Origin of the sequence: Winogradskyella sp. 4-2091 (assembly GCF_045765065.1) — a bacterium.
GTDB lineage: Bacteria > Bacteroidota > Bacteroidia > Flavobacteriales > Flavobacteriaceae > Winogradskyella.
The window spans coordinates 47,904-105,574 of the sequence record NZ_JBJKOD010000010.1; the positions used below are offsets into that span (position 1 = coordinate 47,904).

The 57,671-nt window shown below is 32.7% G+C and carries 42 protein-coding genes (1 of these 42 only partly in view); 26 read left to right on the top strand and 16 right to left on the bottom strand.

Features of this window, described 5'->3' with window-relative positions; genetic code table 11:
* Positions 1-94: 94 nt before the first annotated feature.
* The 6 genes from trpB to ACJBCC_RS13175 all read right to left on the bottom strand — a co-directional run bounded on the left by trpB (position 95) and on the right by ACJBCC_RS13175 (position 6,568).
* Positions 95-1,282, bottom strand: a complete 1,188-nt coding sequence (gene trpB / locus ACJBCC_RS13150; protein ID WP_407557424.1) for a tryptophan synthase subunit beta — start codon at positions 1,280-1,282, stop codon at positions 95-97.
* A 66-nt stretch (positions 1,283-1,348) separates the two neighbouring features.
* Entirely contained in the window at positions 1,349-1,969 is a 621-nt protein-coding gene (locus ACJBCC_RS13155; protein WP_407557425.1) for a phosphoribosylanthranilate isomerase, read from the bottom strand.
* A gap of 82 nt (positions 1,970-2,051) precedes the next feature.
* Positions 2,052-2,837 (bottom strand): indole-3-glycerol phosphate synthase TrpC, encoded by a 786-nt coding sequence (gene trpC / locus ACJBCC_RS13160; protein WP_407557426.1) that lies wholly within the window; start codon positions 2,835-2,837, stop codon positions 2,052-2,054.
* Between the two features lie 346 nt (positions 2,838-3,183).
* The gene (gene trpD / locus ACJBCC_RS13165; protein ID WP_299103439.1) at positions 3,184-4,176 is read right to left on the bottom strand and encodes an anthranilate phosphoribosyltransferase; all 993 of its coding nucleotides are present in this window, start codon (positions 4,174-4,176) and stop codon (positions 3,184-3,186) included.
* A 366-nt stretch (positions 4,177-4,542) separates the two neighbouring features.
* The gene (locus tag ACJBCC_RS13170) at positions 4,543-5,109 is read right to left on the bottom strand and encodes an anthranilate synthase component II (protein ID WP_407557427.1); all 567 of its coding nucleotides are present in this window, start codon (positions 5,107-5,109) and stop codon (positions 4,543-4,545) included.
* Between the two features lie 58 nt (positions 5,110-5,167).
* Positions 5,168-6,568 carry an anthranilate synthase component I family protein gene (locus tag ACJBCC_RS13175; RefSeq protein WP_299102855.1) on the bottom strand — a complete coding sequence of 467 codons (1,401 nt, stop codon included), beginning with the start codon at positions 6,566-6,568 and terminating at the stop codon, positions 5,168-5,170.
* 232 nt (positions 6,569-6,800) lie between these two features.
* Here ACJBCC_RS13175 and ACJBCC_RS13180 point away from each other — a divergent pair, with 232 nt between their 5' ends.
* From ACJBCC_RS13180 to ACJBCC_RS13200, 5 genes are all read left to right on the top strand, one after another.
* Complete coding sequence (locus ACJBCC_RS13180; RefSeq protein ID WP_299102857.1) at positions 6,801-7,274, top strand: TlpA disulfide reductase family protein; 474 nt, start codon at positions 6,801-6,803, stop codon at positions 7,272-7,274.
* A 4-nt stretch (positions 7,275-7,278) separates the two neighbouring features.
* Entirely contained in the window at positions 7,279-7,890 is a 612-nt protein-coding gene (locus tag ACJBCC_RS13185) for a thioredoxin family protein (protein ID WP_299102859.1), read from the top strand.
* Positions 7,891-8,035: 145 nt separating this feature from the next.
* The gene (locus tag ACJBCC_RS13190; protein ID WP_407557428.1) at positions 8,036-8,353 is read left to right on the top strand and encodes a rhodanese-like domain-containing protein; all 318 of its coding nucleotides are present in this window, start codon (positions 8,036-8,038) and stop codon (positions 8,351-8,353) included.
* Between the two features lie 16 nt (positions 8,354-8,369).
* A complete protein-coding gene (locus ACJBCC_RS13195) occupies positions 8,370-8,780 on the top strand; it encodes a rhodanese-like domain-containing protein (RefSeq protein ID WP_299102863.1) in 411 nt (136 codons plus the stop codon).
* 140 nt (positions 8,781-8,920) lie between these two features.
* Positions 8,921-11,311 (top strand): protein-disulfide reductase DsbD, encoded by a 2,391-nt coding sequence (locus ACJBCC_RS13200; RefSeq protein WP_299102865.1) that lies wholly within the window; start codon positions 8,921-8,923, stop codon positions 11,309-11,311.
* A 9-nt stretch (positions 11,312-11,320) separates the two neighbouring features.
* Here ACJBCC_RS13200 and ACJBCC_RS13205 read toward each other — a convergent pair whose 3' ends face one another.
* Genes ACJBCC_RS13205 through ACJBCC_RS13230 form a run of 6 tightly spaced genes read right to left on the bottom strand, consistent with a single transcriptional unit; the run spans position 11,321 to position 19,538 of the window.
* Complete coding sequence (locus tag ACJBCC_RS13205; protein WP_407557429.1) at positions 11,321-12,055, bottom strand: 4'-phosphopantetheinyl transferase family protein; 735 nt, start codon at positions 12,053-12,055, stop codon at positions 11,321-11,323.
* Between the two features lie 29 nt (positions 12,056-12,084).
* A complete protein-coding gene (locus ACJBCC_RS13210; RefSeq protein WP_299102869.1) occupies positions 12,085-13,431 on the bottom strand; it encodes a phosphopantetheine-binding protein in 1,347 nt (448 codons plus the stop codon).
* Entirely contained in the window at positions 13,428-14,216 is a 789-nt protein-coding gene (locus ACJBCC_RS13215) for a class I SAM-dependent methyltransferase (protein ID WP_299102871.1), read from the bottom strand. The genes ACJBCC_RS13210 and ACJBCC_RS13215 overlap by 4 nt, the downstream gene beginning before the upstream one ends.
* Before the next feature lie 11 nt (positions 14,217-14,227).
* On the bottom strand, positions 14,228-17,152 hold the full coding sequence (locus ACJBCC_RS13220; RefSeq protein WP_407557430.1) for a non-ribosomal peptide synthetase: 2,925 nt from the start codon (positions 17,150-17,152) through the stop codon (positions 14,228-14,230).
* 25 nt (positions 17,153-17,177) lie between these two features.
* Positions 17,178-18,431 carry a HupE/UreJ family protein gene (locus ACJBCC_RS13225; protein ID WP_407557431.1) on the bottom strand — a complete coding sequence of 418 codons (1,254 nt, stop codon included), beginning with the start codon at positions 18,429-18,431 and terminating at the stop codon, positions 17,178-17,180.
* Positions 18,432-18,476: 45 nt separating this feature from the next.
* Entirely contained in the window at positions 18,477-19,538 is a 1,062-nt protein-coding gene (locus tag ACJBCC_RS13230) for an ornithine cyclodeaminase family protein (RefSeq protein WP_407557432.1), read from the bottom strand.
* An 873-nt stretch (positions 19,539-20,411) separates the two neighbouring features.
* On the opposite strand from ACJBCC_RS13230, the gene ACJBCC_RS13235 reads away from it, so the two are divergent.
* The 7 genes from ACJBCC_RS13235 to ACJBCC_RS13265 all read left to right on the top strand — a co-directional run bounded on the left by ACJBCC_RS13235 (position 20,412) and on the right by ACJBCC_RS13265 (position 30,569).
* The gene (locus ACJBCC_RS13235) at positions 20,412-21,566 is read left to right on the top strand and encodes an acyl-CoA dehydrogenase family protein (RefSeq protein WP_299102880.1); all 1,155 of its coding nucleotides are present in this window, start codon (positions 20,412-20,414) and stop codon (positions 21,564-21,566) included.
* A complete protein-coding gene (locus ACJBCC_RS13240) occupies positions 21,566-23,158 on the top strand; it encodes an amino acid adenylation domain-containing protein (protein ID WP_407557433.1) in 1,593 nt (530 codons plus the stop codon). Before ACJBCC_RS13235 ends, ACJBCC_RS13240 begins: the two co-directional genes overlap by 1 nt.
* Positions 23,151-23,390: a phosphopantetheine-binding protein gene (locus tag ACJBCC_RS13245; RefSeq protein WP_299102884.1), complete on the top strand. Its 240-nt coding sequence runs from the start codon at positions 23,151-23,153 to the stop codon at positions 23,388-23,390. Before ACJBCC_RS13240 ends, ACJBCC_RS13245 begins: the two co-directional genes overlap by 8 nt.
* A gap of 14 nt (positions 23,391-23,404) precedes the next feature.
* The gene (locus ACJBCC_RS13250; RefSeq protein WP_407557434.1) at positions 23,405-26,548 is read left to right on the top strand and encodes a non-ribosomal peptide synthetase; all 3,144 of its coding nucleotides are present in this window, start codon (positions 23,405-23,407) and stop codon (positions 26,546-26,548) included.
* Positions 26,549-26,550: 2 nt separating this feature from the next.
* Positions 26,551-27,021: a hypothetical protein gene (locus tag ACJBCC_RS13255; RefSeq protein WP_407557435.1), complete on the top strand. Its 471-nt coding sequence runs from the start codon at positions 26,551-26,553 to the stop codon at positions 27,019-27,021.
* 119 nt (positions 27,022-27,140) lie between these two features.
* Positions 27,141-29,375 carry a TonB-dependent receptor gene (locus tag ACJBCC_RS13260; RefSeq protein ID WP_407557436.1) on the top strand — a complete coding sequence of 745 codons (2,235 nt, stop codon included), beginning with the start codon at positions 27,141-27,143 and terminating at the stop codon, positions 29,373-29,375.
* Positions 29,376-29,558: 183 nt separating this feature from the next.
* A complete protein-coding gene (locus ACJBCC_RS13265) occupies positions 29,559-30,569 on the top strand; it encodes a hypothetical protein (RefSeq protein WP_407557437.1) in 1,011 nt (336 codons plus the stop codon).
* Here the strand turns inward: ACJBCC_RS13265 and ACJBCC_RS13270 are convergent.
* Positions 30,553-31,896, bottom strand: a complete 1,344-nt coding sequence (locus ACJBCC_RS13270) for a sensor histidine kinase (protein ID WP_407557438.1) — start codon at positions 31,894-31,896, stop codon at positions 30,553-30,555. The genes ACJBCC_RS13265 and ACJBCC_RS13270 overlap by 17 nt on opposite strands.
* The gene (locus tag ACJBCC_RS13275; protein ID WP_407557439.1) at positions 31,886-33,238 is read right to left on the bottom strand and encodes a sigma-54-dependent transcriptional regulator; all 1,353 of its coding nucleotides are present in this window, start codon (positions 33,236-33,238) and stop codon (positions 31,886-31,888) included. The genes ACJBCC_RS13270 and ACJBCC_RS13275 overlap by 11 nt, the downstream gene beginning before the upstream one ends.
* Positions 33,239-33,445: 207 nt before the next feature.
* Here ACJBCC_RS13275 and ACJBCC_RS13280 point away from each other — a divergent pair, with 207 nt between their 5' ends.
* The 11 genes from ACJBCC_RS13280 to ACJBCC_RS13330 all read left to right on the top strand — a co-directional run bounded on the left by ACJBCC_RS13280 (position 33,446) and on the right by ACJBCC_RS13330 (position 51,487).
* Complete coding sequence (locus tag ACJBCC_RS13280) at positions 33,446-34,696, top strand: efflux RND transporter periplasmic adaptor subunit (RefSeq protein WP_299102898.1); 1,251 nt, start codon at positions 33,446-33,448, stop codon at positions 34,694-34,696.
* Between the two features lie 123 nt (positions 34,697-34,819).
* Positions 34,820-35,497 (top strand): ABC transporter ATP-binding protein, encoded by a 678-nt coding sequence (locus tag ACJBCC_RS13285; protein ID WP_299102900.1) that lies wholly within the window; start codon positions 34,820-34,822, stop codon positions 35,495-35,497.
* Positions 35,498-35,757: 260 nt separating this feature from the next.
* Positions 35,758-38,157, top strand: coding sequence for an ABC transporter permease (locus ACJBCC_RS13290; RefSeq protein ID WP_407557440.1), 2,400 nt, complete (start codon positions 35,758-35,760; stop codon positions 38,155-38,157).
* A gap of 52 nt (positions 38,158-38,209) precedes the next feature.
* Positions 38,210-40,627, top strand: coding sequence for an ABC transporter permease (locus ACJBCC_RS13295; protein WP_407557441.1), 2,418 nt, complete (start codon positions 38,210-38,212; stop codon positions 40,625-40,627).
* 49 nt (positions 40,628-40,676) lie between these two features.
* Positions 40,677-43,055, top strand: a complete 2,379-nt coding sequence (locus ACJBCC_RS13300) for an ABC transporter permease (protein ID WP_407557442.1) — start codon at positions 40,677-40,679, stop codon at positions 43,053-43,055.
* Between the two features lie 23 nt (positions 43,056-43,078).
* Positions 43,079-45,526, top strand: a complete 2,448-nt coding sequence (locus tag ACJBCC_RS13305; RefSeq protein WP_299102908.1) for an ABC transporter permease — start codon at positions 43,079-43,081, stop codon at positions 45,524-45,526.
* A gap of 153 nt (positions 45,527-45,679) precedes the next feature.
* Entirely contained in the window at positions 45,680-48,031 is a 2,352-nt protein-coding gene (locus ACJBCC_RS13310; RefSeq protein ID WP_407557443.1) for an ABC transporter permease, read from the top strand.
* Positions 48,032-48,050: 19 nt separating this feature from the next.
* Positions 48,051-48,794 (top strand): GIN domain-containing protein, encoded by a 744-nt coding sequence (locus tag ACJBCC_RS13315; RefSeq protein ID WP_299102912.1) that lies wholly within the window; start codon positions 48,051-48,053, stop codon positions 48,792-48,794.
* A 17-nt stretch (positions 48,795-48,811) separates the two neighbouring features.
* Positions 48,812-49,489, top strand: a complete 678-nt coding sequence (locus tag ACJBCC_RS13320; RefSeq protein WP_299102914.1) for an ABC transporter ATP-binding protein — start codon at positions 48,812-48,814, stop codon at positions 49,487-49,489.
* A 10-nt stretch (positions 49,490-49,499) separates the two neighbouring features.
* A complete protein-coding gene (locus tag ACJBCC_RS13325) occupies positions 49,500-50,921 on the top strand; it encodes a TolC family protein (protein ID WP_407557444.1) in 1,422 nt (473 codons plus the stop codon).
* 137 nt (positions 50,922-51,058) lie between these two features.
* Positions 51,059-51,487 carry a peptidylprolyl isomerase gene (locus tag ACJBCC_RS13330; RefSeq protein WP_407557445.1) on the top strand — a complete coding sequence of 143 codons (429 nt, stop codon included), beginning with the start codon at positions 51,059-51,061 and terminating at the stop codon, positions 51,485-51,487.
* Between the two features lie 92 nt (positions 51,488-51,579).
* Here ACJBCC_RS13330 and ACJBCC_RS13335 read toward each other — a convergent pair whose 3' ends face one another.
* Entirely contained in the window at positions 51,580-53,079 is a 1,500-nt protein-coding gene (locus ACJBCC_RS13335) for a sulfatase (RefSeq protein ID WP_407557446.1), read from the bottom strand.
* Between the two features lie 10 nt (positions 53,080-53,089).
* Positions 53,090-53,851: a DeoR/GlpR family DNA-binding transcription regulator gene (locus tag ACJBCC_RS13340; protein WP_407557447.1), complete on the bottom strand. Its 762-nt coding sequence runs from the start codon at positions 53,849-53,851 to the stop codon at positions 53,090-53,092.
* 186 nt (positions 53,852-54,037) lie between these two features.
* Between ACJBCC_RS13340 and ACJBCC_RS13345 the strand changes: the two genes are divergently transcribed.
* The 3 genes in view from ACJBCC_RS13345 to ACJBCC_RS13355 are tightly spaced (at most 53 nt apart) and all read left to right on the top strand, a layout consistent with a single transcriptional unit that may run on beyond the window.
* Complete coding sequence (locus ACJBCC_RS13345) at positions 54,038-55,615, top strand: FAD-dependent oxidoreductase (protein ID WP_407557448.1); 1,578 nt, start codon at positions 54,038-54,040, stop codon at positions 55,613-55,615.
* Between the two features lie 53 nt (positions 55,616-55,668).
* A complete protein-coding gene (gene glpK / locus ACJBCC_RS13350) occupies positions 55,669-57,165 on the top strand; it encodes a glycerol kinase GlpK (RefSeq protein WP_407557449.1) in 1,497 nt (498 codons plus the stop codon).
* Positions 57,166-57,179: 14 nt separating this feature from the next.
* Positions 57,180-57,671 carry the 5' portion of an MIP/aquaporin family protein gene (locus tag ACJBCC_RS13355; protein WP_299102929.1) on the top strand. 237 nt of this gene lie beyond the right edge of the window, so only the first 492 of its 729 coding nucleotides appear in the window; its start codon is at positions 57,180-57,182; its stop codon lies beyond the right edge, outside the window.

The window sequence follows — 57,671 nt, forward strand, 5'->3', positions numbered from 1 at the left end:
TACTGCTTACTGCTTACTGCTTACTGCTTACTGCTTACTGCTTACTGCTTACTGCTTACTGCTTACTGCTTACTGCTTACTGCTTACTTCGAATTTACAGCTTAAAATAATCAATATAATTCTGTAAATCTTTATCGCCTCGTCCTGATAAATTCAACACTACGATATCATCTGGTTTAAACGTTTTGTGTTCAAAAACAGCTAAAGCATGAGAACTTTCGATGGCAGGAATAATACCTTCTAGTTTACATAAATCCAATCCAGCTTTCATGGCATCATCATCTGTAATGGCTATAAATTCCGCTCGTCCTGTTTTATATAAATTAGCATGCATTGGTCCAACACCAGGATAATCTAATCCTGCTGAAATTGAATAGGGTTCTGTAATTTGTCCATCGTTAGTTTGCATTAATAAGGTTTTACTGCCATGAATAATGCCTTCTTTTCCTAATACAGATGTTGCAGCACTTTCTCCTGAATCAACGCCATGTCCTGCTGCCTCTATTGCAATAATATTTACAGCTTCATTGTCTAAATAATGATAATAAGTTCCGGCTGCATTACTTCCTCCACCAACACAAGCCACCAAATACGTTGGGTCTTCCGTACCTTCTTTTTCTAAAAGCTGACTTTTTATTTCTTCTGAAACAACTGCTTGAAATTTAGCTACCATATCTGGATATGGATGAGGTCCAACCACACTACCAATAATATAATGTGTGTCAACAGGATTATTTATCCAATCTCTAATCGCTTCGTTTGTGGCATCTTTTAAAGTACGACTTCCTGATAATGCCGGAATTACTGTTGCTCCTAACATTTTCATTCTCGCAACATTTGGTGCTTGGCGAGCAATATCAATTTCTCCCATGTAAACAATACACTCAATTCCCATAAGTGCGCAAACTGTTGCTGTTGCCACACCATGCTGACCTGCTCCAGTTTCGGCAATAATTCTGTTTTTGCCGAGACGTTTTGCCATAAGGATTTGACCAATAGTATTATTGATTTTGTGTGCTCCTGTATGGTTGAGGTCCTCACGCTTTAGATAAATTTTGGTGTTGTATTTTTCTGAAAGGCGTTTGGCAAAATAAAGTGGCGAAGGTCTACCAACATAGTCTTTTAATAAAGCATTAAACTCTTCTTGAAATGAAGGTTCTGCCATTATTTTGAGATAATTTTGTCTTAATTCTTCTACGTTGGGATAAAGCATTTCTGGAATGTATGCACCTCCAAATTCTCCGTAGTAGCCTTTTTCGTTAATGTTGTATGTTTTTTTCATAAGCCTTTGTCATTCCTGCGAAGGCAGGAATCTATATATTGTTTAATTTTCATTTTGGATTCCGCATTACGTGCGGAATGACAGTTGAGTAATAAACTTTTCTAATTTTTCAATATTCTTCAATCCAGGTTCTATTTCAAATTTACTATTAACATCGATGGCGTAACAATATTGTGATTCCTTCCTTTGCAAGAATGACAAAACGCTTTCAATTTCATTTAATCCGATGCCTCCACTTAAAAAATAAGGTTTGGTGGAAGGGTAGTGGTTGAGTACATTCCAATTGAACGTGTAACCATTGCCGCCTGGTAATTTACCTTTTGTGTCGAATAAATAATAGTCGCAAGCTTTTTCATAAGGCTGAAGCACATCAAAGTTAAATTCGTCTTTGATGCTGAATACTTTTATGACTTCAACATTATTTATTTGCGCGCAATATTCTGGTGTTTCATTACCATGAAGTTGCACAGCTTGTAAATTGAATTTATTAATTTTCTCTTTTACAGTTTCTAGTTTTTCATCTACAAAGACACCAACTTTTTTAATCGATTTTGGAATATCTGGAATTATTGAATCGAAATTTCTAGCCGATTTATCATAAAATATAAAGCCCAAAAAGTCCGGTTGTAAATTTGCAACAGCTTCTATATTGTCTTTATATTTCATTCCGCAGATTTTAAGCTTCATAATTTTTGTCATTCCTGCGAAGGCAGGAATCTATTAATTTAGTTTTTTATTGTGGATTCCGCATCAAGTGCGGAATGACAGTTTATTTATTTAAGTGTTTTATAAATTCTTTAGCACTCTCTCCAGGATTATCTGTTTTCATAAAATTTTCGCCTATTAAAAAGCCTTTGTATCCAAAAGGTTGTAATTCTTTTATGGCTTCAACCGAACTTATTCCGCTTTCGGATACCTTTACAAATTCGTCAGGCATTGATAGACTCAATTGTTTTGAGGTTTCTAAACTGACATCAAATGTTTTTAAATTTCTGTTATTCACACCTAGCATATCTAATGAAGGCATTATTGATTTCTGTAATTCTTCTTCGTTATGAACTTCTAATAACACATCGAGATTTAGGCGTTTTGCAAATTCTGAAAATTGTTTAATTTCTTCTCTTGTTAAAATAGCCGCTATTAATAAAATAACATCAGCGCCATAAGCTTTGGCTTCTAGAATTTGGTAGGTGTCAATGATGAATTCTTTTCTCAAAAGAGGTAGGTTAATGCTTGCTCTAGCCAAGATTAAATCATCTAAAGAACCACCAAAATACTTTCCGTCAGTTAAAACAGACATACCACAAACTCCTGCATTTTCGTATCCTCTTGCTACATCTTGAACGTTTAAATCTTGATTAATTTCAGATTTAGATGGCGAACGTCTTTTGTGTTCTGCTATGATTCCTGATTGACTGTTTCTTAAGTTTTGAGCTAGTGAAATAGTGTTGCGTTCAAATAGAATGGATTGTTCTAATTGACTTACAGGAATTAGAGATTTTCGTAAATTAACTTCTTTACGTTTGTCTATTACTATTTTGTCTAATATGTTCATATTAATGCCTGTGAAAGCAGATTTATTTTTAATTCATTTTCTTATTTATTCATTTGCCTTGATGCAAACGAATCAAAAATCACAATCAAAATTAGGAATTACTCATAGATTTCTATTGTTTTTTTGAAATCGTGAATGCTGAGCATTTGCTAAAGCGACATTCGCTTTCAGAACTTCGTGCTTGAGGCTGCGCCTCGCATCTTCGTTCTTTCGCTCATTATTTCTGAATTTTGATGTTTCCGACTATGTCGGAATTTGGGACTTTAACTTATATTCATTTTTTTTCTGTCTCAAATAATGTTTCATTTTTGCTAACTGCTAACTGCTAACTGTTAACTACTAACATTTAATTACTTATCTCAATCAACTTATCTAGCGCTTGTTTTCCTTTTCCACTCATTAGTGATTCTTTTGCTAATTCAAACCCTTCTTTGTGTGAAATTTGTTTTGCGGTAGCAATAGCTAAACCTGCATTGGCACAAATAACATTATTTTGGGCTTTTGAGCCATTGCCATTGATGATTTTTGTAAATAATTTAGCGGCTTCTTCAACTGTGTTTCCTCCGAATATTGCAGATTGCTCTACCGTATCTACACCTAATTCATAAGGTTCAAATAATGTTTCGGATGCATTGGTTATGACTTTTGTTTTACCTGTTAATGAAATTTCATCATAACCATCTAACGCATGAACCACAGCATAATTTTTATCGGTTTCTTGATACAAATAACCGTAAAGTCTTAGTAATTCCAGATTAAAAACACCAACCATTTGATTTTTTGGAAATGCAGGATTTACCATTGGTCCTAACATATTGAAAAAGGTTTTTACACCTAATTCTTTTCTAATTGGTGCCACATTTTTCATAGCTGGATGAAATAAAGGTGCGTGTAACACACAAATGCCTGCTTCGTCTATACTTCGTTTTAAAAAATCGATATCATTAGTAAATTTTATACCCAAATGTTCCATGACATTTGATGAACCGCAAGCTGAGGATACGCCATAATTTCCATGTTTAGTAACATGTACTCCTGCACCTGCTGTAACAAAAGAGGACAATGTTGAGATATTAAACGTGTCTTTTCCGTCGCCTCCTGTTCCGCATAAATCTATGGTATCGTAATCGCTTAAATCTACAGGAATACAAAGTTCTAAAAGGGCATCTCTGAATCCTCTGAGTTCGTCTAAAGTGATGCTCCGCATCATGTAAACGGTTAGGAATGATGCGATTTGACTTTGATTGTATTGACCCGCTGATATATTAACCAAGACGTTTTTTGCTTCTTCGCTTGAGATGCTTTCTTGATTTATTAGTCTGTTTAGTAGTTGTTTCATGTTTACTTCTCACTAATGTGGGAATCTGTTTTTAATTGCTTTCTTTTATATAATATTTTTTCTTTCTCTGTTCATTTTGTCTTGAAACAAAACGAACCAAAAATTCAAAACGATTTATAAGGAAATTGCTAAAGCACCATTCGCTTTCAGGATTCCATGCTTAAAGCTTCGCTTTGCAGTTCCATCCTTTCGCTCTTTATTTCTAAAAATCGTTGTTTTCGACTTCGTCGAAATTTGGGACATTAATATTTACTCATTTTTTGTTCTTTCCCAAATTATATTTTATTTTTTGCTAACTGCTAACTGCTAACTGCTAACTGCTAACTGCTAACTGCTAACTGCTAACTGCTAACTGCTAACTGCTAACTATTCATTAACCCAATTCTCTAAAATCTTTTTTCCATCTGGTGTTAACACAGATTCTGGATGATATTGAACACCTTTTACATCGTAAACTTTATGCCTTAATGACATTATTTGTCCGTTTTCATCAAATGACGTGGCCTCTAAGCTTTCGGGTAAATTAGCGTTTACAACCCAAGAGTGATATCTACCAACTTCAAATGTTTTACCTAATCCTTTAAATAATGGTTCGTCATCTACCGAAAGTGAAATCGTGGTTGAAACACCATGATACACATCTTCTAAATTTTCTAATGAACCACCAAAGACTTCGCCAATGGCTTGTTGTCCTAAACACACACCTAAAATACTTTTTGTTGGTGCATATTTGGCTATGATTTGTTTTAATAAACCTGCTTCATCAGGAATTCCTGGTCCTGGTGATAATACAATTTTATCAAAAGCATCAACTTCATCTAGTGTCAATTTATCGTTTCGTTTTACAATAACTTCACAATTTAAGTCTTCTAAATAATGGACCAAATTGTATGTAAAACTGTCGTAGTTGTCTATTACTAATACTTTTTTCATCTCAATGCCTGCTAAAGCAGGTATCTATTAATTAAACTATTTTCTTTTTTGCTTACTGCTAAATATCCTTCGCTAACTCAATCGCATTTGTCAATGCACCAAGCTTATTATATACTTCTTGCAATTCACTTTCGGCATTAGATTTTGCTACTAATCCTGCGCCTGCTTGCCAGAATAATTTGTGATTCTGACTTAAAAATGTTCTAATCATTATAGCATGGTTAAAGTTTCCGCTGAAATCCATAAAACCTATAGCTCCTCCATAATAACCTCTACTAGTTTTTTCATATTTCTCTATAAGTTGCATGGCTTTATGTTTTGGTGCGCCACTCAATGTACCTGCAGGAAATGTATCTGCTACCACTTGCATCGTATCTGTGTTTTTATGAATGGTTCCGGTTACTTTACTCACTAAATGTATCACATGAGAGAAAAACTGTACTTCTCTATAATTTTCTACAGTGACATTGCTTCCGTTTCTACTTAAGTCGTTTCGTGCTAAATCAACTAACATTACATGCTCGCTGTTTTCTTTGTCGTCTTTTATTAATTCCTCGGCAAGCTCTGCATCTTTAAGGTCGTTTCCGCTTCGCTTAAAAGTACCTGCAATTGGGTGAATTTCGGCTTTTCCTTCGCTAACTACTAATTGTGCTTCTGGAGAACTGCCAAAGATTTTAAAGTTGCCATAATCGAAATAAAATAAATATGGCGACGGATTAATACTTCTTAATGCTCGGTAAACATTAAACTCGTCTCCACTAAATTTTTGTGAAAACTGTTTAGATAATACCAATTGAAAAACATCGCCTCGTCCACAATGTTTTTTTGCTAATTCTACATGTTCTTTATATTCATCGTCTGTAAGATTAGAATCAATGTCGCCATTGGTATCAAAATCGTAAGAGGCATATTGTCTGGTTTGAATTAACTGTAATATATCATCAATGTTATTTTCAGTATCAAAGCAATGCGCAAAAATATAGGCTTCGTTTTTATGATGATTAATCGCAATTATATTTTGATAAACGGCATAATATACTTCAGGAATAGCAACCGAATTTTCTTTTTTTGAAATTTCTATATCTTCAAAATATTTAACAGCATCGTAGGATGTATACCCAAAAATACCGTTGTTGATGAATTTAAATTCTTCTTTTGTATCCACTTTAAAACGTTGTGTGAATTTGTGTATTTCTTCAACAACACCAACTGTATCTACGAAATTAGATTTAGAACTACCATCAGGATAAGTTTGGTAAATGGTATCGCCTTCAACTTTTATAGAAGCAATGGGATTGCAACAGATATAGGAGAAGCTATTATCATTGGCATGGTAATCACTACTTTCTAAAAGAATGCTATTCGGGAATTTATCTCTAATCTTAAGATAAATGCTAACGGGTGTAATAGTGTCTGCTAAGATTTTTTTATAATGTGTATATAAACTAAATGTTTTCATAAGTTTTTAAATTAAAAAAGGCTTGTCGTGAATGACAAGCCTTTTTTCTATATAATTACATAACAAGGATGGTTTCACTAACTAACGTTTGAGAAATTCCACCACCAAGTATGATTTGTATTTATTTTCATAATATGGTCAAATATAGAAATGAAAATTCGTAAAGTCAAACATTTAATTAATTTTTTGTTAATTATTAAATGTTGGGTCATTTGATTAATAACTTTATAGCATGAAACATTTCTTATTAATACTTTTAATTTTTGTTTTACCAGTCCAGGATGAAAAATTAGAAGTTTATGATTATGATGGTTTAGAACCGTTAATCAATCAGAATGACGATAAAGTTCATGTTGTTAATTTTTGGGCTACTTGGTGCGGACCATGCATAAAGGAATTGCCATATTTTGAGGCTATAAACGAAAAATATGATGATGACAATGTTGAGGTACTTTTGGTAAGCTTAGATTTTCCGAAAAAATATGACACAGCCTTAAAACCTTATATAGAGAAACATAAATTAAAATCTAGAGTAGTTGCGTTAAATGACACGGATCAAAACAGATGGATACCTGCTATAAATGAAAACTGGTCTGGCGCGCTACCAGCAACTATTATTTATAGAGGTAATAAAAGGCAATTTTATGAAAAATCTTTTACACAAGAGGAATTAGAAACCGAACTTAAACAATTTTTAAAAAACTAGAAATATGAAAACTTTAAAATTATTCTCGGCATTAGTGTTGGTTTTAACGCTGTCAGCATTTACGATTAACACAGAAGACAAAGGATATAATGTTGGAGATGTGGCAACAGATTTTAGCCTGGAAAATATAGATGGAAAAATGGTGTCCTTATCGGATTACAAGGATGCTAAAGGTTTTATAGTAACATTTACGTGTAATACTTGTCCTTATGCTGTTGCTTATGAAGATAGAATTGAAGCTTTAAATAAAAAATATGCATCAAAAGGCTTTCCAGTTATTGCTATAATGCCAAATAACATAGATGTTAAACCTGGAGATAATATGAAGTCGATGCAGCAAAGAGCAAAGGAAAAGGGGTTTACATTTCCATATTTAATGGATAAAGATCAAGAGATTTATCCGCAATATGGAGCAACAAAAACACCACATATTTATTTGTTAGAAAAAACCGATAAAGGCAATGTTGTTAAGTATATTGGAGCAATAGACGATAATTATCAAGATGCGAGTGCTGTAAAAGAGAAGTATGTTGAAAATGCTGTTGATGCTTTACTAAAAGGAGAAGCAATCAAAGTAAACGAGACTAGAGCAATTGGCTGTTCTATTAAGGTTTAATAGCCTTTAGTTTCTTTAATATGAGGAGATTCTGAATTAAATTAGGGATAAAATGTTAAAATATGAATCCGGAGTGTAACACTTCGGATTTTTTTTCGTCTATATCATAAGGAAAAGTTAATTTTACCCAAATTTAATATACACTATGGCAGATTTATCACAAGAAGATTGGATAAAACAATTAGAAGCGGACAATAATTCGGTAATTTTAGATGTTAGAACACAAGACGAAGTTGATGCAGGATTTATTCCAACCGCAAAGCATATAGACATTTATAAAGGTCAAGGATTTATAGATGAGCTAGAGGAGTTAGATAAATCTAAGAATTATTACGTGTATTGCAGATCTGGTGCTAGAAGTGGACAAGCTTGTGGTATAATGGATCAGTTAGGATTTGAAAACGCTTATAACCTAGAAGGAGGTTTTAATGATTGGGATGGTGAGGTAGCGCACTCTGAATAGTTTAATATTATAAATTATGAAAAGAATATTTACAATTTGTTGTTTTTTATTGGCTTTAAGTTTCAGTGTGAGTTGTTTAGATAATAAGCTAGAAAGCAATGAAGTAAAGTTGGTAACTGCTGAAGAAATGCAGTCTATATTAGAATTAGAAGATGTTCAGCTGGTAGATGTACGCACACCAAAGGAATACGAGGAAAGCCATATCGCCAATTCTCAAAATATTGATTTTATGTCGCCAACTTTTGATGTAGATATAACAAAACTTAATAAAGATAAACCGGTTATATTATATTGTAAATCTGGAGGAAGAAGTGCCAAATGCGCTAAAAAAATGAAAGATGCTGGCTTTGAAAAAGTATATGATTTAGAAGGCGGAATTTCTAAATGGAAACATTCCGACAACCTAGAGATAAAAGTAAAATCTTAAATTCTTAGTAACCGAACGAAACGTTCGGTTTTTTTATTGCCATAATTCATTTCCTAAATTCTTAAGGTTTTTATAAATTAGACGACTGTATAACGAAGACAACTAGACTTCTGTTACATTTGTAAATTAACACGTCCTCTATGAACTTTAAAAAAGTATTTCTGCTTTGCTTATTGGCATTTTCAGGTAATTTATTTGCTCAAATATATAATCCTGTAAAGTGGGAAACGAGAACCGAGAAAATATCAGACACTGAATATAATCTTATTTCTACAGCAACAATTGATGCTAATTGGCATTTGTATTCTCAAGTAGTGCCAGAAGGTGGCCCAATTGCCACGGGTTTTTCGTATAAATCCAATTCAGATTATGACATAGTTGGAAAAACTATTGAAGAGGATGGTCATACGATTATGGACCCTGTTTACGAGATGAAAATTAAATTTTTCGAAAATAAAACTGAGTTTAGACAACGCATAAAAGTTTTAAATGAAGAATTGTCAATCGTTGATGGCGAAGTTGAGTTTATGGCATGTGACGATGAAAAATGTATGCCACCAAGTTACGTTGATCTTAAGTTTAATATAAAAGAAGCTGAACTTATTAAAGAACCTTCTGCAACGGAAGTGATTAGTTTTGGTAATCAAGGAAAACAAATTTTTGAACCTGTAAAGTGGTCAACTTCAGTTGAAAAAGTAAATGATTCTGAATTTATTTTAGTTTCTAAAGCGACTATTGATGAGGGTTGGAAATTATATTCTCAAGTTGTACCAGATGGTGGTCCTATACCAACGAGCTTTGAGTACAATAGTGAGAATGGTATTACTCTTATTAAGAAAACTATAGAAGAAAAAGGCAAAGAGGTTATGGATAAAGTCTTCGAAATGAAGATTAAGTTCTTTAAAAACACAGCCGAGTTTAGACAAAATATAAAACTTACAGATTTAAAAACGACCACAGTAATGGCTGAGGTAGGTTTTATGGCTTGCAATGACGAACGTTGCTTGGCACCAACTTATAAAGATCTAGAATTCGATATAACTAAAAGTGTAGCTGTAAAAAAAAACGCTGATAATTTTGAGGCTGAAAAGGAAGAAGAAACAAAAGGTTTATGGTCTATCTTTTTTATAGCCTTCTTATCTGGTTTCGTTGCTTTGTTGACACCATGTGTTTTTCCTATGATACCAATGACGGTTAGCTTCTTTATTAAGCAAAGTCAGTCTAAAGCTAAAGGCATAAGAAATGCTATTATTTATGGATTATCTATTATTGTAATCTATGTGTTATTAGGGACAATTATCACAGCTATTTTTGGTGCAGATGCCTTAAACGCACTAGCTACAAACGTCTGGTTTAATCTTATATTCTTTATATTACTTGTTGTATTTGCAATGTCTTTTCTTGGAGCGTTTGAAATTGTATTACCAAACTCTTGGGCTAATAAAGCAGACAGACAAGCAGATAGAGGAGGACTTGTTGGTATCTTCTTTATGGCATTAGCGTTAGCTATTGTGTCATTCTCTTGTACAGGTCCTATTGTTGGTACAATTTTAGTAGAAGCTGCTTCAAAAGGTGGAATTGCGCCAGTTATTGGTATGCTTGGTTTTTCATCTGCCATTGCATTGCCATTTGCTTTATTTGCAGCTTTTCCAGGTTGGTTAAATTCTCTACCAAAATCTGGTGGTTGGTTAAATACAGTGAAGGTAGTTTTAGGATTTTTAGAATTGGCATTAGCCTTTAAGTTCTTATCACAAGCAGATTTAGTTTTACAATTACACTTACTTGAGCGTGAAGTGTTTATTGCTATTTGGATAGCTGTATTTGGCGCATTAACCTTATACCTATTTGGGAAAATTCAATTGCCTCACGATTCACCTTTAAAACATATTTCTGTAGGAAGATTAATGTTTGGGTTATTAACTTTAACCTTTACTATTTATATGATTCCAGGACTTTGGGGAGCACCTTTAAACTTAATTAGTGCGTTTCCGCCACCATTAGATTATTCGGAGTCGCCTTATGGTGTTGGGAATGCTAAAGGAGGAAGTTCTGCTAGTCACTCAGATTTACCTGATGGTGCACATTTATTAGCGCCTCATGATATTTTAGCATTTAACGATTATGACAAAGGTTTAGCATATGCTAAAGAAATAGGTAAGCCAGTAATGCTCGATTTTACAGGTTGGTCTTGTGTTAATTGCCGTAAGATGGAACAGAATGTTTGGGTAAAACCAGAGATTTTAAATAAATTAAAAAATGATGTCGTTCTTATTTCATTATATGTTGATGAACAAATTGATTTTCCGGAAGGTGAAGCTCCAGATTCTAAATTAAGACCAGGAAAAAAATTAAGAAATAAAGGTCAGAAATGGAGTGAAATGCAAACCATTAAATACAAAACAAATACTCAGCCTTATTATGTCTTAATGGATCATAACGAAGAAAACTTAAATGAACCTGTTGCTTATACACCAGATTATATGGAATATAGTGAATGGTTAACCGAAGGTATTGGGAATTTTAAAAACTAAACTTCAATTTTAGATAAGGTTTGTTGGATCTAGTTCCATCGTTTTAAAAGAACAAAAGTTGTTTTTAACTATTACAGCTGCTATGTATTCCGCACGTGGTTTAAAAGTGTGAAAATTCCATTCTTTTTTTTCTGATTTATCCCAATGTGTTTCTTGCATTTCTGCTATGAAATCGTGGTCTAAAGTCACAGAAAATGAATCTAAAGGAAACGATAAGCCACTTCCTATTGCTTTTATAAAAGCTTCTTTACGTGTCCAACATCTGTAAAAAGCGATATATTGTTCGGGTTTAGAAATTAATTGAAGGTCAGCTATTTCTTTTTTAGAGAAGAAGTTTGAAGCAATTTCAAAGGTATCGAAATCATTTTTTATTTTCTCAATGTCTATTCCAATAGTATGATTGGTTACAAAACCAATAGTAGCAAGATCTCCAGAATGCGATACATTAAAATTTAAATCTGTGTTTTGTTCAAATTTTGGTTTACCAAATTCACCATAACTAAACATTATATCTTGAGCATTTCTATTTAAATATTTTCCAGAGAGTGTGCGTAAAACACCTTTAGAAACAACGTAACATCTTCGGTCTTTATCAAATTTAAATTTGTTTGCGCGCGCTTGTTCATCTTGGGAGAGTAGGTGGAAGTACTTTTTAACAGCCTCATCCTCTATATTAAAATCGAAAGACCAAATGTGTACTGTATTTGGTTCTAAATTAAAAAGTGATTCTGTCAATTTAATCATGGATTTAAATTGCTTTCTAAAAGGTATTATTAATCTGCAATACAAGCTTCAATTTGTTTAGAAACATAAGAAATATCTGGTTCTTTAAAAAGAGTTCTGTGATTACCTTTTGTATAATAAAGTTTTAATTCTCCGTTAGAAATTTCTTTCCAAGAGTCAATGGTAATTTTTTGTAAATCTTTATGTGGCTTTTTAGTAAGAATGAGAGATATATCGCCATTATGAGGTCTAAATTGGTAAGCCAAACATATTTGTCTTAAATTTTCTTGCAATTTCTCTAAATCTCTGGTGTTTTCATTTCCAAAATATTTAGCAATAAAAGGTCTTATATGCCATAATCTGTCTTCAAAATAATGCTTAGTACTTATCAATGGGTTTTTAGTAAATCTAATAGCGAAAGATTTAAGTCGCGCTTTTAATCTTAAGGGTGTGTTTAAAGACCAAGGTGATGCCATGGTATCCATTACTATAATATTTACTTTATGTCCAAGTTTGGAGAACTCAATAGCCATTTCATTTCCTACAGTTACACTAAAGCAATAGACTAAAATATTATAAGTTCCTTTTGTCTGGACAGATTGTATAGCCTTCATATAATCTGAAGTCATTTCCTCAACATTTTTATGCATTTCTCCTCCATAAAGTCCTGACGGTTCTAGTGCATATATTGGACGATCAGTTTTCATGTACTTAGTCAAGAGGTTATAAAATACTACGTGTCCTCCTCCTGAATGTATACAGAATAGAGGTTTTTTATTTCCTTTTTCTCTTAATGGAACTAGAAATTTAAATTGTTCTTTTTCTTCATCAATTTCTTTGTGAGATAATTGTTTGCTAAGCGTTTTTATAGTTTGATGTTCAAACAACTGATTCGCAGATAAAGAGATTCCTAATTTTCTAGCTTTAGCAATTATTTGAATACTCAATATAGAATCGCCTCCAATTTCAAAAAAGTTGTCGTCTGGTAAAACAGGCGAAAAATTTAATACTTCTTCCCAAATATTGATTAATTGCTGTTCAACTTCAGTTAGAGTAGAATTATTTTCAGAGAGTGAAGTTTCAATTGTTGTGTTCTTCTGTTCAATCGGTTTTAAATGCTTTCTATCCACCTTTCCGTTGGGAAGCAATGCGAAATTTGCAATTGAATGAAAAGTAGAAGGTACCATATAATCTGGTAACTGTTTTTTTAAATAGGTCTCAATGTCCTTAAGATTAAAACCTTTTTCTGTTTCAACATAGGCAACAAGACGTTTTGGTTTATCAGAACTATTAGAATCTGAACCATTTGAAACCAACTCTTTTAGTTTTAAAAGAATCAATTGGCGATCTTCATTGGGTAACTGATCTAATTTATTTTCTAAAATATCTTGTCTCATTTTACAGCCTTAATTATTACCATTGAATCTGCCCACCACGTATCTTTTACATCTGTTGGCATATCTAAAGGAATGATATGGACACTAAAGGAACTAAAATACTTTAATAACATATGTTGATGCTCTCTGCTTAAAGAGGCAATTTCATTTGAAAAATAAGTAAAACTTCCGCCTGGTTTTAAGTGTTTAGCTGCATGATGAAAAAAGTGTTCTGCAAATGTAATACTTGCATTAACGTATTGCATATATTCATCTTCGTTGAGTGGATACGTATGAAAAAATATTCCATCAAATAATCCTAAGTCATCAATACAATCTTGCCAGAGACTATGTACCAACCTGATGTTCTTTGCTGTATATTTAGATTTCCACGGCTTAAAATGTTGTTCTATAACCAAATCATTACATTCAATAATGGTGTGAGAGTCTATAGGATGTTCTTGAATCATATCTGCAGAAATTCCTCTGCCAAAACCTACTTCTAAAATATCGCCTCCATCTTCCGCTATTGCTTTTGCCATAGCTTTCATCAGTGGAATTTGCCAATCTTCCATGATTTCTTGAGCCGTTAATTGGGCTTGACCTCTTTCTGATAAACCAACAACTGTTTCGCCTGGAACAAAGTTTTTTGTTTGTTCATTGAGTGCGTTTAATTCGGCTGAAAATTCTTTTAAAGCTCTATTAACTACAGCGTTTCGTTGTGCAGCTTTTGGTGGATTTATAAAATTATCCTCTTTTACAACTAATGTGACTTCAAAATTTTCTGTTCTTTTAATTCTTTTCATAACACTATGACTTATTTCAATTGTTTGAATAAGTACGCTTTATCATTGGTATCTAATACTTCAACAGAGTGAAGCAATTTTTTTATCTCAACTGAATCTAAGTTTTCTATTAATATTTGAGCCAGTTCTGAAGCTTCTACCGCAGTATTGGTGTCTATTGAACTGATATTCTTATTTGTAGTTTCCGCTACGACAACAGCTTTTTTAACCATTTTATTTTCATTAAGAACAGTCTCAATTTCGTTGAGTTCTACCCGATATCCTCTAATTTTTACTTGTTGATCTGCTCTGCCTAAAAATTCAATATTACCATCAGTATTATATTTAACGAGATCACCTGTTTTGTACAATGTAATGTTCTTCTCGTTTTTTCGATAAGCTTTTTCAGTTAAGTCTGGTCTATTTATGTAATAACCGGCTAAACTTGTTCCACTAATATAAAGTTCTCCAGTTACACCAAAAGGTACTGGTTTTAGGTTTGAATTTAATATATGAACATTAGCATTAGCGACACTTTTTCCTATTGGTATTTTGTTGTGTTCTATATCTAATTCTGAAACTTTATGCGCAATACACCAAACGGTAGCTTCTGTTGGGCCATATTCGTTATATAAATCTGTATTAGGTAGTGTTAAAAAATGTTTCCTTGCTACAGCAACGGAACATGCTTCACCAGCAACCATAACGGTTGTTAAGCTATTAAGTTTAGCAGTGTTACTATGTTCTAAAATTAAATGATATAGCGATGGAAGCATTAACGTATGGCTAATTTTATTAGCTTCAATAATTTTGGCAATGCCATCAATATCTTGCTCTAAACGTTGTTCTGAAATTACTAAATTTCCGCCTGTGCAGAGTGTCCAAAAAATACCAGCTTTAGAACTGTCAAAAGAAATGGAAGACATTAAAAGGAAAGCTGTTGGGTTATTATCATAAAATGCTAAGCGTCCTGCTGTAGAATTAATTATGTTTTTTTGTGTAATGGGTACACCTTTAGGATTTCCTGTGCTTCCTGATGTATAGATTACATAAGCCAGGTCAGTGTTTGATGCTAAAGGTAATTTTTTATTAGTATCGTTGATATCTTCAACGGTTTCAATAGTTATTATGTCCGTTTTAAATTCACTGAAAATCGGAGATAAAGATTGTTGTGTAATAATGCAATTTATATCAGCATCTTTTAATATGAAATCAATACGTTGTGAGGGATAATCTGGGTCTATTGGTAAGTAAGCACAACCGGATTTTAAAATGGCAAGTAAGCCAACAATCATATCAGTAGACCGTTTAATAGATAAGCCGACTATTTTATCGTTTACATTCTTCCTCGCAAGTAAACTATGAGCTAAGGCTGTTGCCCGTTTATCTAAATCTTTATAAGATAATTTTTCTGAGCCAAAAGTAACAGCTATAGTGTCTGGGTTTTTCTTAGCAATATCTTCAATAATATGATGTATGCCTGTAAAGTTTTTAAAGATATGATTTGATGAGCTGTTATCTTTAGAGAAATACATCTTCTCATCAGAGGTTAACATTGGTAGCTCAGCAATTGAATTATCTGAATTGCTAATGACTGCTTTTACTAAATTATTAAAATGTGCAGAAAAACGTTCTATTGTAGATTCATCAAATAGGTCTGTAGCATATTCTAGAGTGGTTGCAAGTTGACCATCTTTTTCATTTATAAATAAGGTTAAATCGAATTTTGAAGATTTTAAATGAATGTCATTACGCTTTTTAAAATCAATGTTATAATCATTGCTAGAGGTTTTTTCGTCACTGTTAAAAACAAACATAACCTGAAAAAACGGGTTCATGCTTAATGATCTGCTAGGTAATAATTCATTAACTAAATAGTTAAATGGAATATCATTATTAGAGAATGCATCTAACGTGTTTTTTCTCACTTTAGACAGTAATTCTTTAAATGAATTGTCTTCGTTAAACTGCGTACGCAAAACAATAGTGTCTACAAAGAAGCCTAGCAAATCTTGCAATGATTTATCCTTTCTATTAGTAAAAGGTAGGCCAATTAAAATATCTTTTTGGTTGGTGTATCTATATAAAAGTGTGTAGAAAATAGTTAGAGTTACCACAAAAGGAGTTGTTTCCATTTGTTTTGAAAACGCTAAAAGACCTTCAGAATCTTCTTTAGATAGTAGAGATGAATAATGCGCTCCTTCATACGAAGGTTGTAATGGTCTTTTATAATCCGTAGGTAATTCTAAAACTGGTATTGTGCCAGACAATTTATGTTTCCAATAGTCAACTTGTTTCGTTGGTAATGTTCTATGCTGATCCCAATAAGCATAATCTTGATACTGAATAGGCAGTTCTTTTGGCTGGATGGTTTCGCCTTTTGATAGTTTTGTGTAATACTCAGCTAATGAATTGATGAAATGTCGCATAGACCATTCATCAATAATAATGTGATGTATGTTTATGGACAAGATATGGTTTTCCTCAGTTAGTTTTAGTAGTGAAACTCTAGTAAGTGGTGCAGCATTAAGGTTGAAAGGTAGAATGATTTCTTCCGCTATAAAATCGTTAACTTTTTGCTTAGCCTCATCTAATTGAAAGGTGCTGAAATCTACGGTGTTGATTTTTAATTTAAAATCTGAAGCAATCTTAATTGTTGTTTGCCCATCTTCAATAGGAAAGTAAGATCTAAGACTTTCTTGTTCTTCAATGATTAAATCGAAACTGTTAGATAGGAATTCAAAATTTAATTCTCCTAATATGGTATAAGACTCAGCATGATTATAAAACGAATTGTTAGGATATAATTGTTGCAAAAACCAAAGACGCTGTTGACCTTTAGACAAAGGAATAGCTTCGCCAAGAGGAGCTTTATTTATTTTAAGCAACGTTGGCGTATTTCGCTTTTGTTTTTTCCACTGACTAAGCAGGGAACTTTTGTCTATTTCACTTTTCATTAGGGAAAATTTAGAAAATGAAAACTTAAGACCACAAGCCTAAAGCATTAATAATACGTCTTATAAAACTCTTAAACTGATCGTCTAAACCAAATTTGATATCGAAAGTGCGTTCTATTACCCAATATAAGGAAACAATAATTAGAAATATTGAACCATAAAGTAAAATCTTCTTATAGATTTTTGTCTTTCTTAGCAGATACAGAACAGGAAACATCATTGCTATAATTAACAATTGACCGATTTCTACACCAATATTAAAGCCTAATAAAGATAAACCAAGGTTTTCTGATGATAGACCTAAATCGGATAAAACACTTGCAAATCCGAAACCATGAAAAAGCCCAAATACAAATGCAATAATCCAATCTTTACCTTTAAAAATAGGTTTTATATTATGGTATGCAGCTAACCCAATGGATAATGCAATTATAGTTTCAACAAATCTTGATGGTAGCTTCACGATCTCAAGTGAAGCCAAACTCAGCGTAATTGTATGAGCAATAGTAAAAAATGTGATTATTTTTATAACATAAAAGAAGGCATCTTTAAAACTCTCTACTGGTACCCAATTAGAAGATTCTATGCTTACTGAATTACCTGTAACGTTTGTCTCTTTTTTTCTAACTCTACGAACCACTGATGGTAAGATCAATGCTAATAAAAATAGAATATGGTCTAGACCTATCCAAATATGCCAAACCCCTTGTTTTATCATTGCTATTAAACCTTTCCATATGGACGTGTCTGAGAGGTCTAATGTAGCTTCAGTTTCATTTGGTGTAAAACTCAGTGAGATATTTGCTTCTTGATTTATGACACCTGCTGCCCAACTATTTTCTGTAATTAAATAACCTCTATGTGTATCATCCTTTTCATAAACAACGTCATATTTTACATCTAGCAATTGTGGTAATTTTTCCATATTGTCTAGCTTAAAGAAAACCTGAACCATTGTGCCTTGGGAAATATCTAGTAAACCAACATCTTTTAAGATTATGTTGTGCGACCCATATTTAGATGAGAATGCGGCATGTTTTAAGATGTATGCTTTTAGTTGCTCCTCGTATGGTTTAAACTCTTCAGCGGTTACATTATCTCTAAGGTTTAAATTAAAGACTTTGTTTATTTCACGTGTATTAATTTCAAACCGTCCTTCAATACCATTGGTTTCATAAACACTAATAAAGATATAACTTTGATTAGGGAAGTGAGCAGCAATAACCATTGGTATTAACAATAGTAGTATAAAAAGCGATTTTAGTAGTAGTTTTTTCATTTAGTTTAGTTTTAGCAAAAGGGAAATATTTAGAGATTTGTTAAACTATATTGGTACAGATTTTAGCATAAAGTGATACGGGTTTTTTGCATCTTCTGAAATGTTTTCAATTGAGATTTCTTGACCAATTCCGTACTCTTTTGCTAGGTCTAAAAATAAGTCCATAACAACCTGGTCTTCTAGAGCCCAACCCGTAGAGTCAAAAACAGTTCTTTTGTTTTTAGCATAGGCATAAGTTGCTTTATGCTTAACCAAATCAGATAAATCTGGTCCAATTTCAGAATCTAAAAGTTGCTGACATTCCCCTTCAATTTTTGCTTGTTCTAAAAAATCTGGACAAACAAAACTTTGCTTTAATAACTCTAAAGGAAGTTCTACCTTTCCTGGGAAATCAGAACCGATAGCGTTGATATGAATATGGTCATTAGTTTCTAAGTTATTAAACAAGGGACCCGTACCAACATCTATTGATGTTTCTGTACAAACAATATCACTTGTGTTTAAAATATCTTTAATTGACGAAAATTTAATCTCAATGTTAAGATCTAACATTTCTATGCGATTACTAAAAGATGTCATAGTTGAGGTGTCTACATCAAATAATAGTACTTTTTTTATGTTGAATACTCTTGATAAAGCGTGAAGCTGTGTTACAGATTGTGCACCACAACCGATTAAACCTAAAACTGAACTTTGCTCTTTAGCCAACAATTTTGAAGCCACAGCAGATGCTGCACCAGTTCTTAAAGCTGTGAGTAAGACGCCATCTACTAGACCTTTAAGATGGCCAGTTGTTGTGCAGTATGATGAAATAGATGATAAAATAGTAGGTAAATCTAGTTTTTCAGGGTTTCTAGGATGGTAACCTACAACCTTTATAACCACTTCTTCTCCTAATTTATGAACAGGCATCCATTCTACTAATCCAGGATCATTTATATCGTAGTTAAAACCAGAGCGAATTGGGATTTCAGTTTTTTCAGCATCGTATGCTTTAATACTCTCTGTTGTTCTCCTTATTAGTGTGTCCATTAATTTATTGAAACCATAAGTTTCTACTATTAAATTGACATCACTAGCAGATAAAATTAGTGTATTCTTCTTCATGGGTTAGCGAAGTTAAAAAAGGCTTTTTTTTTCAATTTAGTTGATTATTAAGGATATCGAACAATTTCAATCAATACATTCGATAAAGTGGTCAATCCCAAAGATATTAGTGACAATATTGTAATAAATCAGCGTTTTTCGTAATTGATAATTGAACTAAATTAATTTTTATAACTTTATCAAAACAATGTTTTTCATCACATTAGATGTGAAAATATCTTTATTAAAGTATTTACGATAAAATCGAATTAAGGGTTTTAAAATATTTTAAATTAGTTTTTTAGTGCTGTTTTTTGTCAATGATTTACTTCTTCCTCATTAAATCATAATATTTATTTTGGTGCACGACAAAGCCTAATTTGGTTTTGAGTTTTGTATCGCTATTGAATATAATTCTAATAATTATTACATGAGTATACGTAGCTTCAGCGCCTTCGCAACGTTTAGTTTTTCCTGTTGAGAATTTGTATGATGGTAAACATTATATTCAAAAGATTGATGTTTATCAAAAACTTTCATTATTCAATGGAGAGCAATATGAGGTTATTAGAAACTCAAAAGTTTTAACTATAGATATAGATGAATAATCTTCTTTTATATGAATTGTAGAATTAATAAAACCAAGCACTTCATATTTACGTAAACTTACTAAAAGTATATACTTTTAGTAATTGAAGCATGGATTTATTGCTGAATAACTAATTAAAACGCGAATAAAAGGGAATGTAGATGTTTAACGGATTAAAATTCATTACGACTTGATAATCAGTTTATTTATATATTTTTCGTTTAATTAGCTAAGTTTTGTTTTTTTAAAAACAGAATATTGAGATAAAAATTACAAAACAAAATTTTAATAAAACCGATATACAAGTGAATTTTTCTTGGAGCCCAGAACAGATTGATTTTAAGGATAAAATAATTGCATTCGCAAAAGAAAATCTTAATGATGATATTGAAGAACGCGATCAAAATTTAAGTTTTTCAAGAGTACTCTGGAAAAAGTGTGCTGAATTTGGGATTCAAGGTTTGTCAGTGCCAAAGAAGTATGGAGGGAAATTTAAGGACATTGATTTACTAACAGCAACACTTGCTATGGAAGGTTTAGGTTATGGTAGTAATGATAATGGCTTGCCATTTGCTTTAAATGCGCAAATGTGGACTGTGCAATTACCGCTTTTTGAATTTGGCACTGAAGCTCAGCGAGAAAAGTTTTTAAGGTCTATGGTAATTGGTGACAAAATAGGATGCCATGCACTAACGGAACCAGAAGCCGGTTCTGATGTGTTTAATATGAAAACACATGCTAAAAAAGTAGAAGGCGGCTATATTCTAAATGGTCAGAAACGCTTAATCACTTTTGGACCAGAAGCAGATATCGCTTTGGTATTTGCAAATGTTAATCCAAAAATTGGAAAATGGGGAGTAACTGGCTTTATAGTAGAAAAAGGTACCAAAGGATTTACACAAGGTGTAAACAAATCTAAAATGGGATTAAGAACAGTACCCATTGGAGATTTATTTTTCAAAGATTGCTTTATTCCAGAAGAAAATAGATTAGGAAAAGAAGGGTCTGGTTGGGCAATTACCACGTATTCTTTAGAGTATGATCGTTGCAGTATTTTAGCAAGTCAATTAGGTGCTATGGAGCGTCAATTAGAAACCAGTATTAAATTTGTACAAGAAAGAAAACAATTTGGTCAAGCTATAAATACATTTCAATCTGTGTCTAACCGAATAGCAGATATGAAACTACGTTTAGAAACCTCAAGACTTTTACTATATAAGGTTGCTTGGCTTAAAAATGAAGGCGATTCTGCAATGTTAGATGCAGCATTGTTAAAACTACAATTAAGTGAGAGTTTTATAACGTCTAGTTTAGATGCTGTTCGTAACCATGGCGGAAGTGGTTATATAACAGAATATGGTGTAGAAAGAAATCTTAGAGATGCTGTTGGTGGTGTTTTATATGCTGGTACTTCAGATATTCAACGAAACATTATTTCACAATTATTATTTTCTAAATAATGTATAACGAAATGATTTATACAATCCCAAAAATATTAGAAAATGCAGTTTTAGAGCATCCAGATAAGGTGGCTCTTAGATACATGTCTCAATCTATTAGTTATAAAGAATTTTATGAAAAATCAGAATGCTTAGCGATTACTTTGCTCCAGCTTAATGTAAAAAAAGGCGATCGTATAGGTATTTATATGAATCGCTGTATGGAATCATTTATAGCGGTTTACGGTATTACAATGGCAGGAGCCGTATTTGTTCCTTTAGATCCTACTGCGCCAAACGAACGTACGCAATTTTTAATAGACGATTGTAAAATTGAACATCTAGTTACGGTGCCAGCACAATCTAGGGCAATTGTTAAAATAGCTGCAGTTTCAGAAGGTTTACAAACAATAATTGGGCTAGATAAAGATTTAGATGTAAACACAGTATCTTGGTCTAATGTTTATAAATCAGACAGAAATTCTGTTGAGTTTCCTAGAGTTTTAGGTAAAGACTTAGCGTATATAATGTATACTTCAGGTTCTACAGGATTACCAAAAGGTATTATGCATACACACAATAGTTGCTTGGCTTACGCTAAAGGTTCTAAAACGCTTTATGATGTTGCTGCTCTAGATGTTATTGCAAGCCATGCTCCATTGCATTTTGATATTTCAACATTTGCCTATTTTACAGCACCATTGGCTGCATCTACAATCGTTGTTTTGTCTGACGCGCATACCAAAATGCCAGTAAGTTTAGCACAGTTAATAGAACAAGAAAAAATTAGTATTTGGTATTCTGCACCACAAGCATTAATACAATTGTTCCTCAATGGACTAATTGAAGAAAAGGATTTTTCATCGCTACGATGGGTTTTATTTGGAGGCGAAGTATTTCCTAATAAATATATTAAGCAATTATTAGCGCTTTGGCCTCAAGCCAAATTTAGCAATGTTTATGGTCCTGCAGAAGTTAATCAATGTACATATTTTAACATTGACAATACTTATGAGATTAATGAAGATTTACCTCTTGGTACAGTTTGGGAAAATACAGATTACCGAATTTTAGACACTAATGATAAACAGGTAGAAAAAGGAACTTCAGGAGTTTTAGCGATAAGAAGCGAAACCATGATGTTGGGCTATTATAATAACAAACCACTAACAGATAAATCATTTTATCACGAGTCAATCCTATCAGGTTATGATCATGTTTTTTTTAAAACAGGCGACGTCGTCAAAGAAAATGAGATAGGTCAATTACTGTTTATTGGTAGAAATGATAGGCAAGTAAAAATTAGAGGTTATCGTGTAGAATTAGATGAAATTGAAGCTATACTCCTTCAACATATAGATGTGAGAGAAGCAGTGGCATATGTAGAAAAAAATAATAATGAGTCTCGTGATTCGGTTACAGCGGTTGTTTTGTTAAAAAATGAAACAAGTGAGATTGATATCAAAGAATTAAAAATACACTGTTCGCAAAATTTACCAAAATATGCTGTTCCGGAAGAAATTTATATAATGAATGAATTCCCAAGGACAACCTCAGACAAGATAGATAGAAATAAAATTCAAATAAAAATATCAGAAAACCATAATGGATAATACAATTATAAATTACATAAAAAATCAGCTAATTGTAAGTGACGAAGCTATTGATCTTGATGCGGAAGATGATTTGTTAGGAAGCGGATTATTAGATTCATTGAGTATGATGAAGCTGGTTGGGTTTATAGAGCAAGAGTTTAAATTAAAAATTCCTGCTCAAGATATGGTCATAGAAAATTTTATGACGGTTGCCTGTATTACAAATTATTTAAAAAGTAAATCAGATTAAGGTTTAGAACTATAATGAATTCAGAAATTAATTACATAGAGACAAATATAGCATTGACGCAAAGTCAATTAATGCTTTGGGTTGGTCAAAAACTAAATCCAGAGAGTCCTATGTATAATATGGCACATTCTTTTGAGATTTCAGGTAAATTAGATGTGCGAATTTTTAAGCAATCTTTTAATGATTTAATCGCTAATTTAGATGTGTTCAGAATAACATTCAGTGAAGACAAAGGCATTCCATCTCAAAATGTTTTAGCGAATTTTCAATATGATTTAGAAATTGTAGAGTTTTTAAACAGAAGTACATTAGATTTAGAAAAGGAATTACAAAACAGAACTATGCAAGTTTTTGATACTTCTCAACCTCTGTTTAATTCCGTTCTTTATAAGTTAGATACAGCTAAATATGTGTGGTTTTTAAATATGCATCATTTAGTTACAGATGCGACATCGTCTACTGTTTTATTTGATAATTTTTCAAAGCTTTACCAACAACATTTAAATTCTGAAAACGAAAGTTTACCAGAAATTCCACAGTTTAGAGATTATCTAAAATTTGAAGCCATTATTACACATGACAAAGAAAAAGATGATATTAGAAACTACTGGAAAGAAACGGCAAAAAAAGTAACTGCAGCACCTATTTTATATGGTCAAAAGAATAAAGAATCCACATCGTCTTCAACTAGAGTTTCTGTTAGTCTGGGCAAAGATCGTATTGCAAAATTAGAGCAGTTAGTGAGTTTGCCAGAGTTTCGCTGTTGGACAAAAGATCTTACCTATTTCAATATATTTCTAACGGCATTATTTGTCTATATAAAGCGAGTAAGCAATGAAGAAAAATTAGCCATTGGTGCATTGTCTCACAGTAGAGTGACCAATGCATTTAAGAAAACCGCAGGTATGTTTGTGGAATTGTTTCCGCTGGTTGCTGAGTTTTCTACTGATGATACATTTCTAACTTTTTACAATAAAGTACGAAATGAAACTAATAACTATTTACGTAACGCTCAACCAGGAATGGCAACTACAGAAGCAAGTAGCGGCTTTAACGTGGTGCTGAATTATATAAAAGCTAGTTTTTCAGATTTTAATGGTAATTCTGTGACTTCAAAATGGATTCATCCTAATCATTGTGACGCAGCACATCATATGAGATGTACGGTTTATGATATGGATGGAACAGGAGATATAGAGTTGTTGTTTGATTTAAATACAGCAGTATTTAATTCTGAAATGCAAAAAAACACGCCATCACATTTCTTAAAAATATTAGACGCTTTTCTAGAAGATAATTCTCAATTAATAGACGTGCCTTCAATGATTAGCAAGGAAAGTATAAAAGAAGAATTAGACATGGTCGCTTTTAATAATTCTTACCCATCTTTCATAAATAAGATTACTGATGTCATTGAAAATTATTCAGACAAAATAGCTATTAGAGATAAATCGGAAACATACACATATAATGATCTAAACAGGTTGTCTAACGCGCTTTGTTTTACGTTAAAAAATAAAGGAATTAAAGCAGGTGATCGTGTGGGTTTGCATATGTATAGGTCTGCTGATTACGTTATTTCTTTATTAGCTCTTATGAAATCTCATGTAACTTGTGTTCCTATTGCTGCCGATCAGGCCAAAGAGCGCATTAAGACTATATTAGAAGATTCTGAGTGTAAATTGGTAGTGACAACGTCAAGTTTAAAAAAGAATTTAAAAGATTCTGCCATAGAGGTTTTTGATATTTCAGATAAAAGTTGGACGGATAACAAATCCAATACTACGTTTACTCTACAGAAATTTAATCCTAACGAAATAGCCTACATATTATACACATCTGGTTCTACAGGGAAACCTAAAGGCATTAAAATTAAAGAACAAAGTGTCTCTAATTATTTACAGAGTTGTAATAATTTTTGGGGCGCGCAAACAAAGTTTGCATTCTGTACATCGATAAGTTTTGATATAACGTATACGGCAATTTTATTGCCACTGTATCAAGGCGGAGAAATCATTGTTTATAAAGAGGATGAAGAAGGTCCAGATGGTTCGGTATTAAGAATGTTAGAAGATAATAGAGCAGATTCTATTGTGTTAACACCATCACATTTATTATTGTTTATTGGTAAAGGAAATGCTAATTGTAGCTTGAGAAATATTATAGTATTAGGCGAAGATTTTAAAACGGATTTGGCCAATAAAATTAAAGAAGAGTACCACAAGGATACTAGTATTTATAATTTTTATGGTCCAGCAGAAGCTACTATTGCTTGTGTGATTTCAAAATTTAACTCTGAAAAACATAAAGGTGTTTCGGTTCCAATAGGTAAACCTATAGCTAACACAATCGCCTTGGTGTTAGACGACTATCTTAATCCTGTTCCTAAAGGTGTGGTTGGTACGCTTTTTATTGGTGGTCATGGTATTGCAGATGGTTACGTAAAACGTCCTAATCTTACAGCAGAACTATTTATTACAAATCCATTTTTAAATACAGATAGACTTTACAATACTGGCGATTTAGTGAGACTTAATAGTGATAATGAGTTCGAGTTTTTAGGTCGAAAAGATAGTCAGGTAAAACTGAATGGTCATCGTATTGAGCTGAGAGAAATAGAATGTGTTTTAGAACAGATTGATGGCATTATTGAAGCCGTAACACTTGTTATAGAAAAAGATGATGGTGGATTAAATAAGAACGCACAATTGGTTGCCTTTTATAGAGGCGATTATGAACTTGAAGTGTCACAAATTCAAAATTATTTAGTTAGGAAGCTTCCAAGTTACATGATACCATTGCAATTTAAATATCTACATCACTTTCCGCTAACCACAAGCGCTAAAACGGACCGTAAAAAACTTAAAGATGAAAATAATATAGGATTTAAGTCCAATGAAGCCTATATCGCACCAACAAATGAAATAGAAGAAATTGTTGCCAATGTATGGTCAGAGTTATTACATATTGAAAAAATTGGGATCTATGATAACTTTATTGCACTAGGAGGACACTCATTATTAGCTATGAGAATTACAAGTGCTTTAAACGAAATACTAGAAATGGAAAACCCACTTGATAAAATTTTCGTATATCCTACTGTAGCCTCTTATGCAACCTATGTAGAGGAAACCATAATAAGCTTATTAGCCGAATAGAAATGCAACCTAATCAACCAAATAGTATCAAAAATAATTTGTTCAGAGTAACTGCTGTGGTTATTACGTTATGCTATATTTTGGGACCTGCAGAATTACCAATAAGCAAAATTTTACATAACCTATCTCATCATTTACAAGCACCAAGTTATGTGCTTCAACATGATTTTGAAGGCAACCACATCGCTGTCAATAAGCTGCATATTGTAGAAAATAAAAATAGCTTTAGCAGCAATCATCAGCATAATGTTATTGATTTTATAGATGAGGTATTGAATAATTCTTCAAGTGAAGATAAAAACCATCAAGGCGAGTCAATTTTAGATTTAAAAATTAATAAGCACATTACTTTCAATAAATACATTTTGGTATTTCAGAATAACAACGAAAAGGAGCCTTCAATTTATCAAAATAAATCAATGATTTTTAAAAGTAGGTATCTCGATCAACTCTACAAACCACCTATAGTTTAACAGCTTCATTATTTAAGTTTTTCAAATTACCTATGCGATATGGGAAGTGTTTCTATGCTTTAAATAGAAATATTTATTTGATAAAACATTTTACTGATTAAACTTTTAAAAAATAAACTATGAAACAAATTATACTAAGTTTTGTGCTTTTAGCACTGTGCAATACCGTTTTTGCCCATGAAATAAACGGAACGATTACCAACGAAAATAATAAACCAATAGAAGGTGTAAATATTTATAATCAAAATACAGGAGGTTACGCCTATACCAATGTCTCAGGATATTATGAATTAGATGATATTTCAGAAGGCGATGTCATCATCATTAGTGGGTTGGGTTATGAAAAACAAGAACTCATTATTTTAAATAGCCAATTAGACGCTACTATTAATATTGTATTACAAATTTCATCTGTGTCATTAGACCAAGTAGTATTGGTGTCTAAAGCTAATGTTTTGAGCCAGTTTGCTAATGTTGAAATAAAAACAAATCCTATAAAATCTGCACAAGAAATTTTAAGAAAAGTACCAGGCTTAATAATAGGTCAGCATGCAGGTGGAGGAAAAGCAGAGCAAATATTTTTACGAGGATTTGATATAGACCATGGTACAGATATAGCAATTAGTACAGATGGAATACCTGTTAATTTACCTTCGCATGCACATGGACAAGGTTACGCAGATTTGCACTTTGTAATTCCAGAGATTATAGATAATATCGATTTTGGTAAAGGACCATATTATGCAGACAAAGGGAATTTTAATACAGCAGGTTACATTGAATTAAATACTAAGAAATCTATTGAAGACAATCTTATAAAAATAGAAGCAGGAGATTTTAATACCTTAAGATCAGTTAACTTATTTAAAATCTCAGAAAGCGAGCATAGTAGTGCATTTATTGCTTCTGAATTAGTTTTAACCGATGGTGTATTTGATTCACCACAGAATTTTAATCGTTTAAATATTTTAGGACGTTATAATTTTAATAATTACGAAGATGAAGAATTAACATTATCTTTTTCACATTTTCAAAGTCGATGGGATGCTTCAGGGCAAATACCAACCAGAGCTGTGGAACAAGGGATCATTGGACGTTTTGGTGCTATTGATGATACTGAAGGTGGTAATACAAGTAGATCTAACATTTGGGTAAATCATACAAAGCAGTTAGATGAGCACCAACGTATAAAGTCTAAAGCGTTTATATCTAAATACGACTTTGAGTTATACTCTAATTTTACATTCTTTTTAGAAGATCCTATTAATGGAGATCAAATTAAGCAAAAAGAAAACAGAACAATTATTGGTGCAGAAAGTGTTTACAATCGTACATTTCATATAGAAGATCACGACATTCAATTAAGTTTTGATGCAGGTGTTGGTTTTAGATACGATGATGTAAATGATGTAGAATTATCCAGAACAAAAAATCGTAAGGAAACTTTAGAAAGAATTGCCTTTGGTGATATAGATGAATTAAATGGATATACTTTTTTAAGTGGTAATTTTAAATCTAAAAAGTGGACACTAAATCCAGGTCTAAGATTAGATTATTTTAAATTTAATTATGTAAATTTTCTAACTGATGATTATGAAACTTTAGGAGAATCTGATGTTATTGTTAGTCCTAAATTCAATACTATTTTTGCGGCATCAAAAGATTTACAATTATTTGCAAAATTAGGTTACGGTTTTCACTCAAACGATGCTCGTGTAGTTACAGCAAACACAGGAGAGGAAACGCTTCCGCATGCATTCGGTGCAGATCTTGGTGCTATTTTTAAGCCAGCAGACCGTTTGGTGTTAAATACATCACTGTGGTATTTATTGTCTGAGCAAGAATTTGTTTACGTCGGTGATGCAGGTGTTGTTGAACCTAGTGGAGAATCTAAACGTTATGGAATTGATTTTGGTTTCCGTTATCAAATTACAGATTGGTTATTTTTAAATAGTGATGTCAATTATACAATAGCAAGAAGTACTGAAGAATTAGATGGCCAAGATTACATTCCGTTAGCGCCAGATTTTACATCTACAGGTGCATTGACTGTAAACAATTTAAATGGGTTTTCTGGTAGCTTAAGCTATAGATTTGTAGATGATAGACCAGCAAATGAAGATAATTCTATTGTTGCGGATGGTTATTTTGTAACGGATTTTAATATTAACTACAACCTTACAAAAAGCTTAGAAATTGGAGTAGCAGTAGAAAACCTGTTCGATGTAGAATGGAATGAAACGCAGTTTGCTACAGAAACCAGATTATTTAATGAAACGGAATCTGTTGAAGAAATTACATATACACCAGGAACACCGTTTTTCTTAAGAGGTAAAATTTCATTTACTTTTTAATAGAATAAAAAAATGATAATTATAAAAGGGTAGACTTAGTCTATCCTTTTTTTATTTTTTAATCTAGTTTAAGTTGTTTTTATTGCTCTATTACGTATTCTTAAATAAGATCTTTTAAAAAGAATCAAGGTTCAAGAAAAAAATATTTGTTTTAATAAGATAAAGCTTATATTTCGTTTAGATATGAAAAGTAAAATTATAGATAATATAAATATTTGGCTCCTCCTTATTTCATTTATAGTGGCTATATATTTACCCTTTGAACTTTTTTTATTTTCGTATGCATTTCTAGGGCCATTGCATTATTTAACTGAAATCAATTGGTTAGATGATAAAAGATATTTTATAAAGTCTAAGTCTCAAGGTTATAAAATATTCATAGTTTTTGCTATCATTATTGCAATTTATCCACTTATAAAATATCTAGAATTAACAGTTACAGGAAATTTAAAAACTGTAGTTGAGTTTCTGAGTTCTCAGAAAAATGTAATTTTAATCTCAGGTTTTGTTTTTTCCATTAGTCTTATATATTTCACAAAGCTGAAGCACATTTTATTGGCCTTTTGCTTTAGTGTTTTATTCTCAATAATCAGTGATTATTATATACCCAAGATTATAATAATTCTCGCTGTTTTCTTGCCAACATTGTTACATGTTTATGTGTTTACGTTGCTTTTTATGATTTACGGACAGTTAAAAACTAAAAACAAAGCAGGCATAGTTAGTATTATATTTTTAAGTATTGCGCCAATTGTAATTCTTTTTTTAAATGTAAATCCTGAAAATTATGTGATTTCAGATTTTGTAAAAAGCACCTTTACAAGTAGCGGATTTGTATCTGTAAATAATAGTATAGCAAGTTTATTTGGCGATAGTTATAATTACAAATTAATCTCTGTAATTGGTGTGAAAATTCAAATTTTCATAGCATTTGCATATACGTATCATTATTTAAATTGGTTTTCTAAAACGTCAATTATAGGTTGGAAATCAAGTATAACAAGTACAAGGATGAAATACATTGTGTTCTTTTGGATAGCGTCAGTTGGTCTATATCTGTACGACTATGTAACAGGTTTAATAGCCTTGTTTTTTCTTAGTTTACTACATGTGGTTTTGGAGTTTCCTTTGAACCTAACTACGATAAGGGAAATTGTTTTAGCAAGCGTACAAAAGGCTAAAAAACCAAACTAAAAACAGAGCCTTCGCCTTCAATACTTTTTACAATAATTCTGCCTTTATGTAGCAGCATAATCTGCTTACAAAGACTTAAACCTATGCCACTGCCTGTGGTTTTACTTGTAAAGAAAGGAACAAAAATATTTTCTAAGATATCTTGTGGAATACCAGAACCATTATCAAAAACTTTAATTACAATATCTCTATTAGGATTTTGAGAAGCTATAATTTTTATTTCAGGATTTTCAGAATTTTTGCAAGCATCAACAGCGTTTAAAATTAAATTAATCAAAACCTGTTCAATAAGGTGTGTGTCAATATCGAGCGCTAATTTTGGAGACGTGATTTTAAATTCTATTTCAATATGTTTCGCTTTTATGGAAGGTTCCATAAGTCGCTGAATATTATCAAATAAGTCTTTGACTTTTACACTTTGTAAATTAAGATGCGTTACTTTGCTTAAGCTTCGGTACGTTTTAGCAAATTTTAAAAGCCCTTCACTACGATTTTTAATCGTTTTTACGCCAGCATTTAAATCTTCTAATTCTAATGAAGCTTTATCAGGTTGTTCTATGGCAAGTTGTAAATTTTTCTGAAGTGTATCTGCTAAGGAAGAAATTGGTGTAATTGAATTCATGATTTCATGGGTCATTACACTTAGTAGTTTTTTCCAAGATTCAGATTCGTTTTTATTTAATGTATTGTCAATATCTTGAATCACAACAAGCTTAAAAGCATCATCTTCAACTTGAAAAACCGTATCTGAAATAAGTATTTTTATGCTCTCATTTTGAAGCGCTATAGAAATAGAGTCAGGTTCTCTATGGTAAGTTTCAAAAATAGTATTGAAAAGTTCAGGTTTTCTGTTTTCAACAAATCTAATATTTTTAAAAGAGGGTATATCTAAGATGTCGCCAAATGAATCATTGCTCCAAAGAACATCGCCAGATTCTAAATTATAGGCAATAATTCCGATATCTACCATTTCTAAAATCTTTTGCAAGTAAACATACTGCGCTTGATTCTGCGAATTGATTTCTTTTATGGTTCTGTTAATTTCATTAAATCCTGTATACAGAAAACGAATATCTTTTGGACCTCTATCTTCTGGAAACCATCTCGAAAAATCACGATATTTTACGGCTTCAAAAAAATCATCCATGGCCACAAAACGTCGTTTTACAAATGTGTACGTATTTATGAGTAAATAAAGAATAACAAGACCTAAAACAACAGAATATGCTGTCTCGTTTTTGAAAATAGTGTAAGCTAAAGTTAGAATGGAACCAACAATAAGTGCAATTCTAAAAAACAGTTTAAAGATGTATGTTCTATAATTCATACTTCTCTAATCGTCTATACAATGCAGCTCTAGTGATGCCAAGTTCTTTAGCAGATTTAGAAACGTTGCCTTTATTTTTTTCGAGCACAGTTAATATGGCGTTTTTTTCTATATCATCTAGATTTAAACTTTTGGTTTCAAAATTGGAAGTCGTCGTGGAACGTTCAATAGATGAAAACACTAAATCTTCAGGTTTTAAAATAGTGCCATCCGTCATTATTACGGCACGTTCTAAAACATATTGAAGCTCTCTTACATTACCCGGAAAGTCATGCTTTTTTAATTTTGAAATAAAGCCAGTATCAAAAGAAAAAGCACTCTTATTATACTTTTCTGCATATAACGACACAAAATGATGTGCTAATTCTGTAATATCAGTACCACGATCTCTTAAAGGTGGAACTATAATATCAACAGTATTAATTCTATAGATTAAATCTTTTCTAAATTTATTTTCATCAGCCAATACTTTTGGGTCTATATTGGTTGCACAAATTAACCGAATATCTATAGGAACTGGCACGTTAGAGCCCAAAGGCGTGACCTGTCTATTTTGTAAAACGGTTAATAGTCTTACTTGTTGATTTAGCGAAATGTTTCCAATTTCATCTAAAAATAGTGTGCCACCATTGGCAGCTTCAAATCGTCCTTTTCTATCTTCTCTAGCGTCCGTAAATGCACCTTTTTTATAACCAAATAATTCACTTTCAAAAAGTGATGCTGTTAATGCGCCCACATCTACTTTAATAAAAGGTTGATTTTTTCTGTTAGAATTATCATGTAATGCTCTAGCAATTAAATCTTTTCCGGTACCATTTTCGCCGAGAACTAAAACATTAGCATCTGTAGGAGCTACTTTTTTTAGTTTAACAAAAACATCATCCATTACATCGCTGTCTCCAATGATTTCGACAGAATTAGAGCTGAGTTGGTCTTTTTTAGAACTGGTAGATTTTTTTTTGCTTAATATAGTCGTAATGGTGTCTACAATCTTTTCATTTTTCCAAGGCTTCATTAAAAAGTCTGAAGCACCTTCTTTTAATCCGCGTATAGCTAAATCAATATCAGCATAAGCTGTCATTAAAATTACAGAAGTTTCAGGTTTTTGTTTTTTGATTTTGTTTAACCAAAATATGCCTTCATTACCAGTATTAACTAGACCATTAAAATTCATGTCTAATATGATAATGTCATATGTGGTACGTTCAATTTGCGACGTAATATTACTAGGATTCTTTTCTGTTACCACTTCTTTAACCAGTGGTTTTAGTAATAAACGTAGTGCTGTTAAGACATCAACATCATCATCTATAACTAATATTGTAGCGTTTTTTAATACCATCCTTACAATATTACGATTTTATCTTCGGCTTATAAAAATTACAAAACCTAAATTTTTCTTCAGTTAAAAAGTGTGCATTTCCGAACATAAAGTGTATCAAAAACGGACACTTATTAATTTTTAAAATTATTTAAATTATTGATTTTCAGTTGATTGTTGTTTTGGCATCATCTTCACTATATAAAGAGTATAAATCAAAAATTAACAATGGACGTTCCAATACAAAAGAAAAAATTTTCAAATCAAAAGTTAGGACTCATTCTAGGAGTTATAGCAATTATAGCCTTAATAGTATATGTAATTTATCAAACTTCAGGCGGTTCAAAATTAAATGTAAATAAGGAACGAATTTCAATAAATACAGTTACTAATGATGTGTTTCAAGAAAATATTCCTGTAAATGGTATAGTGCTTCCTATCACTACAATCTACTTAGATGCTTTAGAAGGTGGACGTGTTGAAGAGAAGTTTGTTGAAGATGGAGCAATGCTAAAAAAAGGTGAGCCTATTTTGCGTTTATCTAATACAGATTTAGAATTGACTTTAGTTAACCAAGAAACTTCAGTGTATAATCTGTTAACGCAAATGCAAATTTCGCAAAATGCAGCACGCCAAAATACCATTAATAGACAAAATCAATTTACTGATGTTGAAAATAGTTTGATTGAAGCTGAGCGAGTTTACAATTTAAACAAGCGTTTGTATGATAAAGGTGCTATTGGTAGAATGGATTATGAGTCTTCAGAGAATAATTATAAGTATCAAAAAGAACGTATGAAACTAGCAAAACAAGTTTTATCTGAGGATACCATTTCATCGCAATTAGAAGTAAACCAAGCAAAAAACTCGTATGCTAGAACACAAAGTGCTTTAGAATTAATGAGAAAAAAAGTAGGCGATTTGGTGGTACGCGCTCCAATTGATGGACAGTTAACATCGTTAGATGCAGAAATTGGTCAATCTATAACAAAGGGCACACGATTAGGACAAGTAGATGTTACTAGCGCATTTAAGGTAAGAGTAGATATTGATGAGCATTATATATCTCGAATTTATAATGGTCAAACAGGCACATTTACCTTAAATAATAAAACCTACACATTAACCATTAAAAAAGTATTTACTCAAGTAACCAATGGACGTTTTCAGGTTGATATGAAATTTGAAGGTGATGTCCCAGAAGGCATTAGAAGAGGTCAAAACCTACAGATTAGAGTTGCACTTAGCGCAGAAAAAGAAGCTTTGCTGGTTGCTAAAGGAGGGTTTTTTCAGAAAACAGGTGGAAACTGGATTTTTAAAGTCAGTGAAGATGGCACTACTGCGTATAAAGTGTCAATAAGATTAGGCAGCCAAAACACAGAATATTATGAAGTGTTAGAAGGTTTAAATCCAGGAGATAAGGTGGTAACGTCGAGTTATGATTCTTTTGGAGATACAGAAGAATTGATTTTGAAGTAATATTATTCGAATAGTTTGTACCCTTCTGGCGACTTTAGGTGTGTTTTCAAACTTATTAATATATAAATAAAAGCTAACTAAAAACAGATTCCTGCCTTCGTAGGAATAACAAAAAAGAATAAAATGATACAGATTAAAGACTTAGAGAAATTTTATAAAACGGAAGAAGTCCAAACCATTGCATTAAATAAGTTGTCATTTGGTGTAAAGGAAGGCGAGTTTGTAGCCATAATGGGACCATCTGGTTGTGGTAAATCTACTTTACTAAATATACTTGGATTACTCGATGATCCTGATGGTGGAAGTTTTGTGTTCAATGGAACTGAAGTTGCAGGTTATAACGAACGTAAAAGGTCTGAACTTAGAAAGCACAATATTGGTTTTGTTTTTCAAAGTTTTAATCTTATTGATGAGCTTACGGTTTTCGAGAACGTAGAGTTGCCATTGATTTATACAGGTGTAAAACCAGCAGAACGCAAAAAACAAGTAGAAGCGGTTTTAGAAAAAATGCAAATAATGCATCGTAGAAATCACTTTCCACAACAATTATCTGGTGGTCAACAACAACGCGTCGCTGTAGCTAGAGCTGTAGTTAATAAACCAAAATTAATCCTTGCCGATGAGCCAACTGGTAACTTAGATAGCACTAATGGTAATGAAGTTATGGATTTGTTAATAGATCTAAACGAAGCAGGTACAACTATAATTATGGTTACACACAGTGAGCATGATGCCAAATATAGCCATCGTATTATTAGAATGTTAGATGGACAAAAAGTGACAGAAAATGTTTTAGCATAATAAAATTCATCAATCAAGAAACGGACAATCAATCAGTCAATCAATCAGTCAATCAATCAATCAATCAATCAATCAATCAATCAATCAATCAATCAATCAATCAGGTGGAAAGCACTTCAGTATAACACGTAACCAACCAAAAAATCAATCAACGATACTGAAGTGTTGAAACCAAAACAGCCTTCTGGCAGGCAAGTCAATCAAATCAAACAGATGTTGAAATCTATTCAACACAAAGCGAACAGTAATTACTAGAACTTATGCTTAAAAATTATTTCAAAATAGCATTCAGAAACCTTATTAAAAATAAGGTGTATTCATTCATTAATATATTCGGTTTAGCCATTGGTATGGCTGCGACAATATTAATTGGGTTGTGGGTTGCAGATGAGCTTACTTACGATGATCATTTTAGTAATAAAGCAACTATAGCTCAGGTTTTTCAAAGCCAAACAATGAACAATAATATTGGTACAAGTCCTGCAATTCCTAGACCATTAGAGTTTGCGTTACGTCAAGATTATGCTGACAATTTTAAGCATATTGTTATGGCATCTTGGGAGCAACCACGTTATCTAAAATATGGGGAAACCAATATTTATAGAAAAGGAAATGCAATGCAAGAAGGAGCACCAGACCTTTTAGACTTAGAAATTATTGCAGGAGTAAAAAACGGACTTAAAGAGAAGAACGCAATTATGCTGTCAGAATCTGCTGCAAAGTCGCTATTTGGAAACGTAACTGCGCTAGGTAAAATCATTACCGTAAATAATGAGCACGAATTGGAAATAACAGCTATTTACAAGGATATTCCTATTAATAACTCTTTCAATGAAATGGAATATATTATTCCATGGAAACATTATGTGACGACTCAAGAGTGGTTAGAGCGGTCAAAAGAATCTTGGGATAATAATTCATTTCAATTATTTGTTCAGATTAATGAGAATATTACAATGGATGCTGTGACCTCAAAAATTATTAATGTAAAAAAGAAGGCATCGCCAACTACAGCAGAGTTTAATCCTCAGTTATTTCTATTGCCAATGAAAGATTGGTATCTAAGAAGTGATTTTGAAAACGGCTTACAATCAGGAGGACGTATTGAAAACGTATGGCTTTTTGGTATAATTGGTTTGTTTGTTTTGTTACTGGCATGTATCAATTTTGTAAATCTAAGTACAGCGCGCTCTGAAAAAAGAGCTACCGAAGTAGGTATTAGAAAAGCGATTGGTTCGCAACGTGGTCAGCTAATTTTTCAATTTCTAAGCGAGTCTTTTTTAATTGTGATATTATCGTTTATAGTTGCGCTTGGCATTGTGTTGTTGTTTTTAAATGGATTTAACAATTTGGCGAGTAAAGCAATTGTATTTCCTTGGAGCAATTTTCAGTTTTGGCTATTATCAATTGTATTTATAGTGGTTACTGCTTTTTTAGCTGGAAGTTATCCTGCCTTATACTTGTCATCATTTAACCCAGTTACTGTATTAAAAGGCACCTTTAAAGCTGGTCGCTTTGCGTCTTTACCTCGTAAGGTTTTGGTTGTCGCTCAATTTACAATTTCGGCAGCATTAATAATAGGTACGCTTGTGGTTATGAATCAAATTCAATTTAGTAAGGATAGACCAGTTGGTTATAATAAGAATGGATTAATTCAAATTCCCGTAATGAGTAATCAATTCATTGGTAAAAAGGACCTTTTACGCGAGCAGTTTATTGCGTCAGGTGGTGCGATTGAAATGGCTGGCACTAGTGGACCAATGACGGAAGTTTGGTCTAATAGATCTGGATACACTTGGGAAGGTAAACCTGCTGGTTTTCAAGAAGATTTAGCATTTACATCAGTTTCATACGAGTTTGTAGAAACTTTAGGACTAAATGTAACTGAAGGTCGTGGATTTTCTAGGGAGTTTGCAACAGATTCTAATGCTGTAATTCTTAATGAAACGGCTGTAAAATATATGGGAATTAAAAACCCAATTGGAAAATACATCAGAGATTCTGATACCGAAGATCCTAGTCCTCCTTTAAAAATTGTAGGTGTTGTTGAAGACATGATCATACAATCGCCATATAGCGCAGTAAAACAAGCAATGTACGTTTTTGATAGTGATGCTAATGTAGCTTATTATAATGTAAGACTCAACCCTAAAAAAAGCACAAGTCAAAATTTGATATTAATTGAAAATGTATTTAAAAAGAATTTTCCAAACACACCATTCGATTATCAGTTTGTAGATGAAGAGTATGGTGCAAAATTTAAATCTGAAGAACGCATTGCAAGTTTAGCAAGAGTATTTACAGCCTTAGCAATATTTATAAGCTGTTTAGGTTTGTTTGGATTGGCATCTTTTGTAGCAGAACAGCGTACTAAAGAAATTGGCGTAAGGAAAGTTTTGGGAGCATCGATTAGTCAACTTTGGTTATTGCTATCTAAAGACTTTATTACGCTAGTGGTAATCGCACTATTAATCGCTTCTCCAGTGGCCTATTATATTATGGGACAATGGTTGCAGAAGTTCAGTTATAGAACAACGGTAAGTTGGGATGTGTTTGCTATTGCATGTTTTGGAGCACTAATAATTACATTGATAACAGTAAGTTTTCAAGCTATAAAAGCGGCAACGTCTAATCCTGTAAAATCATTGCGTACAGAATAATCATCAATAATCAATCTTTGCTCAATTAATTTGAGTCAAAAAAACGACAATCATGTTTAAGAATTATTTCAAAATAGCCTTCAGAAATCTTTGGAAGAATAGAACGTTTACTTCGTTAAATCTTGTAGGTCTTACTATAGCTTTTGGCATAGCGATATTATTGGCAATGTATGCTGTGTTTCAATTGTCTTATGATCAATTTCATGAGAATAGTGATCAAATTTATCAGGTTTATTCAGAAGATAGCTCTCCAAATGGCATTGAGTCTAATACGTCAAAATCTGAACCTTTTGCAGCAGCACTTCAAGAAGAAACTGCTGGTGTTGAAAGCATTACGCGTTATAATGGTTCTGGAGTATTATTAAGTTATAAAGACAAACAACTTGGTCTTAGCGCTACTTATGCAGATCCAGATTTTTTTAAGATGTTTAGTTTTCCAATCATTAAAGGAGATAAGGAAAATCCAATAACATCTGAAACCTCTGTTGCAATTACGCAACAAGCTGCACAACGAATTTTTGGGGATGAAAGTGCAATAGGACAAACCGTTACTATTCTAAGAGATGAAGAACAAGTACCATTTACAGTTTCTGCAATAATTGAAGATTTTCCAGAAACGAGTACAATGGGATTTGATGTGGTTTTAAATTTTAAAAGTCAAAATAAACATGCTTATGAACGTTCTATTGGGCGTTGGGATGTTGAGAATCATCAGGTTTATTTACAACTCGCTAAAAATGTAACACCAGAGCAGTTTGAGAAAGGTACAAGAGATTTTACCAATTTGCATTATAAAGAGGAAATCGCAAATGCAAAACGAGATGGTGCACAACCAAATAATAATGGTCTATATAGGCAAATAAAATTGTTGCGATTGGGAGACGTGAGATTTGCCAATTTTAATCAAGGTCCAGTAACCGTTAATCGCACAATGCCTTATTTAGTATTAGGAATTGCTATCTTAATTTTATTCATCGCTTGTGTCAATTTTGTTAATATGAGCATTGGTAAAAGCGACCAAAGATTGCGCGAAATTGGCATGCGTAAAACCTTAGGAGCAAATAATAAGCAGTTGTTTTTTCAGTTTTGGGGAGAGAGTATTTTGGTGTTTTTAATCGCCACAGGTTTAGGGATTGTATTGGCCTTTGTTCTGTTACCAAATTTTCAAACTTTATTTAATACAAGAGCATCATTTGCTACTATATTAAATCCGTCAATGCTAATTTTATTAGTGTTGAGTGTTGTTGCTATCACGCTAGTAGCAGGCGGATATCCTGCAATTTTAATGAGTCGTCTAGGTACATTACAAAGTCTAAAGGGTAAACTAGAGATCAATGGAAAAAATCATTTACGCAATGGTCTAATGGTTTTACAATTTAGCATTGCTATATTACTAATCAGTGGCACTTTAGTCTTGTGGGATCAGGTAGAATTTATGAGAACTAAAGATTTAGGTTTCAATAAAACACAAGTCATTGCTTTTCCACTCAATGGAGAACGAAATGACCAACAAGCACTTCAGCTTTTAAGAAATAGTCTTCAAGATAAGGTTAACATTAAAGGTATTACAGCATCAAATAATATTTTAGGTTTAGGTAAAGATGGGTCGCGAACAACAAGTGTTTTGGGCTTTGAGCATCAAGGCAGAGGAGTTGAAACGCACATGCTCGTTGTGGATGCGGATTATATTGAAACTTTAGATTTAGAAGTAGTTGAAGGCAGAGCGTTCCGAAAAAATTTAACGAGTGATAGTCTTTCAGTTATCATAAATGAATCGATGGCAAAGCAATTAAACGAAGAAGAAATTTTAACAGCAAAAATAGATTTAGACGATGCTATCTATAACGTTGTTGGTATTATTAAAGATTTTAATTTTCAAGAGCTCGATCAAAATATTGCTCCTATGACTTTGTTTGCACTTCCTAATTGGAACTTAAGAAATGTATATGTTAAGGTTGCACCTCAAAATTTAGAACAATCTTTTAGTGATGTTAAAGCTGCATGGAAAATCATAGAGCCTAACGCAGAATTTCAAGGATCATTTTTGAATGAAAATATAGACCGTACATTGCGAAGCGAACGCACTATGGCAACGATGATTGGTAGTGGTTCAATCTTAGCTATTATTTTGAGTTGCATAGGTCTATTTGCTATGTCATTGCTCATTGTAGCACAAAGACGTAAAGAAATAGGTGTTCGTAAAATTGTTGGTGCAAGCGTGTCCTCAATTACAGTGCTATTAACTAAAGATTTTTTAAAATTGGTAGGCATTGCTTTTGTCATTGCTACACCAATTGCATGGTGGGCAATGAGTGAGTGGTTGCAGAATTATCCATATCGTATTCAATTAAGCATTTGGATGTTTTTAACGGCTGGTGGAATAGCAGTTGTTATTGCTATGTTAACCATAGCAACTAAAACAATTAAGGCCGCAACCTCAAACCCTGTAGAATCTCTTAGAGCAGAATAATTATCATTAACCTGTGCTGAATTTATTTCAGTATAAAAAACAATCAACTATGATTAAAAATTATATTAAAATAGCACTGAGAAACTTATACAGACATAAGGGATTTACTTTTCTTAATATTATTGGTCTTGCTATTGGAATGACAGCAGGTTTTTTAGTGTTACTCTATGTAAATTTTGAATTGAGTTATGATACTATGCACTCCAAATCAGATTCTATTTATAGAGTTGTTGCAGATATCGATACTCCTTCTGAAAAAATAGAAGCAGGAATGGCAGCTTGGCCCATTGGTCCTAACATAAACAAGGAATTTCCTGAAATCTTAAACTTTACGAGAGTTAATACTGAAGACTTAACATTTGTTAGAGATGGTAAGAAATTTTTAGAGGAAGATGTTATAGCTGTGGATTCTGCTTTTTTTGAAATATTTGATTTTAAATTTATAAAAGGAAATAAAAAGGAATCTTTGAAAGCTCCTAATAGTTTGGTTATTTCCGAGACTATAGCAACTAAGTATTTTGGAACTAATAATCCTATTGGGCAAAATATTATTCTAGAAAATTTTGATAACCCAGCTATAGTAACAGGAGTCATGGAAGCTATTCCAGAAAACTCTCAAATTCAGGCAGATATATTAATTTCTATGATTACATATACGGCTGCTCCAAGTGAACGAGACGAGCAGTGGGGAAATTACGGACCATCAATTTATATCTTAACGGCTAACGGAACCAATGCTAAAAATTTGGAGGCAAAATTTCCTGATTTTCTCGAGAAGAAAACGGGAGATGAAATGCGTGAATCTAAAATGTTTGTGACGTTATTTTTAGAGCCATTCGAAGATGTTTATTTGAGGTCTGATCGCAGTGGTTATGTTTCTGGTGATATGAATAATGTCTATATATTTTCAATAATTGGTGTTTTTATATTGCTAATAGCTAGTATAAACTTCATCAATTTAACAACTGCTCGTTCTGCAGAAAGAGCCAAGGAAGTTGGAATAAGAAAGGTTGTAGGTGCAGAAAAGAATCAATTAGCATTTCAATTCATTGGAGAATCGATTATCATTTGTCTAGTGGCCTTTGTTGTTGCTGTGGGTTTAACCGTTTTAGGGCTTCCTTACTTTAATGAATTGGCGGGCAAAACTGTTAGTTCAGGTGTTTTTTCAGAACCTATTAACATTTTGTATTTATTTATAATAGCAATTATTATTGGGTCTATTGCGGGAATTTATCCAGCTACTGTTTTATCTTCTTTTAAACCTGTAAGCGTATTAAAAGGTAGTTTTTCAACAGGCACTAAAGGAGTGTTTCTTCGCAAGAGTTTGGTGGTACTTCAATTCACTATTTCTATTTCATTAATTATTGGCACTATTGTAATCTATAATCAGATGCAATTTATGAGAAATCAAGAATTAGGTTTTAATAAAGAGCATATTTTATTACTTCCAACAGAGGCTGGTAGTGGTCAAGAGGCATTAAGAAGTAGTATTGCCAAAATATCAAGCGTAAAGGGAACGTCATTAACCTCTAGTGTACCAGGCTCTGGAAATCCTGCGGCATATTCTGAAATTGAAAACAAACAAGGCGATTTGCAGGTTGCGAATTTAGATTTATACTTTGTTAATGAAGATTATATAGAGCAATTAGGTATGACAATGGCTGCAGGAAGAGCATTTTCTAGAGATTTTCCTTCAGACTCAAGTAAAGCAATGATAATAAATGAAAAAGCAGTATCTCTTTTAGGTTACGCAAACGCTCAGGATGCTATTGGTGCTGATTATCAACAATGGGGAAGTAGTGGAGAAATTATTGGTGTTGTAAAGGATTTTAATTTTAGATCTCTTCAAGAAGAAATTAGTCCAATTACTATGCGATTAGATCCTACAGGGACCAATATAATTACTGTTAAAATAGATGGTAATAATGTTTCTCAAACTTTAGCTTCCATTGAGGAGGTGTGGCAAACGATGAAGCCTAATGATCCTTTTCAATATTATTTTTTGGATGAAGTATTTAATAATCAATATGAAGCGGAAGAACAATTTGGAGATTTGTTTCTAAATTTTGCATTATTAGCAATTTTGATTTCTTGCTTAGGCCTTTTGGGTTTAGCAGCATATAGTACTATGCAGCGTAAACGTGAGATCGGAATTCGAAAAATAGTAGGTGCATCCGTAGGAAGTATAATTAATTTACTTTCAAAAGAATTTATAAAATTAGTAGGCATTGCATTCGTTATATCCACGCCAATAGCCTGGATTTTAATGCATAATTGGTTAGAAGATTTTGCGTATAAAATTAATATAGAATGGTGGATGTTCATTGTAGCAGGATTAGGATCAATTATTATTGCCTTAATCACTGTAAGCTTTCAAGCAATGAAAGCCGCAACATCAAATCCAGTGGAATCGCTCAAGGCGGAATAAAATAATAATAAAATCCATCAATCATGATCAGAAATTATTTCAAAATAGCATGGAGGAATATAATGAAGCACAAAGTGTTTTCTCTTATTAATGTTATTGGTCTTACCATAGGTTTAAGTGCGTCTTTTATTATTGGTTTAATGATTTATTACGATTATACGTTTGATGATTTTCATAAAGATGGCGAACGAATATATCGTGTGGTTACTGAATTTACAGACCCAGAAGAAAAATATTATAATGCAGGCATCACACTGGCTTTAAAAGATGCTATTGAAGATAATTCAAATTTTGAAATTGTAAGTGAATTTTACATTGAACGGCCATCAAAAGCGGTTAATATCCAAAACGACATTACCCTAAAATGGCCAGAATTTGTAATTTTTGCGGACCAAAATTATTTAGATATTTTTCAATATAACTTTTTGGCAGGCAATAAAACCGAAGCACTGAAAAATCCCAACCAGGTTGTATTAACACAGACGCGCGCTGAAGAATATTTCCCAAAACTTTTGCCATCCGAAATTGTTGGTAAAACATTAGTATACAACGATTCTATAAATGTAAAGGTCACAGGTGTAGTAGAAAATTATAAACAACGTACAGATATCGTTTTTAAAGAATTTGTATCACATGCGACCTTACTTCAAACTAATAGAAAAAGAGATATTACTAAGCGCTATTGGTTTAATACAAACTCTAATTCGCAATTGTATGTTAAGTTTAAAGAAAAAGCAGATCTCTCAAGTGTACAAAAACTTTTAGACGATTTGGCACTAGAACATACGGATGAAGACGATATTAAATATGGTGAATCTCGCAAATTTAAATTACAACCACTTAGCGATATTCACTTTAATGAGGATTATGGCACTTACGATTGGGAAAAAGCACAAGCCAGTAAACCGTTATTAAGAAACTTGGCACTTGTAGCACTCTTTTTATTAGTATTGGGTTGTATTAATTTTATTAATCTAAATACGGCACAAGCCTCGCAACGCGCTAAAGAAATTGGTATAAGAAAGACCTTGGGTAGCAGCAGAAAACAACTCATAGTGCAGTTTATGGGCGAAGCTTTTATTTTAGTATTAATCTCTGCAGCGTTGTCCTTATTGCTTTCAAAATGGCTAATCGATGTGTTTTCAGATTTTGTTCCAGATGGTTTAAGTTACCAACTTTTTAAATCGCCAATACTAATTTTTGGTGTGGTTATTTTACTAGTGTTGGTTACATTCTTATCTGGATTTTATCCGGCTTTGGTACTTTCAAAATACAATGCGGTTTCTGTGATGAAAAATCAAATTTCTGCTGCCGAACAAAAAGTTGGTTTGCGTAAATTTTTAACCGTATTTCAATTTGCAATTGCACAAGTTTTTATCATTGCCACATTATTGGTTGGTAAGCAAATAAACTATTTGTTAACTAAGGATATGGGTTTTAAAACTGATGCCATTGTTTCGGTATTTCATCCAAGAGCAGAGCAAGAATTTTCTAAGAAGTTACTGTTCGCTGAAAAGCTGAAAATAATTCCGGAAATAAAACAGGTAAGTATAGGCGGAAAAGGACCAGCATCAAATTCAATAAATTCTACAAATGTTACTTACACCAATGGTAAAAATATCGCAAAATCCGAAATGCAATATATTTCTGGTGATTTGAATTATGCTAATTTGTTTGAGCTTCAACTTTTAGATGGACGCCTTTACAGAAACGATACCATTAGAGAATTAGTAATCAATGAAACTTTATTACACAGCTTAGGATTTTCTAATCCAGCAGAAGCTATTGGGAAACTAGTTGAAACAAATAATAAGCGTATTCCCATTGTTGGTGTAATGGCAGATTTTAACCAACGTTCTTTAAAGTCCGAAATAAAACCGATGGCATTAACTGGTGATTGGTACCGACCAGACTTTAGTTTATATCAGGCTGTGCACGTATCGTTTCATAATGAAACTTCCGAACATTTGAAATCGACATTATCAAAAATCGAAAATGCCTACCAGCAGGTCTATAACGAAACAGATGATTATCGTGTGGAATTTATGGACGATACAATTGCTAAATTCTATAATCGCGAACAAAAAATATCTAAACTTCTCAATTGGTCAACTGGTCTATCTATTTTAATAAGCTGTTTGGGACTTCTGGGTCTGGTAATTTACACGACCAATCGTCGTGTTAAAGAAATTGGAGTTCGTAAAGTTTTAGGCGCGTCACTGTTGCAGATTAATACGCTAATATGCAAAGAGTTTTTAATACTTGTTGCTATTGCTTTTTTTATCGCAGCACCAATTGCCTACTATGGAATTAATAATTGGTTGCAAGATTTTTCATATAAAATAGGTATTAGTTTTTGGGTGTTTTTAGCAAGCGGATTCGCTATGATTTTATTTGCATTAATAGTGATTAGTGCAAAAACGTTGCAAGCTGCAAATGCAAATCCTGTTAATTCTTTACGTTCAGAATAACTGTTCGTTTTTGAACAAGATGTGTATCAATATCGAACACATTTATTTCTAAAAAAATTTGTAAATACCTGACAGTCAAATGTTTTTGTTTTTGGCATCATCTTAACTATAGTAATAGTATAAAACATCAATCAATTACATAAATATACTTTTATGATATTTAATTACTTAAAAATAGCATTCAGAACCTTACGAAAAAACAAAGGCTACAGCTTACTGAATATTTTCGGATTAGCTATTGGTATTACATGTGCTAGCTTAATCTTTCTTTGGGTAGAGGATGAGGTTAGCTTTAATTCTCATTTTGATAAACAAGATCAAGTTTTTTATGTGCCAACACATCAAGAATATGAGGGTGAATGGCGAACATTTAATTCTACACCAGGACCATTAGCAGAAGCTATGAAAACTGAAATTCCTGGAGTTGTGAGAGCTACACGTACCAAGCGTATGGAAATTTTATTAGCGGATGGTGATAATTCTATAAATAGTATTGGTCGCTATGTTGATGCAGATTTTATAGATATATTTAGTTTGTCTTTTATAGAAGGCCATGCAAAAGAAGCCTTTAAAAATCCTAATGCAATTGTTATAACTAAAGAAACTGCAGAGGTACTTTATGGTAACAGCAAAAATGTTGTTGGTAAAAATTTAAAGGTTAATGATACAGAAAATTATCTTATAACAGGTGTTATAGAAAATCTGCCAAATAATGTCACGTTTCCATTTAACTGGATTGCGCCTTTTGAGCAATACAGCAGAGGTCAAGATTGGATGAACGAATATGGCGGCTTTTTTGCTGATACTTTTGTTGAATTAGCACCAGAGGCCAATGTTGAAAAAGTAGATGCAAGTGTTAGAAACTTACTCGAACAAAAAACAGGTGATACCGATTCTAAAGCATTTTTGCATACAATAAAGGATTGGCATTTAAGAGATGATTTTGAAAACGCTGAACAAGTTGGTGGTCGTATAGAATCGGTTCGTTTATTTACAATAATCGCTTTAATTATTTTACTGATTGCATGTATTAATTTTATGAATTTATCTACAGCTAGAAGTGAAAAAAGAGCAAATGAAGTAGGTGTAAGAAAAGCAATGGGATCTGGTCGTACGCGGTTAATCTTTCAGTTTATTTCAGAAGCATTGATTCTTGCAGCTATTGCTAGTTTAGTGAGTGTCATTTTGCTAATTATTCTGCTGCCACAGTTTAATCTGCTGATAGAAAAAGATTTAATTTTAGGGCTTTCAAAACCAATACACATTATCTTTTTATTAGGTATTACGCTTATCTGTGGTGTATTGGCTGGTCTTTATCCTGCATTTTATTTATCGTCTTTCAAACCTGTTCAAGTATTAAAAGGAATAAAAGTAACTCAAGGATCAGCTAATTTTATTCGAAAGGGCTTAGTGGTTGGTCAGTTTACGATATCAATCGTATTTATAATTAGTACCATTTTAGTTTATCAGCAAATTCAGCATGTAAAAAATAGAGATTTAGGTTTTGATAAAGATCAATTAGTTTCATTAAATGTAAATGGTACTATGATTGATAAATTTGAAGTTATAAAACAAGATTTAATTAATTCTGGAGCTGTAAAGAGTGTGGGATTAAATAATTCAGGTGTTTTAAATGGAGGAAATAATGGTTCTGGTTTAGAGTGGGCTGGTGGATCAAACACCGAAGATGTGTTAGTGTTCTTTAGGTATATTAATTCAGATTTTATTGAAACTGCAGGTATGACATTACTAGAAGGAAAAGGATTTAGCGACAATGTAGCAATAGATAGCACTAATGTGCTAATAACGGAAGCCTTTGCAAAGTTATTGGGTGAAGGAAGTGCTGTCGGAAAAAAAATTGTTAGAGAAGATACATATACTGTTATTGGTGTTGTGAAAGATTATTTATTTGAAGATATGTACGGACAAAGTGATCCTGTGATGTTTTTTAATTATCATGGTGAAGCGTCGTATATGTATTTAAAAACCGATCCTCAAATGGCAACAGAAGTCATATTATCGAAGGTTGAAGCTGTAATGAAAAAGCACAATCCTGCATTTCCTTTTGAGTATAATTTTGTTGACGATGCCTTTAACGCTAAATTTAAAAGTGAACAGCTTATTGGCAAGTTATCTCAACTGTTTGCTTTATTGGCTATTCTTATTTCTTGTTTAGGACTTTTTGGTCTAGCTGCATATACGGCAGAACAACGTAGTAAAGAAATTGGAGTTAGAAAAGTATTAGGCTCTAGTGTTTCGGGTATTGTAAAGCTATTATCAAAAGATTTTTTAAAACTCGTAGGTGTTTCAATTTTAATAGCTATTCCTATTGCATGGTATGCTATGGATAATTGGCTTCAAGATTTTGCTTATCGCATAGAAATCAATTGGTGGATTTTTGTTATAGCTGGTTTAGTCGCAATATTGATTGCATTAATTACTGTAAGTTTTCAGGCTATAAAAGCTGCATTAGCAAATCCTGTAGATAGTTTAAAAACGGAATAAATTTTAATACGTATATATTATGAAAATTATAAAGAAAATAACATTGTTTAGTTTGCTTTTAATATGTGGAAACCTGTTTTCACAAGCAAAGCATACTGTTGAGTCTTTTAGTAAAGTGATCATTAGTCCTCATATTGAAACCACTTTTGTTCAAGGTGATGAAGAGTCTGTAACTATTTTAGAAAATACAGAATCTAACGGTATAGTAAATATTGAAGTCAATAAAAATACACTGCGAGTATATTTAGATGATGCCAAAGAAACGACAAAACATGAAAGTGTAGAAAAAGATGGAATGAAAATGAAAGTGCCTATTTATAAAGGTAAGGTGTTAACAATTCTTGTAACCTATAAAAATATTGAAACGATGTCTTTAAGAGGTGAACAACGCACATATTGTCAAAGTTTAATAGATGGAAATAAATTTAAATTGTACGTGTATGGCGAATCTCAAATAACATTTAAAGATGTTAATTTTCAGACTTTTAACGCAGATATTTATGGAGAAAGCCAGCTCACAATTAAAAAAGGATTAATAAACTCTCAAAATATTACTGCTTATGGAGCTGGTAATATTAACCTTATTGGTGTAGATAATAAAACTTCTAAATTAAAAGCATATGGTGAGGCTGTGTTTAAAATTCAAGCTTCAAAGCATATCAAATTTACGGCCTATGGAGAGGCAACATTGCGATATAAAGGTAAAGCTGAGGTCAATAAAGGGTTGAGTTTTGGTGATTCTGAAATCACTAAAATTGATTAATATAAAAAAGCAAGAAAATGATAAATACATTGTTAAGTCTTAATGAAGCTACAAGAACGGTAAATTCAGGTAGTAATAAGGTTACGTTGCTCAACAACATAAATTTAGATGTAAAGGAAGGTGAGTTTATTTCGCTAATGGGACCATCAGGTTCGGGTAAGTCTACTTTGTTAAATTGTATAGGTATGTTAGATAGTTTTACAGGTGGAGGTTATACGTTTCTGGGTGAGCCAGTACATGCCATGAAAGATAAAAACAAGTCTAAATTATATAAAGAATATATTGGTTTTGTATTTCAGGCCTATCATCTTATAGACGAATTGAATGTCTATGAAAACATTGAAACGCCTTTATTGTATAAGAATGTAAAATCTTCAGAACGTAAAGCGATGGTAGCAGATATGTTAGATCGTTTTAATATTGTTGGAAAGAAAGACTTATTCCCAATACAATTAAGTGGAGGACAACAACAATTAGTTGGTATTGCCAGAGCCTTAATAGGAAAACCTAAATTAATCTTGGCAGATGAGCCTACAGGTAATCTAAACTCTAAACAAAGTGAGGAAATTATGAATTTGTTTTCTGAATTAAATAAAGAAGGTGTCACTATCATACAGGCCACACATTCAGAATCGAATGCCTCTTATGGCTCACGAATAATTAATCTACTGGACGGTAATATAGTTTCAGAATAATATAAAAATCATGAGAAATAAATATGTGTTAGCAACTATCTTTAATTTGATGGTGTGGTCAATCTTTGCTCAAAATGATGCTACGAAACGTTATTCTTTAGAAGACTGTATTTCTATTGCGTTAGAAAATAATTTAGAATTAAAATCTACAGCACTATTAGAAAATTCTGCGAAGATAAATTACCAGCAATCAAAGGCAAACTTGCTACCAAGTGTTAATGGTAACTTTAATGTTGGTGTCAATGACGGAAGAAGTATAGATCCATTTACAAATGATTTTATAAATCAAGAATTAACATTTTCAAACTTAGGTTTAAGTTTAGATATGACAGTTTTTAATGGCTTTAGGCTATTAAACACTGCTAAGCAAAACAGATTAAATAATCAGGCTTCACAGTTAGAAACGGAAGCTGCGCAACAAGATTTAATTTTAAACGTGACCTTAGCCTACCTTCAAGTTTTAAACGCTCAAGATGTATTAGAGCTTTCTAAAGCTCGCTTAAAAGTTACTAAGCAGCAACTTAAAATTCAAAAGGACTTTTTCGATGATGAATTAGGGAATCCTGCAGATTACGCAGATATTTTAGGTCAAGTGGCTAGTGATGAAACGAGTGTTTTGGTTTCAGAAAGTAGTTTGAACAATGCCAAATTGAGTTTAATTCAATTATTAAATGTTGAGACTGATATTGAAGTTAATTCAGAAACTATGCTCTTAGATTTTGAGGAATATAAGTTATCAGCAGATGAAGTTTATACAGATGCTTTACAAAACCTAGCAACTTTTAAAGCGAAAGAATTACGGATTGATGCTGCAAGAAAAAGTGTTAGTGTCGCCAAATCTCAATTTACGCCAGAGATTTCAATATTTGGAGGTGTTAATACCAATTACTCTAGCGCAGCAGAAACGTTTACGGCTTCAGGAACAAGTATTGTAGCAACAGGCGATTATGTCACTGTAGATGGTCAAGATTTATCAGTTATGGCGGAACAAACTACTTTCGATGCGCAAAATATAGCCTATAGAGATCAATTAGATAATAACCTTAATACTGTAGTTGGTGTTGCTGTAAATGTGCCACTTTTTAATGGTTTTAGAGCAAAGAATAATGTGGCTTTACGAAAAATCGAAGTTAAAGAATCTTTGCTAGAATTAGAGCGAACTCACTTAGACATCAAAAATGCGATAGCACAAGTTCATTTTGATATGAAAGCTGTTTATCAACGTTATCAAAGTATTGAAAAACAAGTTGAAGCCTACCAAGAATCTTATCGAATTAATGAAATAAGATTTAAAAATGGTGTTTCTAATTTTTTAAACTATATATCTAGTAAAAACAACTTAGATAATGCCTTAGTCAACAGGGCAAATGCAAAGTATGAGTATTTATTAAGGACAAAAGTATTAGACTATTACAGAGGTTTGGTTAACTAGTGCTAATATGTTGAATTTGAGATTGTACCTTATGAAGTTAAGTTTTTCACAAATACAGAGGAAAACCGTCACATCATTCTTTATTCTCTTTATTAAACAATAGTTTTGCAACTTATTTAAATTGAAATTAAAAATTTATGAGTCAAGTAAAAGAAAACGATACTGTAAAAGTACATTATACAGGAAAATTAAAAAGCGGACAAATCTTTGATAGTTCTTTAGAGCGTGAGCCTTTAGAGTTTACTTTAGGACAAGGTATGTTAATTCCTGGTTTTGAAAAAGCAGTTATCGATATGAAAGTGAATGATAAGAAAACTGTAGATATTCCTATGGAAGAAGCCTATGGAGATATTATAAAAGAATTATTTCATAAGGTTGAGAAAGCGCAATTACCACCAGAAATGGAGCCTGCAGTAGGTTTAGGTTTAGCGTCTAGAGATGCACAAGGTAATGAGCATCAATTTAGAATAGTTGAAGTAAATGATGACCACGTTATTGTTGATGGAAATCATCCTTTGGCTGGCCAAGAATTAGTTTTTGAATTAGAGTTAGTAGAGATTAAATAATTAGTTTTTACATAAAAATAGAAAAACCTGTGAAACTTAATTCACAGGTTTTTTGCATTTGAAAATTTGCTATTAATCAAATAAGGGTAAAATTATTTTTTAATATTGGCATCACACCAATCGTTGTATGCTTTTTCTAATTGTTCTACTACTTCGGGATGTTGAGCCGAAAGATCGTTTCGTTCGCCAGGATCTGATTCTACATCAAATAATTTAAGTGATAAATCGTCTTTTATAGGTGCAATGTATTGTTCAGATGGTTCGCTTTTCCAGTGATTCTCCTTTGTGTTTGTTAGCTTCCATTTACCTAGTCTAGCAGCCCAAGTTTTTTGCCACTTCCAAACGAGTAATCGGTCGTTACTTTTAGATTCAAATAAATCAATGCCATCTAAATTTTGATCTGTTAGAGTAATGCCTGCCGCATTGGTTAGTGTAGGTAAAATATCTGCAGCAGAAACATACTGCTTTTCAATTTTGCCTGCATCTACATGTCCTGGCCAACTAACTGCCATTGGTACACGTATTCCGCCTTCCCAAAGTGAATATTTTCCTCCAGTTAGTGGTGCATTGTTTGCACCTGTAAGTGGAGAGCCGCCATTGTCTGATATAAATACAATTAATGTATTTTTATCGAGTTCAGTTTCATGCAGTACATCTAATACACGACCAATATTGTCATCTAAGCAATTCAGGTTTGCCAAATAATACTTTCTTAAGTCATCCGTATTTATTGCTCCAACTCTAGAGTACTTATCATAATAGGCAGAATAACTTCCTGGTTCGTGGTGGCTGTATTCTAGTTTGTTGTCTGGATCGTAATTAGGAATTTCTTCAACACTGTATTTGTCTAAATATTTTTTCGGTACCTCATGGATTAGGTGATGAACAGCACTATAAGACAAGGTTAAGAAGAAAGGCTTGTCATGCTCTTGCTTAAGGTAATTGATTGATTCGTTGGTCAAAATATCTGTGAGATAACCATCTTCATAACTTTTTTCGCCCATATTGTGCATCAAAGGTCCTAAGGCAGCACTTGTTCCATAAGGGTCTGGTGTTCGGTCTTGTATGCTTTTTGAGTTGGCCCAATAATCATGAGCATGTGCTGAAAAACCTAAGAATTCATCATAACCATGGTTAAGTGGGTATTCTCTAACATCGTTTTTATGAAAGTTTCTACCTAAATCATTTTTTCCTATTCTGGCGGTTTTGTAGCCAGCGTCTTTTAAATATTCTGGAAGTGTTTTTACATCATCTGGTAAACCAGGTCCCCAACTTGCAGGAATATCCCAACGAAATTGATTTTTACCAGTAATGATTCCGGCTCTAGATGGACTGCAAACTGGTGCAGTAACATAGGCTTGAGAATATACAGTCCCAGATTTTCCTAATCGCGCAATATTTGGTGTTGAGACTGTAGTGTCAAAATTATCGAAAGGTGCAAAATCTGCATAACCTTGATCGTCTACGACAATTAAAAGAATGTTTGGTTGTTTGTTTTGTGCAGAGTCTTCTGAGGAAGTTTCGTTTTTCTTTTTATCGGAATTGCATGAAAATAATACTGCAAAGACCATTAAAAATAAGAGCTGTTTCATTTTAATTGGTTTATTTTTCGTCTACTATAGTGACTTTTATTTCTTTTTCTTCTAGTTTTTTTCGATTCGTTTCAGAAATTCCACGGTCTGTAATAATCTCATCAACTTGAGAGAGATCACATATTCTAGCGAAACTCTTTTTCCCAAATTTAGATGAATCGGCAAGTACAATTACTTTTTGAGCTGCGTCTAGCATTTTTTTATTCAGTTCGGCTTCTTCTAAGTTTGTTGTGGAAAGTCCGTATTCTAAATCAATGCCATCAACGCCAATGAAAAATTTACTGCAAGAGACATTTTTTAAAATGTATTCTGCATAATTTCCAATTACTGATGCTGAACTGTGTCTTATGTAGCCACCGAGTTGAAGAATTTCAATATTGCTATCATGTATGAGGTGTAAGACAACATGTACGGAAGATGTAATAACCGTTAGTTTGTTTTTAGCCTTAATATATTTAGAGAGCGCTTGCACAGTTGTGCCCGAAGCAATCATTATGGAGTCGTTCTCAACAATACGAGACGCAGCTAATTGTGCGATGCCATTTTTTTCTTCTACCGAGATTTTTTCTTTATCTAAAACGGTTCGTTCGTTAATATATGGATTGTCTAAGGATGCGCCTCCATGAGTTCTGTATAGTAAACCTTTTTGTTCTAATAGTTTTAAATCTTTTCGTATCGTTACGGCTGAAACATTAAGAATCTCGCATAAATCAAGGACTTCTAAATGCTTTTCTTTGGCGAGTCTATCTAATATATCTTGGTGTCGCTTCATGCAATATTGGCTTTTTACGATTAAACTAGCTAATTTTTTAAATAAAACACAAATATAGTAAAACGAAAGAAAATGAAGTATTTTATTTACGTATTTCTTATTTTTAATGAAAATTTAATTTCGTTTTGTTTCATTTTGTATAATATTTTATATATTTGAAACATAATTGAAACATAATTGAAATAAATGAAGCATATTTTGTTTAAAAGAGAAACCTTAATTGATCAGTTAAAAGCCAATATCAATTGGGATGTTATAATAATTGGCGGTGGAGCAACAGGCTTAGGTGTGGCTTTAGATTGTGTAACTAGAGGTTATAAAACCTTGTTATTAGAGCAGGTAGATTTTGCTAAAGGCACGTCTAGTAGAAGTACTAAGTTAGTGCATGGTGGTGTGCGATATTTGGCGCAAGGTAATATTGATTTAGTGAGAGAAGCTTTATATGAAAGAGGTTTGATGTTGCAGAATGCTTCACATTTAGTAAGCAATCAATCGTTTATTATTCCTAATTATAAATGGTGGGATAATTTTTTCTATACTGTAGGTTTAAAAGTTTATGATTTCTTAGCAGGAAAATTAAGTTTCGGTAAATCGGTTAGAATAAAGAAAAACGAAACTATATCAAGGTTGTCTACGTTAAAAACAGATAGCCTAAAAGGAGGTGTTGTATATCATGATGGTCAGTTTGACGATTCAAGATTAGCAGTAAATATAGCGCAAAGCTGCATCGAATATGGAGGGACTGTACTTAATCATTTCAAGGTAAAAAATCTTCAAAAAAATGAGCTTGGAAAGGTTAGTGGTGTTATTGCAATAGATACTGAAACCAATACGGAATATGCTTTAAATGCAAAAGTAGTTGTTAATGCAACAGGTGTTTTTTCTGATGAGGTATTACAAATGGATAATAAGGATGCGGAAAACAGTATTCGTCCTAGTCAAGGAATTCACTTAGTTTTTGATAAATCGTTTTTACCAGGAAATGATGCTATTATGATACCTAAAACAGATGACGGTCGTGTATTATTTTTAGTACCTTGGCATAATAGAGTTGTGGTTGGTACAACAGATACCTTGTTAGATAGTCATAGCTTAGAGCCAAAGCCATTAGATAAAGAGATTGATTTTGTTTTAGAAACTGCAAACAGGTATTTGAACAAAAAAGCAAATAAAGAAGACGTATTAAGCATATTTGCAGGACTAAGACCTTTGGCTGAGCCTAAAGATAAATCTGAGAAAACAAAGGAGATTTCGCGAAGTCATAAAATAATAGTTTCAGATTCTGAATTGGTTTCTATTACAGGCGGAAAATGGACCACTTACAGAAGAATGGCTCAAGATACTGTGAATAAAATAATTGATTTGAATAAGTTGCCAAAGGCAAATTGTAAAACTCAAGGTTTAAAAATTCATGGGTCAAGTGGTTCTGTAGATAGAACAAATCATCTTTATATTTACGGCACTGACCAGAAAGGAATTGAAGAGTTGATAAAAGAAAATCCATCGTTTGGTGACAAATTGCATGAACGATTAGAATTTACAAAAGCTGAAGTTATCTGGGCAGTTAGGCATGAAATGGCAAGAAGCATTGAAGATGTCTTGGCGAGACGTGTCCGTGTTTTATTCTTAGATGCAAAAGCGGCTATAGAAATGGCACCAATGGTAGGAGAGCTATTAAGGTCAGAATTAAATGAAACGAATGATTGGAAATCTGCACAGATTTCAGAATTTATTGAAATAGCAGACCAATATATTTTAAAATAAACTAATTTTTACCGAACCTCTACTTCGGTAATTAAATTTATAAACAACAAACTATGGGAAAATATATTTTATCCTTAGATCAAGGTACTACAAGTTCTAGGGCTATTGTTTTCGATAAAAGAGGCAATATAATTTGCAGTGCGCAAAAAGAATTTACGCAGTACTTTCCAAAATCAGGTTGGGTAGAGCACGACCCTAAAGAAATATGGTCTACACAAGCTGGTGTCGCTGCAGAAGCCATTGCAAATAAAGGATTGGATGCAGAAAACATAGCTGCGATTGGTATTACTAATCAACGAGAAACAGTTGTTGTTTGGGATAAAAATTCAGGAAATCCTATTTATAATGCTATCGTTTGGCAAGATAAGAGAACAGCAGATTTTTGCGATCAGTTAAAGAAAGAAGGCAAGGCTCAAATGATTAAGGAAAAAACAGGATTAGTTATTGATTCTTATTTTTCTGGCACTAAGGTAAAATGGATTTTAGACAATGTTGAAGGTGCCAGAGCAAAAGCTGAAGCTGGAGATTTAATTTTAGGAACCATTGATAGTTGGTTGGTCTGGAATTTTACCAAAGGAAAACAGCATGTTACTGATGTTACAAACGCGTCGCGTACTTTAATGTTTAACATCAACACAATGGAATGGGATGATGAGTTATTAGAATTATTAACCATTCCAAAAAGTATGCTACCAGAGGTTAAAGCTTCAAGTGAAATTTATGGCCATACAACTTCAACATTTTATGACACAAAAATTCCGATCTCTGGTATAGCAGGAGATCAGCAATCTGCATTATTTGGACAAATGTGTACCAAACCTGGTATGGTTAAAAATACTTACGGAACTGGTTGTTTTATGTTAATGAATATTGGAGAAAAACCAATTGTTTCTAAAAACAATTTACTTACAACAGTAGCATGGAAAATAAATGGAACAACAACTTACGCTCTTGAGGGTAGTGTTTTTATTGCAGGTGCTGTGGTACAGTGGTTGCGAGATAGTTTAAAGATTATTAGGAATTCTGCTGATGTTGAAGCATTAGCGTCTTCTGTAAAAGATACAGATGGTGTTTATTTTGTACCAGCTTTTGCTGGTCTTGGAGCACCACACTGGAATCAGCATGCAAAAGGCACTATGTTTGGATTAACGAGAGGAAGTACAGATGCACATATTGCAAGGGCTTCTTTAGAGTCAATCGCATTTCAGACAATGGATATTTTAAAGGCTATGGAAGCAGATTCGGGTTTGTCTATAAAGGAACTTCGAGTAGATGGAGGCGCAACAATCAATAATATGTTGATGCAATTTCAGTCTGACGTTTTAAAAACTGTAACTGTGCGACCAAAAGTGGTTGAAACCACAGCAATGGGAGCGGCATTTTTAGCAGGCTTAGCTGTCGGTTATTGGGATAATCCTGAAGAAATACAAGATATATGGCAGACAGATAAAACATTTAATCCTAAAGAAGAAAGAGCAGAAATAGAAGCCAATATAAAAGGTTGGTATAGAGCAATTGAAGCATTAGAGTATTGGACAAATAATAACTAATTAAAACTGAATTTATGACACCATTTATAGCAGAGATTATTGGTACAGCGATATTAATTTTACTGGGAGGAGGCGTAGTTGCAAATGTAGTTTTAAATAAAACCATCGGAAATAATAGTGGTTGGATTGTGATAACAACAGGTTGGGCACTTGCAGTTTATGTGGCAGTTGTAATAGCTGGTCCTTATAGTGGTGCGCACATCAATCCGGCTGTAACGGTTGCTGTGGCCATTGCAGGTAAGTTTCCTTGGGCAGATGTGCCAATGTACATTTTAGGACAAATGATTGGTGCAATGATAGGTGCAACTTTGGTTTGGGTAATGTATAAAAATCATTTTGATGCCACTGATGATGCAGATGGTAAAAAAGCAGTTTTTTGCACTGCTCCTGCAATCAGAAATACGTTTTCTAATTTCTTTAGTGAAATGTTAGGCACCTTTGTGCTATTGTTTACCATATTCTTTTTTACTGATGCAAATATCAGTGATTCTGGTACGGTTATAGGT

What these genes read in the sequence shown, in the direction of transcription:
- trpB (WP_407557424.1), bottom strand. Translation starts at nt 1,282, where the DNA reads ATGAAAAAAACATACAACATTAACGAAAAAGGCTACTACGGAGAATTT.
- ACJBCC_RS13155 (WP_407557425.1), bottom strand. Translation starts at nt 1,969, where the DNA reads ATGAAGCTTAAAATCTGCGGAATGAAATATAAAGACAATATAGAAGCT.
- trpC (WP_407557426.1), bottom strand. Translation starts at nt 2,837, where the DNA reads ATGAACATATTAGACAAAATAGTAATAGACAAACGTAAAGAAGTTAAT.
- trpD (WP_299103439.1), bottom strand. Translation starts at nt 4,176, where the DNA reads ATGAAACAACTACTAAACAGACTAATAAATCAAGAAAGCATCTCAAGC.
- ACJBCC_RS13170 (WP_407557427.1), bottom strand. Translation starts at nt 5,109, where the DNA reads ATGAAAAAAGTATTAGTAATAGACAACTACGACAGTTTTACATACAAT.
- ACJBCC_RS13175 (WP_299102855.1), bottom strand. Translation starts at nt 6,568, where the DNA reads ATGAAAACATTTAGTTTATATACACATTATAAAAAAATCTTAGCAGAC.
- ACJBCC_RS13180 (WP_299102857.1), top strand. Translation starts at nt 6,801, where the DNA reads ATGAAACATTTCTTATTAATACTTTTAATTTTTGTTTTACCAGTCCAG.
- ACJBCC_RS13185 (WP_299102859.1), top strand. Translation starts at nt 7,279, where the DNA reads ATGAAAACTTTAAAATTATTCTCGGCATTAGTGTTGGTTTTAACGCTG.
- ACJBCC_RS13190 (WP_407557428.1), top strand. Translation starts at nt 8,036, where the DNA reads ATGGCAGATTTATCACAAGAAGATTGGATAAAACAATTAGAAGCGGAC.
- ACJBCC_RS13195 (WP_299102863.1), top strand. Translation starts at nt 8,370, where the DNA reads ATGAAAAGAATATTTACAATTTGTTGTTTTTTATTGGCTTTAAGTTTC.
- ACJBCC_RS13200 (WP_299102865.1), top strand. Translation starts at nt 8,921, where the DNA reads ATGAACTTTAAAAAAGTATTTCTGCTTTGCTTATTGGCATTTTCAGGT.
- ACJBCC_RS13205 (WP_407557429.1), bottom strand. Translation starts at nt 12,055, where the DNA reads ATGATTAAATTGACAGAATCACTTTTTAATTTAGAACCAAATACAGTA.
- ACJBCC_RS13210 (WP_299102869.1), bottom strand. Translation starts at nt 13,431, where the DNA reads ATGAGACAAGATATTTTAGAAAATAAATTAGATCAGTTACCCAATGAA.
- ACJBCC_RS13215 (WP_299102871.1), bottom strand. Translation starts at nt 14,216, where the DNA reads ATGAAAAGAATTAAAAGAACAGAAAATTTTGAAGTCACATTAGTTGTA.
- ACJBCC_RS13220 (WP_407557430.1), bottom strand. Translation starts at nt 17,152, where the DNA reads ATGAAAAGTGAAATAGACAAAAGTTCCCTGCTTAGTCAGTGGAAAAAA.
- ACJBCC_RS13225 (WP_407557431.1), bottom strand. Translation starts at nt 18,431, where the DNA reads ATGAAAAAACTACTACTAAAATCGCTTTTTATACTACTATTGTTAATA.
- ACJBCC_RS13230 (WP_407557432.1), bottom strand. Translation starts at nt 19,538, where the DNA reads ATGAAGAAGAATACACTAATTTTATCTGCTAGTGATGTCAATTTAATA.
- ACJBCC_RS13240 (WP_407557433.1), top strand. Translation starts at nt 21,566, where the DNA reads ATGTATAACGAAATGATTTATACAATCCCAAAAATATTAGAAAATGCA.
- ACJBCC_RS13245 (WP_299102884.1), top strand. Translation starts at nt 23,151, where the DNA reads ATGGATAATACAATTATAAATTACATAAAAAATCAGCTAATTGTAAGT.
- ACJBCC_RS13250 (WP_407557434.1), top strand. Translation starts at nt 23,405, where the DNA reads ATGAATTCAGAAATTAATTACATAGAGACAAATATAGCATTGACGCAA.
- ACJBCC_RS13255 (WP_407557435.1), top strand. Translation starts at nt 26,551, where the DNA reads ATGCAACCTAATCAACCAAATAGTATCAAAAATAATTTGTTCAGAGTA.
- ACJBCC_RS13260 (WP_407557436.1), top strand. Translation starts at nt 27,141, where the DNA reads ATGAAACAAATTATACTAAGTTTTGTGCTTTTAGCACTGTGCAATACC.
- ACJBCC_RS13265 (WP_407557437.1), top strand. Translation starts at nt 29,559, where the DNA reads ATGAAAAGTAAAATTATAGATAATATAAATATTTGGCTCCTCCTTATT.
- ACJBCC_RS13270 (WP_407557438.1), bottom strand. Translation starts at nt 31,896, where the DNA reads ATGAATTATAGAACATACATCTTTAAACTGTTTTTTAGAATTGCACTT.
- ACJBCC_RS13275 (WP_407557439.1), bottom strand. Translation starts at nt 33,238, where the DNA reads ATGGTATTAAAAAACGCTACAATATTAGTTATAGATGATGATGTTGAT.
- ACJBCC_RS13280 (WP_299102898.1), top strand. Translation starts at nt 33,446, where the DNA reads ATGGACGTTCCAATACAAAAGAAAAAATTTTCAAATCAAAAGTTAGGA.
- ACJBCC_RS13285 (WP_299102900.1), top strand. Translation starts at nt 34,820, where the DNA reads ATGATACAGATTAAAGACTTAGAGAAATTTTATAAAACGGAAGAAGTC.
- ACJBCC_RS13290 (WP_407557440.1), top strand. Translation starts at nt 35,758, where the DNA reads ATGCTTAAAAATTATTTCAAAATAGCATTCAGAAACCTTATTAAAAAT.
- ACJBCC_RS13295 (WP_407557441.1), top strand. Translation starts at nt 38,210, where the DNA reads ATGTTTAAGAATTATTTCAAAATAGCCTTCAGAAATCTTTGGAAGAAT.
- ACJBCC_RS13300 (WP_407557442.1), top strand. Translation starts at nt 40,677, where the DNA reads ATGATTAAAAATTATATTAAAATAGCACTGAGAAACTTATACAGACAT.
- ACJBCC_RS13305 (WP_299102908.1), top strand. Translation starts at nt 43,079, where the DNA reads ATGATCAGAAATTATTTCAAAATAGCATGGAGGAATATAATGAAGCAC.
- ACJBCC_RS13310 (WP_407557443.1), top strand. Translation starts at nt 45,680, where the DNA reads ATGATATTTAATTACTTAAAAATAGCATTCAGAACCTTACGAAAAAAC.
- ACJBCC_RS13315 (WP_299102912.1), top strand. Translation starts at nt 48,051, where the DNA reads ATGAAAATTATAAAGAAAATAACATTGTTTAGTTTGCTTTTAATATGT.
- ACJBCC_RS13320 (WP_299102914.1), top strand. Translation starts at nt 48,812, where the DNA reads ATGATAAATACATTGTTAAGTCTTAATGAAGCTACAAGAACGGTAAAT.
- ACJBCC_RS13325 (WP_407557444.1), top strand. Translation starts at nt 49,500, where the DNA reads ATGAGAAATAAATATGTGTTAGCAACTATCTTTAATTTGATGGTGTGG.
- ACJBCC_RS13330 (WP_407557445.1), top strand. Translation starts at nt 51,059, where the DNA reads ATGAGTCAAGTAAAAGAAAACGATACTGTAAAAGTACATTATACAGGA.
- ACJBCC_RS13335 (WP_407557446.1), bottom strand. Translation starts at nt 53,079, where the DNA reads ATGAAACAGCTCTTATTTTTAATGGTCTTTGCAGTATTATTTTCATGC.
- ACJBCC_RS13340 (WP_407557447.1), bottom strand. Translation starts at nt 53,851, where the DNA reads ATGAAGCGACACCAAGATATATTAGATAGACTCGCCAAAGAAAAGCAT.
- ACJBCC_RS13345 (WP_407557448.1), top strand. Translation starts at nt 54,038, where the DNA reads ATGAAGCATATTTTGTTTAAAAGAGAAACCTTAATTGATCAGTTAAAA.
- glpK (WP_407557449.1), top strand. Translation starts at nt 55,669, where the DNA reads ATGGGAAAATATATTTTATCCTTAGATCAAGGTACTACAAGTTCTAGG.